61 protein-coding genes (2 of these 61 cut by a window edge) are annotated in these 55283 nt (G+C 65.5%); 19 read left to right on the top strand and 42 right to left on the bottom strand.

The window, feature by feature from the left end:
• Nucleotides 1-96, bottom strand: the beginning of a protein-coding gene (locus ASG84_RS12590) for a TetR/AcrR family transcriptional regulator (RefSeq protein ID WP_057477378.1). 465 nt of this gene lie to the left of the window's left edge; 96 of the gene's 561 nt are visible here — the first part of the coding sequence; the start codon lies at nucleotides 94-96; the stop codon falls past the left edge of the window.
• Between the two features lie 103 nt (nucleotides 97-199).
• On the opposite strand from ASG84_RS12590, the gene ASG84_RS12585 reads away from it, so the two are divergent.
• Nucleotides 200-1039: an alpha/beta fold hydrolase gene (locus ASG84_RS12585; RefSeq protein ID WP_057477377.1), complete on the top strand. Its 840-nt coding sequence runs from the start codon at nucleotides 200-202 to the stop codon at nucleotides 1037-1039.
• A gap of 42 nt (nucleotides 1040-1081) precedes the next feature.
• On the opposite strand, the gene rraA is transcribed toward ASG84_RS12585, so the two are convergent.
• Nucleotides 1082-1561 (bottom strand): ribonuclease E activity regulator RraA, encoded by a 480-nt coding sequence (gene rraA / locus ASG84_RS12580; protein WP_057477375.1) that lies wholly within the window; start codon nucleotides 1559-1561, stop codon nucleotides 1082-1084.
• Between the two features lie 24 nt (nucleotides 1562-1585).
• Nucleotides 1586-1969 carry a DUF5313 family protein gene (locus tag ASG84_RS12575; protein ID WP_032401464.1) on the bottom strand — a complete coding sequence of 128 codons (384 nt, stop codon included), beginning with the start codon at nucleotides 1967-1969 and terminating at the stop codon, nucleotides 1586-1588.
• A gap of 107 nt (nucleotides 1970-2076) precedes the next feature.
• On the opposite strand from ASG84_RS12575, the gene ASG84_RS12570 reads away from it, so the two are divergent.
• A complete protein-coding gene (locus ASG84_RS12570) occupies nucleotides 2077-3117 on the top strand; it encodes an amidohydrolase family protein (protein ID WP_235581643.1) in 1041 nt (346 codons plus the stop codon).
• Nucleotides 3118-3140: 23 nt separating this feature from the next.
• Nucleotides 3141-3434, top strand: coding sequence for a WhiB family transcriptional regulator (locus tag ASG84_RS26920; RefSeq protein ID WP_082520952.1), 294 nt, complete (start codon nucleotides 3141-3143; stop codon nucleotides 3432-3434).
• On the opposite strand, the gene ASG84_RS12565 is transcribed toward ASG84_RS26920, so the two are convergent.
• Both ASG84_RS12565 and ASG84_RS12560 read right to left on the bottom strand, forming a co-directional pair.
• Nucleotides 3403-4155 carry a MerR family transcriptional regulator gene (locus tag ASG84_RS12565; RefSeq protein WP_057477374.1) on the bottom strand — a complete coding sequence of 251 codons (753 nt, stop codon included), beginning with the start codon at nucleotides 4153-4155 and terminating at the stop codon, nucleotides 3403-3405. The two genes, ASG84_RS26920 and ASG84_RS12565, sit on opposite strands and share 32 nt — an antisense overlap.
• Before the next feature lie 122 nt (nucleotides 4156-4277).
• Entirely contained in the window at nucleotides 4278-5480 is a 1203-nt protein-coding gene (locus tag ASG84_RS12560) for a lipase family protein (RefSeq protein WP_235581642.1), read from the bottom strand.
• Nucleotides 5481-5636: 156 nt separating this feature from the next.
• On the opposite strand from ASG84_RS12560, the gene ASG84_RS12555 reads away from it, so the two are divergent.
• Complete coding sequence (locus ASG84_RS12555) at nucleotides 5637-7190, top strand: succinic semialdehyde dehydrogenase (protein WP_057477371.1); 1554 nt, start codon at nucleotides 5637-5639, stop codon at nucleotides 7188-7190.
• Between the two features lie 32 nt (nucleotides 7191-7222).
• Here the strand turns inward: ASG84_RS12555 and ASG84_RS12550 are convergent, their stop codons facing one another.
• The 6 genes from ASG84_RS12550 to ASG84_RS12525 all read right to left on the bottom strand — a co-directional run bounded on the left by ASG84_RS12550 (nucleotide 7223) and on the right by ASG84_RS12525 (nucleotide 15082).
• Nucleotides 7223-8614, bottom strand: coding sequence for an outer membrane protein assembly factor BamB family protein (locus tag ASG84_RS12550; RefSeq protein ID WP_057477369.1), 1392 nt, complete (start codon nucleotides 8612-8614; stop codon nucleotides 7223-7225).
• A gap of 107 nt (nucleotides 8615-8721) precedes the next feature.
• Nucleotides 8722-10764: an MDR family MFS transporter gene (locus tag ASG84_RS12545; protein WP_057477367.1), complete on the bottom strand. Its 2043-nt coding sequence runs from the start codon at nucleotides 10762-10764 to the stop codon at nucleotides 8722-8724.
• A gap of 3 nt (nucleotides 10765-10767) precedes the next feature.
• Complete coding sequence (locus ASG84_RS12540; protein ID WP_057477365.1) at nucleotides 10768-11253, bottom strand: MarR family winged helix-turn-helix transcriptional regulator; 486 nt, start codon at nucleotides 11251-11253, stop codon at nucleotides 10768-10770.
• A 154-nt stretch (nucleotides 11254-11407) separates the two neighbouring features.
• Nucleotides 11408-12439 (bottom strand): ABC transporter ATP-binding protein, encoded by a 1032-nt coding sequence (locus ASG84_RS12535; protein ID WP_057477363.1) that lies wholly within the window; start codon nucleotides 12437-12439, stop codon nucleotides 11408-11410.
• A gap of 14 nt (nucleotides 12440-12453) precedes the next feature.
• Entirely contained in the window at nucleotides 12454-14094 is a 1641-nt protein-coding gene (locus ASG84_RS12530) for an ABC transporter permease (RefSeq protein WP_057477362.1), read from the bottom strand.
• Nucleotides 14060-15082: an ABC transporter substrate-binding protein gene (locus ASG84_RS12525; protein WP_057477439.1), complete on the bottom strand. Its 1023-nt coding sequence runs from the start codon at nucleotides 15080-15082 to the stop codon at nucleotides 14060-14062. The genes ASG84_RS12530 and ASG84_RS12525 overlap by 35 nt, the downstream gene beginning before the upstream one ends.
• Nucleotides 15083-15239: 157 nt before the next feature.
• Here ASG84_RS12525 and ASG84_RS12520 point away from each other — a divergent pair, with 157 nt between their 5' ends.
• Complete coding sequence (locus ASG84_RS12520) at nucleotides 15240-15590, top strand: VOC family protein (protein WP_057477360.1); 351 nt, start codon at nucleotides 15240-15242, stop codon at nucleotides 15588-15590.
• A 2-nt stretch (nucleotides 15591-15592) separates the two neighbouring features.
• Here the strand turns inward: ASG84_RS12520 and ASG84_RS12515 are convergent, their stop codons facing one another.
• From ASG84_RS12515 to ASG84_RS12475, 9 genes are all read right to left on the bottom strand, one after another.
• Nucleotides 15593-16711, bottom strand: coding sequence for a TDT family transporter (locus tag ASG84_RS12515; RefSeq protein ID WP_057477437.1), 1119 nt, complete (start codon nucleotides 16709-16711; stop codon nucleotides 15593-15595).
• A 74-nt stretch (nucleotides 16712-16785) separates the two neighbouring features.
• Nucleotides 16786-17688, bottom strand: a complete 903-nt coding sequence (locus ASG84_RS12510) for a LysR family transcriptional regulator (protein WP_057477358.1) — start codon at nucleotides 17686-17688, stop codon at nucleotides 16786-16788.
• Nucleotides 17689-17712: 24 nt separating this feature from the next.
• Nucleotides 17713-18573, bottom strand: a complete 861-nt coding sequence (locus tag ASG84_RS12505) for a GIY-YIG nuclease family protein (protein ID WP_156399493.1) — start codon at nucleotides 18571-18573, stop codon at nucleotides 17713-17715.
• Nucleotides 18557-19741 carry a DNA cytosine methyltransferase gene (locus tag ASG84_RS12500; RefSeq protein WP_057477356.1) on the bottom strand — a complete coding sequence of 395 codons (1185 nt, stop codon included), beginning with the start codon at nucleotides 19739-19741 and terminating at the stop codon, nucleotides 18557-18559. The genes ASG84_RS12505 and ASG84_RS12500 overlap by 17 nt, the downstream gene beginning before the upstream one ends.
• 48 nt (nucleotides 19742-19789) lie before the next feature.
• Nucleotides 19790-20734, bottom strand: coding sequence for a copper resistance D family protein (locus tag ASG84_RS12495; RefSeq protein WP_156399492.1), 945 nt, complete (start codon nucleotides 20732-20734; stop codon nucleotides 19790-19792).
• A gap of 16 nt (nucleotides 20735-20750) precedes the next feature.
• Nucleotides 20751-21305 (bottom strand): MprA protease, GlyGly-CTERM protein-sorting domain-containing form, encoded by a 555-nt coding sequence (mprA, locus tag ASG84_RS12490; RefSeq protein WP_082520951.1) that lies wholly within the window; start codon nucleotides 21303-21305, stop codon nucleotides 20751-20753.
• A complete protein-coding gene (locus ASG84_RS12485) occupies nucleotides 21302-21970 on the bottom strand; it encodes a YcnI family copper-binding membrane protein (RefSeq protein ID WP_057477353.1) in 669 nt (222 codons plus the stop codon). The genes mprA and ASG84_RS12485 overlap by 4 nt, the downstream gene beginning before the upstream one ends.
• A 46-nt stretch (nucleotides 21971-22016) precedes the next feature.
• On the bottom strand, nucleotides 22017-22538 hold the full coding sequence (locus tag ASG84_RS12480; RefSeq protein ID WP_057477351.1) for a hypothetical protein: 522 nt from the start codon (nucleotides 22536-22538) through the stop codon (nucleotides 22017-22019).
• Nucleotides 22539-22554: 16 nt separating this feature from the next.
• Nucleotides 22555-23205: a DUF6474 family protein gene (locus ASG84_RS12475; RefSeq protein WP_057477349.1), complete on the bottom strand. Its 651-nt coding sequence runs from the start codon at nucleotides 23203-23205 to the stop codon at nucleotides 22555-22557.
• Between the two features lie 147 nt (nucleotides 23206-23352).
• On the opposite strand from ASG84_RS12475, the gene ASG84_RS12470 reads away from it, so the two are divergent.
• Nucleotides 23353-24921: a TM0106 family RecB-like putative nuclease gene (locus tag ASG84_RS12470; protein ID WP_057477431.1), complete on the top strand. Its 1569-nt coding sequence runs from the start codon at nucleotides 23353-23355 to the stop codon at nucleotides 24919-24921.
• A 40-nt stretch (nucleotides 24922-24961) separates the two neighbouring features.
• Here the strand turns inward: ASG84_RS12470 and ASG84_RS12465 are convergent, their stop codons facing one another.
• The 9 genes from ASG84_RS12465 to ASG84_RS12425 form a co-directional block, all read right to left on the bottom strand.
• On the bottom strand, nucleotides 24962-25729 hold the full coding sequence (locus ASG84_RS12465) for an SDR family NAD(P)-dependent oxidoreductase (protein ID WP_057477348.1): 768 nt from the start codon (nucleotides 25727-25729) through the stop codon (nucleotides 24962-24964).
• Nucleotides 25730-25845: 116 nt separating this feature from the next.
• Nucleotides 25846-26685 (bottom strand): carbohydrate ABC transporter permease, encoded by an 840-nt coding sequence (locus ASG84_RS12460; protein ID WP_057477347.1) that lies wholly within the window; start codon nucleotides 26683-26685, stop codon nucleotides 25846-25848.
• Nucleotides 26682-27623 carry a carbohydrate ABC transporter permease gene (locus ASG84_RS12455; protein WP_057477346.1) on the bottom strand — a complete coding sequence of 314 codons (942 nt, stop codon included), beginning with the start codon at nucleotides 27621-27623 and terminating at the stop codon, nucleotides 26682-26684. The genes ASG84_RS12460 and ASG84_RS12455 overlap by 4 nt, the downstream gene beginning before the upstream one ends.
• Nucleotides 27620-28915: an ABC transporter substrate-binding protein gene (locus ASG84_RS12450; RefSeq protein ID WP_057477345.1), complete on the bottom strand. Its 1296-nt coding sequence runs from the start codon at nucleotides 28913-28915 to the stop codon at nucleotides 27620-27622. The genes ASG84_RS12455 and ASG84_RS12450 overlap by 4 nt, the downstream gene beginning before the upstream one ends.
• 81 nt (nucleotides 28916-28996) lie before the next feature.
• On the bottom strand, nucleotides 28997-30013 hold the full coding sequence (locus ASG84_RS12445) for a hypothetical protein (RefSeq protein WP_057477344.1): 1017 nt from the start codon (nucleotides 30011-30013) through the stop codon (nucleotides 28997-28999).
• The gene (locus ASG84_RS12440) at nucleotides 30010-31194 is read right to left on the bottom strand and encodes a sensor histidine kinase (RefSeq protein ID WP_057477343.1); all 1185 of its coding nucleotides are present in this window, start codon (nucleotides 31192-31194) and stop codon (nucleotides 30010-30012) included. The genes ASG84_RS12445 and ASG84_RS12440 overlap by 4 nt, the downstream gene beginning before the upstream one ends.
• Nucleotides 31195-31226: 32 nt before the next feature.
• Nucleotides 31227-31928 (bottom strand): TMEM165/GDT1 family protein, encoded by a 702-nt coding sequence (locus tag ASG84_RS12435; RefSeq protein ID WP_057477342.1) that lies wholly within the window; start codon nucleotides 31926-31928, stop codon nucleotides 31227-31229.
• A 207-nt stretch (nucleotides 31929-32135) separates the two neighbouring features.
• Nucleotides 32136-32663, bottom strand: coding sequence for a hypothetical protein (locus ASG84_RS12430; protein ID WP_032380926.1), 528 nt, complete (start codon nucleotides 32661-32663; stop codon nucleotides 32136-32138).
• A gap of 171 nt (nucleotides 32664-32834) precedes the next feature.
• Nucleotides 32835-33458, bottom strand: coding sequence for a superoxide dismutase (locus tag ASG84_RS12425; protein WP_057477341.1), 624 nt, complete (start codon nucleotides 33456-33458; stop codon nucleotides 32835-32837).
• A 338-nt stretch (nucleotides 33459-33796) separates the two neighbouring features.
• Between ASG84_RS12425 and ASG84_RS12420 the strand changes: the two genes are divergently transcribed.
• Nucleotides 33797-34858: an acyltransferase family protein gene (locus ASG84_RS12420; protein ID WP_082520959.1), complete on the top strand. Its 1062-nt coding sequence runs from the start codon at nucleotides 33797-33799 to the stop codon at nucleotides 34856-34858.
• 97 nt (nucleotides 34859-34955) lie between these two features.
• Here ASG84_RS12420 and ASG84_RS12415 read toward each other — a convergent pair whose 3' ends face one another.
• Entirely contained in the window at nucleotides 34956-35891 is a 936-nt protein-coding gene (locus ASG84_RS12415; protein ID WP_057477429.1) for an LLM class F420-dependent oxidoreductase, read from the bottom strand.
• Nucleotides 35892-36168: 277 nt separating this feature from the next.
• Between ASG84_RS12415 and ASG84_RS12410 the strand changes: the two genes are divergently transcribed.
• From ASG84_RS12410 to ASG84_RS12395, 4 genes are read left to right on the top strand one after another with little or no spacing between them, the layout of a single operon-like run.
• Nucleotides 36169-36519, top strand: a complete 351-nt coding sequence (locus tag ASG84_RS12410; RefSeq protein ID WP_057477339.1) for a rhodanese-like domain-containing protein — start codon at nucleotides 36169-36171, stop codon at nucleotides 36517-36519.
• Nucleotides 36520-37536 (top strand): DUF4328 domain-containing protein, encoded by a 1017-nt coding sequence (locus ASG84_RS12405; RefSeq protein ID WP_057477338.1) that lies wholly within the window; start codon nucleotides 36520-36522, stop codon nucleotides 37534-37536.
• Entirely contained in the window at nucleotides 37533-38306 is a 774-nt protein-coding gene (locus ASG84_RS12400) for a glycerophosphodiester phosphodiesterase (protein ID WP_057477337.1), read from the top strand. The genes ASG84_RS12405 and ASG84_RS12400 overlap by 4 nt, the downstream gene beginning before the upstream one ends.
• 10 nt (nucleotides 38307-38316) lie before the next feature.
• The gene (locus tag ASG84_RS12395; protein WP_057477336.1) at nucleotides 38317-39228 is read left to right on the top strand and encodes a DUF5926 family protein; all 912 of its coding nucleotides are present in this window, start codon (nucleotides 38317-38319) and stop codon (nucleotides 39226-39228) included.
• Between the two features lie 121 nt (nucleotides 39229-39349).
• Here ASG84_RS12395 and ASG84_RS12390 read toward each other — a convergent pair whose 3' ends face one another.
• The 5 genes from ASG84_RS12390 to ASG84_RS12370 all read right to left on the bottom strand — a co-directional run bounded on the left by ASG84_RS12390 (nucleotide 39350) and on the right by ASG84_RS12370 (nucleotide 44048).
• Nucleotides 39350-39904 (bottom strand): ferritin, encoded by a 555-nt coding sequence (locus ASG84_RS12390; protein ID WP_057477335.1) that lies wholly within the window; start codon nucleotides 39902-39904, stop codon nucleotides 39350-39352.
• Nucleotides 39905-40016: 112 nt separating this feature from the next.
• The gene (locus ASG84_RS12385) at nucleotides 40017-40577 is read right to left on the bottom strand and encodes a ferritin (protein WP_057477334.1); all 561 of its coding nucleotides are present in this window, start codon (nucleotides 40575-40577) and stop codon (nucleotides 40017-40019) included.
• A gap of 98 nt (nucleotides 40578-40675) precedes the next feature.
• On the bottom strand, nucleotides 40676-41914 hold the full coding sequence (locus ASG84_RS12380; RefSeq protein WP_235581646.1) for an LCP family protein: 1239 nt from the start codon (nucleotides 41912-41914) through the stop codon (nucleotides 40676-40678).
• A gap of 519 nt (nucleotides 41915-42433) precedes the next feature.
• Nucleotides 42434-43243, bottom strand: a complete 810-nt coding sequence (locus ASG84_RS12375; RefSeq protein WP_057477332.1) for a CPBP family intramembrane glutamic endopeptidase — start codon at nucleotides 43241-43243, stop codon at nucleotides 42434-42436.
• Nucleotides 43244-43277: 34 nt separating this feature from the next.
• Nucleotides 43278-44048: a DUF2470 domain-containing protein gene (locus tag ASG84_RS12370; protein ID WP_057477331.1), complete on the bottom strand. Its 771-nt coding sequence runs from the start codon at nucleotides 44046-44048 to the stop codon at nucleotides 43278-43280.
• Between the two features lie 116 nt (nucleotides 44049-44164).
• Here ASG84_RS12370 and ASG84_RS12365 point away from each other — a divergent pair, with 116 nt between their 5' ends.
• From ASG84_RS12365 to ASG84_RS12355, 3 genes are read left to right on the top strand one after another with little or no spacing between them, the layout of a single operon-like run.
• Entirely contained in the window at nucleotides 44165-44872 is a 708-nt protein-coding gene (locus tag ASG84_RS12365) for a hypothetical protein (protein WP_057477330.1), read from the top strand.
• 24 nt (nucleotides 44873-44896) lie between these two features.
• On the top strand, nucleotides 44897-45829 hold the full coding sequence (gene pheA, locus ASG84_RS12360) for a prephenate dehydratase (protein WP_057477329.1): 933 nt from the start codon (nucleotides 44897-44899) through the stop codon (nucleotides 45827-45829).
• Nucleotides 45826-46491 carry a histidine phosphatase family protein gene (locus ASG84_RS12355; RefSeq protein ID WP_057477328.1) on the top strand — a complete coding sequence of 222 codons (666 nt, stop codon included), beginning with the start codon at nucleotides 45826-45828 and terminating at the stop codon, nucleotides 46489-46491. Before pheA ends, ASG84_RS12355 begins: the two co-directional genes overlap by 4 nt.
• Here the strand turns inward: ASG84_RS12355 and ASG84_RS12350 are convergent.
• From ASG84_RS12350 to ASG84_RS12335, 4 genes are all read right to left on the bottom strand, one after another.
• Nucleotides 46484-47311, bottom strand: coding sequence for an ESX secretion-associated protein EspG (locus ASG84_RS12350; protein ID WP_057477327.1), 828 nt, complete (start codon nucleotides 47309-47311; stop codon nucleotides 46484-46486). The genes ASG84_RS12355 and ASG84_RS12350 overlap by 8 nt on opposite strands.
• Nucleotides 47308-48492 carry a PPE domain-containing protein gene (locus tag ASG84_RS12345; RefSeq protein ID WP_057477326.1) on the bottom strand — a complete coding sequence of 395 codons (1185 nt, stop codon included), beginning with the start codon at nucleotides 48490-48492 and terminating at the stop codon, nucleotides 47308-47310. The genes ASG84_RS12350 and ASG84_RS12345 overlap by 4 nt, the downstream gene beginning before the upstream one ends.
• Before the next feature lie 82 nt (nucleotides 48493-48574).
• Entirely contained in the window at nucleotides 48575-48886 is a 312-nt protein-coding gene (locus ASG84_RS12340) for a PE family protein (RefSeq protein WP_057477325.1), read from the bottom strand.
• A gap of 87 nt (nucleotides 48887-48973) precedes the next feature.
• Nucleotides 48974-49540: a histidine phosphatase family protein gene (locus ASG84_RS12335; RefSeq protein WP_156399491.1), complete on the bottom strand. Its 567-nt coding sequence runs from the start codon at nucleotides 49538-49540 to the stop codon at nucleotides 48974-48976.
• 282 nt (nucleotides 49541-49822) lie between these two features.
• On the opposite strand from ASG84_RS12335, the gene ASG84_RS12330 reads away from it, so the two are divergent.
• Together ASG84_RS12330 and ASG84_RS12325 are read left to right on the top strand one after the other, a co-directional pair.
• On the top strand, nucleotides 49823-50017 hold the full coding sequence (locus tag ASG84_RS12330) for a CbtB domain-containing protein (protein WP_032381168.1): 195 nt from the start codon (nucleotides 49823-49825) through the stop codon (nucleotides 50015-50017).
• Entirely contained in the window at nucleotides 50008-50778 is a 771-nt protein-coding gene (locus tag ASG84_RS12325; protein WP_057477324.1) for a CbtA family protein, read from the top strand. The genes ASG84_RS12330 and ASG84_RS12325 overlap by 10 nt, the downstream gene beginning before the upstream one ends.
• A gap of 130 nt (nucleotides 50779-50908) precedes the next feature.
• Here ASG84_RS12325 and ASG84_RS12320 read toward each other — a convergent pair whose 3' ends face one another.
• Together ASG84_RS12320 and ASG84_RS12315 are read right to left on the bottom strand one after the other, a co-directional pair.
• Nucleotides 50909-51241, bottom strand: a complete 333-nt coding sequence (locus ASG84_RS12320; RefSeq protein WP_082073870.1) for a metallopeptidase family protein — start codon at nucleotides 51239-51241, stop codon at nucleotides 50909-50911.
• A 13-nt stretch (nucleotides 51242-51254) separates the two neighbouring features.
• Nucleotides 51255-52337: a septum formation family protein gene (locus tag ASG84_RS12315; protein WP_057477426.1), complete on the bottom strand. Its 1083-nt coding sequence runs from the start codon at nucleotides 52335-52337 to the stop codon at nucleotides 51255-51257.
• 33 nt (nucleotides 52338-52370) lie between these two features.
• Between ASG84_RS12315 and ASG84_RS12310 the strand changes: the two genes are divergently transcribed.
• Both ASG84_RS12310 and serS read left to right on the top strand, forming a co-directional pair.
• Entirely contained in the window at nucleotides 52371-52763 is a 393-nt protein-coding gene (locus ASG84_RS12310) for an ankyrin repeat domain-containing protein (RefSeq protein WP_057477323.1), read from the top strand.
• A gap of 11 nt (nucleotides 52764-52774) precedes the next feature.
• Complete coding sequence (gene serS / locus ASG84_RS12305) at nucleotides 52775-54028, top strand: serine--tRNA ligase (protein WP_057477322.1); 1254 nt, start codon at nucleotides 52775-52777, stop codon at nucleotides 54026-54028.
• Between the two features lie 7 nt (nucleotides 54029-54035).
• Here the strand turns inward: serS and ASG84_RS12300 are convergent, their stop codons facing one another.
• Complete coding sequence (locus tag ASG84_RS12300; protein ID WP_235581639.1) at nucleotides 54036-54917, bottom strand: hypothetical protein; 882 nt, start codon at nucleotides 54915-54917, stop codon at nucleotides 54036-54038.
• A 119-nt stretch (nucleotides 54918-55036) separates the two neighbouring features.
• Between ASG84_RS12300 and ASG84_RS12295 the strand changes: the two genes are divergently transcribed.
• Nucleotides 55037-55283: the beginning of a lysophospholipid acyltransferase family protein gene (locus ASG84_RS12295; RefSeq protein WP_057477320.1), read on the top strand. Its footprint extends 494 nt past the window's final position; only the first 247 of its 741 coding nucleotides appear in the window; its start codon is at nucleotides 55037-55039; the stop codon falls past the right edge of the window.

Genomic DNA, 55283 nt, shown 5'->3' with positions numbered 1-55283 from the left:
CAACTCGTCCATACCGACTGCCTGGATGCCCCGCGCGTAGAACAATTCGTCCGCGGCGTTCACCAGCTGTGCCCGTCCGATTTCCGTACTGGTCATCGCTTACCCCTTGCCGAGAGAACCAACGTTCTCTACAGTAGTCCACATGCGGAGAGAACGACCGTTCTCCCGCTCGATGTCCAGGACACAGGAAGGCAGGATCATGGCGTACATCAACGTCGGAACCGAGAACTCCACCCCCGTCGAGGTCTACTACGAGGATCACGGCACCGGCCAACCCGTCGTGCTCATCCACGGCTACCCGCTCGACGGCAACTCCTGGGAACGTCAGTCGCGGGCCTTGCTGGACGCCGGATATCGCGTCATCACCTACGACCGTCGTGGGTTCGGGCAGTCGAGCAAGCCCACCGTCGGTTACGACTACGACACCTTCGCTGCCGACCTGAACAAAGTGCTGACCGAACTGGATCTCACCGACGTCATCTTGGTCGGGTTCTCCATGGGCACAGGCGAATTGGCTCGGTACGCCGCGAAGTACGGCACCGATCGTGTCGCCAAGTTCGCGTTTCTCGCATCCCTCGAGCCGTTCCTGCTCCAGACCGACGACAACCCCACCGGCGTTCCGCAGTCGGTGTTCGACGGTATCGAGTCCGCTGCTCGCGAAGATCGCTTCGCCTGGTTCGAGAACTTCTACAAGGATTTTTACAACCTCGACGAGAACCTCGGCAGCCGCATCAGCGAGGCCACGGTGCGGGCGAACTTCGCCACCGCCGCAGCCAGCGCACCGGTGGCGGCCTACGCCGTCGTACCCACCTGGCTCGAGGACTTCCGCGCGGATGTTGCGAAGGTTCGTGAATCCGGCAAGCCCACGCTGATCCTGCACGGAACCGCGGACAACATTCTGCCGATCGATTCGACGGGACGTCCGTTCCACGAGGCGTTCCCCGAGGCCACGTACGTCGAGGTCGAGGGCGCACCACACGGACTGCTGTGGACGCACTTCCAGGAAGTGAACGACGCGCTACTCGCGTTCGTGAAGTAGGAGCCGACGGCGGCAGGCATCACAGCCTGCCGCCGTTCGTGGCTAGACCGCGACGACGCCGTCGTGGTCGCTGTAGACGATCTCGCCCGGGTTGAATGTCACGCCGCCGAAGCTGACCGGCACGTTCTTCTCACCCGAGCCGGTCTGCGTGCTCTTGCGCGGGTTGGTTCCCAGCGCTTTGACGCCGATGTCGAGTGTGCGCAGTATCGCGGAGTCGCGCACTGCACCGTTGACGATGACGCCCGCCCAACCGTTGCTGACACCGCGGCCGGCGATGATGTCGCCCACGAGCGCGGTGTGCACACTGGCATCGCCGTCGACCACTAGAACGCCACCGTTCCCGGGCTCGCTGAGCGTTTGCTTGACCAGAAGATTGTCCTGGAAGCAGCGGATGGTGGTGATGGGTCCCGCGAACTCGGTGTGCTTGCCGAACTGGATGAACTGGGTGTCGCAGCTGCGGATATCCGGACCGATCTCGTCGGCCAGATCAGCTGTTGCCTTGAATTCCACAGGTGAAGTCATGCGGCACAGACTATCGCTCGCTCGTCACCCGCGGCCGTGACGCCGTTCGTAGTCGTCGCGAGTGCGGTCGACGCGGCTCTGAGCTTTGGCGTTGATCAATTGCGGGTCCAGGCCGTGGATCAGCAGGCGATGCCGCCGGTAGACGTTCATCAGCGCAATCGAGAAGTACACCAGCGGGATGAACAACAACGACATCATTGCGAGCGACATCCACAGCGGACCCGGAATCAGCAGGAACAACAGCAGTAGCGGAATGATCGGCACGATGAAACGGGCAATGTAGCGGACCTGGGCACCGTTGCCCACGAGATCCTTACGAACCCAATCCTGCATCGACTCGGGCAGGGTTCGTCCGAACGAATAGCCCAGAAACTGCAGCGGGGTGGGCGTCGTACGTTCGGTCGTCATCGCGCAATGCTAGTCCCACGAGAGTTGGTACAAGTCACCGTTGACTGCGGTTTATCTCATATGTGACGATAGCGTCAGTTACGGATGCCGACTGAAGGACTTCGACTGTGATCGATCGCAGAACCCTGCTCGGAGCGCTCGGTGCCGCGTCGATCTCCGGTGCCGCCCTGTCGGCGATGACGTCGGCATCGGCATCGGCGTCGCCCACTCCAGGCATCGGCGGGGTGATCGACGTCCATTCGCACATGGTTCCGGACTTCTATCTCAGGGAAGCCCTCGCGTCGGGCATCGCATTTCCCGACGGCATGCCGAAGTGGCCGAGCTGGTCGGTGCGCGAACACCTACAGATGATGGACGGCTGCGGCATCGACAGCGCGATTCTGTCCGTCTCGTCGCCCGGAGTGCATTTCGGCGACGACGGCAAGGCTGCCGATCTGGCCCGACGCGTCAACGACTTCGGTGCCGGCGTTGTCGAGGGGCAGTCGCGTCTCGGATTCTTTGCGTCGCTGCCCCTTCCGAATGTCGTCGACGCGACGGTCGAGGCTATTCGGGCGCTCGATCAGCTCGGTGCCGACGGCGTGACGGTGATGTCGAATGCGGGCGGCATGTACCTGGGCAACGCGTTGCTGACACCACTGCTCGCCGCGTTGGATGCGCGATCGGCAGTGGTGTTCGTGCATCCCACCTCGCCGCCGAATTCTGCAGCGGTGGCTCTCGGACGTCCGGCTCCGATGATCGAATTCCTCTTCGACACAGCACGAACCGTCGTAGACCTGATTCTGTTGGGCGTGGTCGACCGATTCCCGAACATCCGTTGGGTGTTCACGCACGGCGGCGGTGTACTGCCGCTACTGGCGGATCGGGTCGACTTCTTCCGGACGCAAGTCGGCCTGGGCACGCCGACGACACCGGATGTACTGCAGCGCTTGTGGTTCGACCTCGCCGGCACGCCGGTCCCGCGGCAGCTGCCCGCGCTGTTGTCCACCGTCGGACCTGATCGCTTGGTGTACGGCAGCGACTACTGCTTCACACCGATCACCGGAGTACAGGAGCAACTGCGATCCCTCGACGCCGGTGCCGCGAACGGTGGCCTTGCCAACTGGCGCGCGACCACCTCCGACAATGCCCGTCGACTGCTCAATCTCTGATTCGAAGGAAGTGGGCGTTGACGATGAAACCACAAGCACTGCAGCCTTTTTCAGAGCACTGGGATTGGCAGATGAATGCCGCCTGCCGCTCCATGCCGGTCTCGATGTTCTACCCGCCCCTGGGGCTTCGGGGATATTCGCTGAGAAGCCTGGAGCGACAGGCCAAGCTCGTGTGCAACCGATGCCCTGTGGTCGTGCGCTGCCTGCAACACGCACTCGACACGGACGAAAAGCATGGCGTCTGGGGTGGATCGACCGCACACGAGCGGTCCGCGATGGCTCGCGTCAACCCTGCCGAGCGGCGTTCGCAACGATGACGTCGCGAAGGTACTGCGCCAAGCCTGAGGCAATACCGTTGTAGTGCTTGGCAAATCGCTCGTCGGCGATATACATCTCCGCCAGGTTCACCTGCATCTCGTAACCGCAGTCGTAGTACCGCTCGATCGATGCCCGATGACGCTCGGCCAGTTCCCCGGCCTCGGCTGAATCAGGCGACACACCGCGCTGCATCGCGGCCGCGAGATCCGCTTCCAGTAGGTCCGTCTCTTCCTTGACGGCCTTCCAATCGTCCTTGGTGAACGACGCCGTCCGCTGCTGCGACTGCTTCCACTCCTCGGTCTCGCCCCAGCGTTGCTCGGCTTCCTCGGCGTACTCCTCACCGGGCCAGTTGTCGCCGAATATCTCGCGCTGCTCCTCGGGAGTCAGTTGCATACCCATCTTCTTCGCCTCCATCATCTTGTCCACGGCCGCAGCCATTGCGTGCAAGTGATCGATCCGCTCGTTCAGCAAGTCGCGCTGCCGACGTAGATGCGCCATCGCGTCGACCGCCGGATCATCGAGCAACGCTGCAATGACCTCGAGCGGAAACCCGAGTTCGCGGTAGGTCAGTACCTGATGCAACCGCTCGACATCGGCCGACGAATACGTCCGGTAGCCCTTGGGGGTTCTTCCCGACGGCACCACCAGCGCGATCTCGTCGTAGTGGTGCAGCGTTCTGACGCTGACACCCACCAACTTCGAGACCGCGCCGACTTGCATGCCGGCCCGGACGTCGACAGAACTGTGTGCGGAAGAATCACTCACGAAGGACACTGTGCTGCCTCCCGTGGCGTGAGGGTCAAGCCTCTGGCCCTCCCCGGGTCGTTCCGCAGGCTCCACTCCTAGCGAACCACGCGTTCGCAGCCGGAGGTCGGCACGCCGGCGAGGCGCTGCGCGAGCCAATCGTAAGCGCCGGGACGGCCGTTGGACTGGGCAAGGGTGTGGTCGCCGGGGACCAACTCGAGATGCACCGACGCGCCGGCCGCGCACCACTGGTCCTGCACGGCCTCGGCACCTTCCTTGGGAATGAGGAAGTCCTGCAGGCCCTGATAGATGTACACCGGTGCCTCCGGCTTCGTCTGGCCCATGCGGTTCTCTTCGACGATGGCCCTGGTGATCGGATGCTCGAAGACGCCAGGGACGCTGAGGTTTCGCTGGTCCAACAGCAGTAGTCCGGTGTACGACAACACATCTACGCACTGATCCTTCTGCGCCAGAGCCAGTCGCTTGCCGTTGTCGTTGGCGAGCTGCCGCATCTCGGGGTACTCCCGCGACAGTCCGATCGTCGCCGCGGTGAACAAGCCCGATCCGATCTGGCCGTTCAACGAGGTCTGCAGAATCTTGTAGTCGGTCGGCGGGCCGCCGAACGCAACGCCTGCGATGTTCAGCTCGGGTGCGTACTCGGGTGCCAACTGCGCCGCCCAGCCCGAGGCGATAGCACCGCCGGAATAGCCGGTGATGCCGATCGGCGCATCCGAGCTCACACCGGCACTTCGGGAGGCACGGAGGCCGTCGAGCACGGTGTGTCCGGAAACGAGACCGGCCGAGTAGGCCTGCCGGGGGCCTTGATAGTCGGTGACGACCACTGTGTAGCCGCGATCGAGCAGGATGCGTACCTGGTCGATCTCCTTGTTGTTGCCCCGCGGGAGGGTGTACGACGGCGCGCACGTGTTTCCGAGCGAATCCGTTGCCTCGTTGTAGGCGATGACGGGCCGGTCACCGCCTCCGGTCCACGGCGCGTTGGGAGTCAGTACCGTCGTCGTCGCCGCGATGGGCATGTTCTTGGAGTCGGTCGAGCGAAACAGCAACTGCACCGAGGACGCCCCGGGCGTCACCGCGACATCTCGTCGGTTGAGCACTGTTCCCGGCTGGAGACTCTCGTATCCGGCAGGCGGATCGAACCATGGATCACCGAGTGAGGTGGGGAGATACGCAGCCGGATCGCTCGGCGGCGAGATGAAGTCCTGTAGTGGATCGGCCTGGGCCGACCCTGTGAACGACAGCATCAATGCTGCTGCTCCGGCCAGAACTAGTGCCTTGCGCATGGATTCCCCACCCTGTTGCTTCCGAACGCCCCGACGTCGGAGTAGACCACCGCCCATCGTGCCACAGGGTTCGGGGAATTCGGCCCTGTGAACTGAGCCGAAGACCAGGTAGGTTGTCTGTTACTCGAAACACTACTCATCAGTAGGGATGCAAAAATGCCTGCTCCGTCCACTGCGACCTTCTCTCGGCTCGCTGATCTCATCGCCATTCCCGACGCCGAATCGCGGCCGACCAAGACGATCACCGAGGTGTTCACCGGTAAGGAGCTGGCGACCATCCCGGTCGGTACCGCGGCCGATGCGACGGCAGCGATTGCACGCGCTCGTGCAGCTCAGGCCGCATGGGCCAAGCGACCCGTGTCCGAACGTGCCGAGATCTTCCACCGCTACCGCGACCTGGTACTTGCCCACCGCGACGAGCTGATGGACATGGCACAGGCCGAGACCGGCAAGTCTCGAGCCGCGGCCCTCGAGGAAGTTCTCGACATCGCGATGACCGCGCGGCACTACGCGCGCACCGCCGCGAAGCTGCTGTCACCGAAGAAGGTCACCGGCATGCTGCCGGTGCTGACCAAGACGCGCATTCGGTACCAGCCGAAGGGCATCGTCGGGATCATCTCCCCGTGGAACTACCCGATGACCCTCGCGGTATCCGACGCCATCCCGGCGCTGCTGGCGGGCAACGGAGTTGTCCTCAAGCCCGACAGCCAGACGCCGTACTGCGCTCTCGCGTGCGTCGAACTGCTCTACAAGGCCGGTCTGCCGCGCGATCTGTTCGCCGTGGTGCCCGGTCCGGGTTCGGTAGTGGGAACCGCCTTGGTCGAGAACACCGAGTACGTCATGTTCACCGGCTCCACGGCCACCGGCCAGCTGCTGGCCGAGCAGGCGGGGCGTCGCCTCATCGGTTTCTCCGCCGAGCTCGGCGGCAAGAACGCCATGATCGTCGCCAAGGGAGCCAACCTGCGGGAGGTGTCCGACGCGGCCGTGCGCGCCTGCTTCTCCAACTCCGGTCAGCTCTGCATCTCGATCGAACGCATCTACGTCGAGAAGTCGATCGCCACGGAGTTCACCGAGAAATTCGGCGAGCGAGTGCGCAAGATGACCCTCGGAGCCGATTACGAGTTCGGCATCGAGATGGGCAGCCTCATCTCCGAGGACCAGATCAAAACCGTCTCGGCACACGTCGACGACGCGAAGGTCAAGGGTGCGACCGTGGTCGCGGGCGGCAACGCCCGTCCGGACATCGGCCCGCTGTTCTACGAGCCCACCCTGCTGGCGAATGTCACCGAGGACATGGAGTGCGCGGCAACGGAGACCTTCGGGCCACTGGTGTCGATCTACCCCGTCGCCGACGTCGACGAGGCGATCGAGAAGGCCAACGACACCGAGTACGGACTCAACGCCAGTGTGTGGGCCAAGACCAAGGCGCAGGGCGAAGCCATTGCGGCGCGGCTGCATTCGGGCACCGTGAACGTCGACGAGGGCTACGCGCCGACGTGGGGAACCACCGGCGCGCCGATGGGCGGGATGGGCGTGTCCGGAATGGGCCGCAGGCACGGCACCGAGGGCTTGCTCAAGTACACGGAATCGCAGACCATCGCGACCACGCGTCTGCTCAATCTCGGTGGACCACGCGGACTTCCGCCGAAGCTGTGGGCGAAGATCATGCCGCCGTTCGTCAAGGCACTGAAGTACATCCCGGGCCGTTAGACAGGCCCACAGTGTCGATGACGGGGGAGTTTCTACGTCTTTCGTAGGATCGAGATGCTCAGGGCCCTGCAGTAGATCGAGTCGGTGTCGATCGAGTCGGCACCGACTCGATCGAACATCGGCCACGACTGCAGATCGATTCCCTCGTCGTCGAGTGCAGTCGTGGGTATGTCCCACACCGTGTTTCCGGTTCTGACGTCGATGCCTCGAAGTACCTCGGGACCGAAGAGAGTGGCGACGTCGCCGTCCAGTGCGCCGACCTCCGCGAATCTCCCGGCCTCGCGACTCCACAGAACGCTGCCGGTGTCGAGATCGATTCCGGATTCGGTGGCCGTGTCGTTGTTGCGGAGCAGTGCCACCGAACCGGCGACGGCGTAGGCGAGTCCGTTCGTTTCCAGGAACCTTGCGGCGGGTCCCGAGATGTCTGCCGGAACAGCCCAGACCAGATCGTCGTTGGTCCACACCGGATCGGGATTCGGCGGCAGGTAGCCGCCGGTACCGAGCAACACGGGGTCGGCTTCCGACGGCGCATCGAACGTGGGCTGCTGCACGGTGACGGAATCTGTTGCCGCAAGTACGGACCCATCGGTGTTCACCACCTCCGAACCCGTGATTGAGCTGGGGTCGGAGCAGTCGGTCCGTGTCACCCGTACTCTGCCGTCGAGCGAGGCGGTTCCGGACCGAGCGCAGTCGGGAGCTGTTCTGGACCAGAGGTTGTCGCCGGTGTCGAGGTCGAAGGCGAACAGGCCATGATCGTCGTCGAACAGTCCGATTCCGTTCTCCGTGTGCAGTGTGGAGACCGACTGCGGGTTCGCCGAATCGAACTGCACCGACCAGTCCGCGTCAAGATCGTCCGCGGTGCCGCGCGATACCGTCGGCTTGTCATCCCCATCGGCCGCCGCATGCGAGGTGTAGACATGGCCGCCGGCCGTCGTCAGATTCGTGATGGGGAATGCTGCGTCCCGCGTCGTCGATTCTCCGGATTCACCGTCGACAGTGAGGATTTCGGAACCCGAGCCGCGATAGCAGACGATCTGTCCGTCGACGAATTCCTCGCCGCAACCGATGACATCGTCCGCGGGAACACGCCAGCGCTCCGCCCCGTCGGCTATGTCGAGGCCAACCAGGCTGGCGTCCACGTACTCTCGTCCGTTCGGACGGCCGAGGAGGGTGACGACGGTGGACCCGTCGGTGATGGAACCGGATTGCATCGAATCGGTCCGGCTGCCTCGCACGGGATCGCGGAACTGTCCGTCCGGCACGTCGAGGTCCGAGGGCGAGAGTGTCCATCCCAGACCGGGTGCTGCTCCGGTGGCACCGTCGACCGGGGTGCCCGGAGGAGGCGGTTGCTTCTCTGTTGCACACGATGCACAGGCAAGTGACGCTGCCAGGACCGCCGCGGCGAACTGGAGACGACGTGTCATGGAAGGTGCTCCCGGGAAAAAGGTGGGCGGTCTGCTCTGTCAGCATAGAGAACGAAAATTCCCCGCACTCCTGATGGGGTGCGGGGAATCTCTCGTGGGTGTCGGACCTAGTTGACGCTGTGGCCGTTCAGTCCGGCATTCGCGTAGTGATTGCGACTGTCGGGAATGTGGTTGTCTCCCAACACTCGAGCCACCTGCTGCTCGCTGAGTCCGAGTCGGCGGAGTCGCTCGCACACTGCGTCGAAGTCGAGCATCTTGGCGTCGAGCTCCTGCTGTAGCTCGATTACCTCGGCGCGAATGGCCTCGGCCTCGTCGAGTGCGGTCAGCGTGTCCTCGGGCTGCGGCAACAGCAGCGCGAGCAGTCGATCACGGGCATCGGTGCTCAGACCGTCGAAGGGACGCTGGCCGGGCTGGGCTTCGTGCCGGCCCTCGTTGCGACGCTCGAAGCGACGCTCGTTTCCGTACTCCGCTCCGACGTAATCCTGAGTCGCCCCGAAGGACGGGATCTCGGCGAGCTGCTCCCCACGCTCGGGCTGCTGGGCGCTGCTCTCGAGTTCGGGCTTGTCGAGATCGGTGACGGGACCCTGTGCGGGGGTGGAGGCAATGTCGATCGTCTGTCGCAGTGGGCGATTCGGGATGAAGATCACTGCGATCAGGGTGACGATGGCTACGAAGCCGGCGATCATGAAGATTCGTCCGGTCGCATCACCGTAGGCGGTGCGGATGACATTGACGATCGGTTCGGGCAGAGCGGTGAGGTCCAGTGACCCACCGCCGCTGGCCGAGCTGTCCACGCCGAGCTGAGCCAGGCCGGATGCCGACTTCTCGGCGACCCGGGTTGCGAGCAGCGAACCGAGAACCGAGACGCCGATCGCGCCGCCGAAGGTACGGAAGAAGGCAACCGTCGACGATGCTGCACCGACGTTCTGCACGCTGACCGTGTTCTGCACTGCCAGAACGAGATTCTGCATCAGCATGCCCGTACCGAGGCCGACGATGGTGATGAAGATGCCGACCGTGACCAGGCTGGTGGCGTGATCGATGGTGCCCAGGAGCAGGAATCCGACGACCAGCAGAACGGAACCGGTCACGATGAACGGCTTCCACTTACCGAACTTGGTGATGAGCTGACCGGAGCCCACGGAGGCGACGAGCATGCCGAACACCAGTGGGATGGAGAGCAATCCGGCCTCGGTGGGGGTGTAGCCGCGAGCGGTCTGGAAGTACTGGCCGAGGAAGGTGGTGGCTCCGAAGAGGCCGACGCCGACGGCGATGGATGCGACGATGGCGAGGCCGGTGGTGCGCTCGGTGACGATCTTGAGCGGGATGATCGGCGACTTGTGCCGAGCCTCGACGATGACCGTCAGGATGAGCAGAGCGACGCCGCCGCCGACGAGGTAGGCGGTCTCACGGGAGATCCAGTCGTAGTAGTCGGCCTTGCCGGCGAACGAAACCCACACGAGGAGAACGGAAACGCCTGCAGTGAGCAGAAGCGCGCCGAGCCAGTCGATGGAGACGTTGTCCTTGCGGACGGTCTTGATGTGCAGCGTCTTCTGCAGCAGGCCGAGTGCGATGACAGCGAGCGGCACGCAGACGAAGAAGCACCAGCGCCAGCCGAGGGGGCTGTCCACGATGACGCCGCCCAGAATGGGGCCACCGGACATCGACACGGCCATGACTGCGCCGGTGTAACCCGAGTAGCGACCGCGATCACGCGGGGAGACGATGGTGCCGATGATGGCGATGACGAGTGCCGTCAAACCACCCATGCCGATACCCTGCACCACGCGAGCGGCGAGCAGCAGCGGAACGTTGTGCGCAAAGCCGGCGATCAACGAACCCGCGACGAAGATGACGATCGCGCTCTGAACCAGGACCTTCTTGTTGAACAGGTCGGCGAGCTTGCCCCAGATGGGCGTCGACGCGGCGTTGGCCAGGAGCGCGGTGGTGATGACCCAGGCGTACGCGGTCTGCGAGCCCTGCAGGTCACCGATGATGGTCGGGAGTGCGGTCGAGACGATGGTGGTGCTCAGCAGCGCGGTGAACAGCGCGGCCAGCAGACCGGTGAGGGCTTCGAGGATCTGGCGGTGCGACATCGCATCGGGATCGACGACTGCCTGATTTGGCGGATTCTCCGCTGTTGTGGTCATGTCTTATCTCGCAATCAATTCAATGCGGGCCACGTCCTGGTGCTGGGCGTGGGCGTCTTCGGTGAACGTGTCGTTGAGCTTGCGGATGGAATCGAGAGCATCGAGTGCCTCGGTTTCACTCCACTCGCTCAACATCTCTGCCAGGCGACGAGCTCGCCTGTCCCAAATCTGTTTCAGTCGAGCCTGGCCGTCGTCCGACACGCAGACCCGAGACGCTCTTCTGTCGTCCGGATCGGGATGACGATCGATGTAGCCGAGGTCGACGAGGTCCGCGATCTGCCGGCTGAGGGCGGACTGGCTGACGCAGAGCCTGCTGGCGAGGTCGGTCTGTCTGCATTCACCCTCGGTCGCGAGGATGGCCAGAACTCCGGTCAGCGCCTGCGGCAACGGTGAATCCTCGACTCCGGTGGTCACGGCCCGCTTCAGCGTGCGCCCGAAGAGGAAGACCTCTTCGACGAGCGATTCCGCTGTCGTGGATTGAACTGCCATGAGTACTCCAACGCTGAGTTCGATTTACTTGCTGTCTGCAACCATATATATACATACATGCGCTAAGCAAACAATATTCCTGTCTGGTGGGTCACAGTGCTGGAGCCGGATCGATTCGCGGTCGAGGGTGCCGCCCAGTGCGCGTAGAAGGTGGCTAGTGCGCGTAGAAGAACGAGCGGCGCACGGACAAGCCGACCGTCTCGCCCACCTCGGGCCGCCGACCACGCGTCGAGCAGCGGAAGTCGACGTCGCCGCAGTGGATCAGTACGTCGCTCGCGTCGCGCCCGAACAGCGAGGAGGTGACGGTGCCGCTGATGTCGCCGGTGCCGTCCATGGACCCGGCCACGATGTCTATGTCGGTCGGCAGGATTGCGAGCGTCCCGGGACCTGTGCCGTCGGCGGTCAGCGTGAGGGAGCCCGAAGTGAAGGTGCCGTCCGCGACAGCGCCGTCGACGAGGGTGGCGTCGGACAGGAAACGGGCGACGAACGCCGATTCGGGGGCACGCACGACGTCCTCCGGGGTCCCGATCTGCGCGATGGTGCCCTGATCGAGAACCACCACTCGGTCTGCGAGGGCGAGTGCCTCGGTGCGATCGTGGGTGACGTGTACGACGGTCAATCCGGCTGCCCGTGTCAGCGCCCGAAGCTCGAGGCGAAGGCGATCGCGAAGAGGCTCGTCCAACGCCGACAGGGCTTCGTCGAGGAGCAGTGCCCGCGGTGACGAGACCAGAGCACGCGCGAGCGCGACGCGTTGCCGCTGGCCACCGGACAGTGTCGCCGGGTCCCGCTTCTCGAGCCCCGGCAACCCGACGAGCTCGAGAACGTCGGATACCTTCTTCGCACGTTCGGATTTCGCGACGCCTGCCAGTTCGAGAGGGTACGACACGTTGCGGCCGACAGATCGGTGCGGCCACAACGCGTGCTGTTGGAACACCATGCCCAGCTTGCGTGACTCGGGTGGCGTCGAGAGGCGTTCGCTCGCAACGATATCGGATCCGATTGCGATCGAGCCCGCGGTAGGCGTCAGGAAGCCGGCGACGGTCCGCAACAGTGTGGTCTTACCCGAACCCGACGGCCCGACGAGTGCAACGAACTCACCGTCGGCGACGGCGAGGTCTATACCGTCCAAACCGACTGTGCCGTCGGGGTATCGGAGGCCGAGATTCTCGATCGTGATGGCAGACATCGGATACCTTTTTCTCAGCGTCCGACTCGGGTGGAGGCCACCAGGCCCAGACCTGCGAATCCGACGAGCGCGACGAGTAGGGACAGGGCGGAGGCGGCGTTGTAGTCGCCGGCCTGCTGCAGGTTGAAGATGGATACGCCGAGGGTCTGAGTGCCGGGGGCGACGAGCAGGACCGACATGGTCAGCTCGCGTACTGCCGTGAGGGCAACGAGTACGGCTCCGGTGACTGCGGCGGGAATCGCCATCTTCCACGGCACGTCCCACAGCGAACGAAGATGTGACGCACCGGAGGACCTGGCGACTTCTTCGAGGGCTGTCGGAGTGGAACTCAGTGGCGCTCGTACTGCTTGCACGACGATTGCGAGGAACGCCATGACGTAGGCGCACAGGATGACCCACTTGGTGTCGAACAGCCCGGTGTAGCGGCCGATGATCAACCATCCCACTGCTATCACCAGGCCAGGAATGGCCTGCGGCAACATTGCTGCCAGATCGAGGCCGACGTTGTCGCGGGATCGGGTGCGCGTGGTCAGTACACCGATGGCCAGGCCGAGGAAGCCGCACACGAGTGCCGCCCCGAGTGCCAGGGTCGCCGAATTCTGAATGCCCACCAGGGTTCCCGGTGCGGTGACGGCGCTGTCGATGCTGGCAAGGGTGAGGTTGTCCCAGGTGAGCGGAACGCCGGGGGCCGGAAGCAGTGCTTGGGTGGCCAATGCCAGGATCGGCAGAACCGTGAGGACGAGGCCGAGGACCCATGCAGCAATACCCGCTGGAATTCGACTGCGCCCCAGCGGAAGTAGTTGGCGCTCCGTAACCGCGCCGTCGAGCTGAACGGAGCGACGGCCCAGTATCCGATCCAGTGCTACCGCAACGACGGCCAAGCCGAGGAGTCCGATACCGATGGTGGAGACGACCTCGAGCGGTCGATCCACGGTGCCCGACTGGATGTATCGATAGACCATGGTGGAGAGAGTCACGTACCGCTCGGGCAATCCGATGAGCGCCGGGATGCCGAAGTCGGCGAGGTTGGACACCGCAGTCAACGTGAGCGATGCCAGCAGAGCCGGCCGGAGCAACGGCAGGGTCACGTCGCGCATGGCGCGCCACGGCGATGCGCCGGTGATTCGTGCTGCCTGTTCCAAATCACCCGGTATTCGGCGCAGGGCTGCCGAAATAATGAGGTACGCAAGCGGATACGAGTGGACGGTCAGTAGGAAGATCACGCCGTCGCCGCCGTAGATGTTCCACAGGGGTCCGCCGCCGAACGTCTCGTCCCAGTACGAGTTGATCATTCCGCTCGGTCCGAGCAGGCCCGTCCAAGCGATCGCGCCCACGAACGGCGGAATCAGCAATGGGCTGAGCAGAATCAGACGTAGTACCGAGCGTCCGGGCAGATCGGTGCGATCGAGAACTAGGGCCATGATGGTCGCGATCGCCACCGCCGCGGCCGCCGACAGGCCTGCAGATACGACGCTGTTGGCCGCAGCCGAGGCGATTCCGCCGTCGAGCAGCTCCTGGATATGGTTGCCGCCCAGACCGATCGATACAACGGCGGCCAACGGTGCGCCGATCAGAGCTATGACGGCCAGCCACAGGCAGGCGCGTACCCAGGTGACTCGGTCAGCCAAGAAGATCGTTGAACGTGGCGACGGCATCGGGTTGCGAGGCGGTGATCGTGTCGAGGTCCGGGTTCAGCAGTTCGATGTCGTCGAGCGCGGGTGCGCCCTCCGGCGTGCCCACGTCGGACCGGACCGGCAGGTACTGCTGCTCCACGGCAATTTCCTGACCGCGCTTGCTGACCAGGAAGTCCACGTACTTCTGTGCAGCCTCCTGGTTGGCCGAGTCCTTGAAGATTCCGGCGGGCTCGGAGATGTACGGGACGCCATCGGTCGGGTACGACGCGGCGATGGGCGAGCCCTTCTCGGCCAGCTCGCGCACCAGGTAGTCGACGACGATTCCGACCGGTTGAGTGCCGGCCGCGACGGCCTGTGCGACGGGGCCGTTGCTCTCGGCGACGATCGGCTCGTTGGCAACGAGTTCGGTGAGCCAGGGAAGGCCGAGATCCGGCTGGCCGAGCCAGACCGCTGTGTTGAACGCGGCCGCGCCCGACACGTCGGGATTGGGCAGCGTGATCTTGCCCTTGTACTGGGGATCGGCCAGTTCTTTCCACGACGTCGGAGGCTGCGAGACCGCACCGGTGTTGTACGCGATGACCGTCGGGATGATGCGGGTGCCGACGTAGTAACCGTCGGGATCGACGACGTTGGAATCGAGGGCATCGACGTCGGCCGGTGTGTACTGCAGCAGCAGGTCGTCGGCCTTGTATTTCTCGAACGTCGGAGCGTCTGCTGCGAGCAGAACGTCGGCACCGATGGAACCGGTCTGCCGTTCGGAGGCGATGCGCGCGTTGAGATCGCCCGTTCCGGCACGGAACACCTGCACGTCGATGCCGGGATTTTCGGCGGTGAACTCGGCGTTGAGCGCATCGATCTTGGCCTGCGGTTCCGACGTGTACACCGTCAGGGTGCCGCCGGCACCGCCGTCGCCTCCGGTGCTGTCGGGTGCGGCAGGCTCGGAGCACGAGGCCAGGGTCAGAGCAGCTGCGAGACCGAGGATTCCACCGGTCACGGCGCGACGAGCAATCTTCACTTCAGAGTTCTCCTGAGAAATATCGAACACGGAAGTTCCTCATGCTTCCGACCGTAACCGACGCGCCGGCGTGTGTTGTGAGAATGGAACGTGTCGTAGGGGTGAACGAATCGCCGAGACGTGTGGGCTTTTGGAGCGATACAGTCCGAACATGGACGTTGTGCGCGCGATGCCTCTGCTCACGGTGACCGATCTCGATGCGACGCTGGACGCGTATGTCCAGGTCACTGGCATGGAGGTCGTCATGAACCACGGTTGGATCGCGACGCTCGCGCCGACCGGCGACAGTTCGGCGCAGCTGAGTCTGATCACCACCGACCCCACCGGGCCGGAGAACCCGTCGGCGTCGATCGAGGTGGACGACGTGGACTCGGCCTATCGGGCCGCCGTGGAAGCGGACCTCGAGATCGTCTACGAGATCACCAACGAGGAGTGGGGCGTACGCCGATTCTTCTTCCGCGATGCGGGCGGCAACGTGGTGAACGTGCTCGCTCACATGTGAGATCAGTTGCGGTACAGCAAAGTTCCTCGCAGCACGCCTCGAACGGTGCGGGTGGCGACGGTAACCCAGGCTGCGAGAAGCACCGCGTACAGCACTACGGCGAGGGCGTGGACGGCACCGAAATCGAGGGCAGTACCCAGGGCAGTCGCTCCGGTGACGCAGGTGCCGATGGGAAACGTGAACGACCACCATGTCAGCGAGAATCCCAAGTTCCTGCGTGCCGCGTGCACGGTGAGAGCGGCGGCAAGCGCGAACATCAGCGTGCCGAAGCCGCCCATGATCAGCCCGTAGCCGATGCCGAACACATGTAGTCCGACGGCGATCGACGCCTGTGAACCGATGAACACCATCGAAGCATCGGTGCCGAGTAGGTTTGCCGCAGTGATCGATTGACCTATCAGTCCCAGCGTGATCCACAGGGTGGGAGCTGCGTCGATGGGTGGCAGGCCGCCGTGTAGGAGACGTCCGTAGATCAGTGTCATAGTGAGCATCCCGACGATCAACGACAGACCGAACATCGCGTAACACGCGCACAACAGAGCCAGCCGCCACTGGCCGTCGGGCACATGGGGGAGTAGCAAGGCCCCCGTCGACGCCGACACCATCGGCGGGACGACGGGCATCAACCATGCCGGGAGGGCTGTGACGTCGCGGTGATCGGATGCGGTGATCATTCGATACGGAACGGCGACGCTGGTGAGCAGACCGGCCAGCGTTCCCGTTGCCCACAGGATGGCGAACAGCGCGGTCGACGCGGTGGCTCCGAGCAGATCCGCTCCGAGGAGGCCGGCACCTGCACCGACGGTCAGCAGTGCCATCGGCGGTGCACCGTAGAACTGCATCATCACCGGGTGCCGGGCATAGGCGACGGCCCGGTCGCGATGCGCGATCCAGTGCATGGCGAAGGCCCCGCTCATCACAACCAGCGCTGCAGCTGCACAGATCCAGACAGCGACTGCGAAGACGTGCAGAGCCCGGAACTGTACGGGCAATGTGGCCGCTGCGGTGGCCACGATGCCGGTCCCCATCACTGCGGCGAACCAGTTGGGGGTGATGTGCTCGAAGGCTTGGCGGCGCGTGGCGGTCTCGGTCGAGATCGGGGCGGGGACGGTCACGGTCATGTCTTCAGCGTGCGCGGTGCGGATCATCCCCGGTAGGTACCGATTTGTTCCTTACTCATAACTCCAGGTTATGACTATGCCTTCGCTGCTACCGTCAGCAACTCTGCGGCCGGGCCGGTCGGGACGCGACCGGACGGCCAGATGGCCCTCAGTTCACGGCTCAGTGTCAGTCCTGGGATCGGAATGCGAATCAGAGTTCCGGCGGCCAACTCCGGGGCGACGGCCAAGGAACTGAGTACGGCACCGCCGATTCCTGCGGCGACGGCCGACTTGATGGCCGTGGTCGACGAGACTTCGAGGAGGGCGGCCGTCGGCTGCCCGAGTCCTGCTGCTGCCACGGCATTTTCGTAGGCCGAACGCGTGCCCGAGCCCGGCTCCCGGGTGACGAGCGCGGTGGCGACGATCTCTGTGGCCGACGGAGGGGATCCGACCCACGCGTGACCCGGCGGCACCACGAGTACCAACTCGTCGGAGGCCACGGTCGAATGGTCCAAAGACGAGGGGATGCTGGGGCTTTCGATGAAACCGATGTCAGCGTCGCCCGCCAGGACTTTCTGGGCGACCACCGTGGAGTTGCCCGAGCTCAGAGTCGGCACGATCCGGGGGAGACGCGCGTGCAGCGTGACCAGCCAGCGCGGCAGAAGATATTCCGCGACAGTCTGACTCGCGGCGATCCGAACGTGGCCGATACGTTCGGCATGCAGCGCGGCGATGGCCGTCGCCAAGTCTTCTGCCGACCGAACTACCGGGGCGGCCCAACTTGCGACGAGTTCGCCGAACTCGGTCAACACCGTTCCGCGTGCGCCCCGTGTCAGTAACGGCGCGCCGACGCGGCGCTCCAGCGCACGGATGCGTGAACTTGCTGCCGGCTGCGACATGCCGTGCGCCCGACCCGCTCGCCCGATGCTGCCGAGCTCAGCCACCGACAGCAACAGATCGATGCTGGTGAGGTCGGCAACATGAGGGGGAAGCGGCACACTGCGAGCCTACGGCGGGGCGAGTCAGTACTCGCTGAACAGGTCCAACTCGCCGTCGGGCTCGGGTAGGTCCTCGGTGCTCTCCGCGTCCTCTGTGTCCTCCGGATCGCTGCGCTCGTGCAGCACCGAGCCCACCAGTGCGGTGACGTCGATGGCGGCGGGATCGGGGATCGGATGCCCCTCGACGAAGGCGAGTCGCTCGGCCGACAGGTACGCCAGCCGCACCGCCTGCACGACGAGGACGCGCCGCAGGCCCTCGGAGACCTCTCCCCGTTCACGAGTGACGGCGGCCAAGCGTGAAATTGTCTCGGCGCGGCGTGCGATACGGATGTCGGGGTGCCCGCGCTCACGGCGCGTCTGTTCGGAGATCAGCGACCGGCGCAGCGATGCAGGGAGGGTGATGGGCTCCGAGACCGGCGGAATCTTCTCGTTGAGGATCGCCTTGTGTCGCGATTCGGCGATGGCCTCGAGGTACGCCGTGTACTCGTGGGCATTGAGATCTCGCTCGGCGGCGCGGAATTGCTCTGCGCCATCGGACTTCTTGAGATCCTCGTACTGCCACAGTGGCCAGATCTCGATCTCGGCGACCTCGAAGACATCGAGCACCCGCATCGCAACGGCGTCGGTTCGCTGGTTGGTCAGGTGCCGCTGCACCCGGACGCTGAGCTTCTCCTTGGTCTGCCCCACGTAGATGGGCTCGCCGTCGTAATCGTAGAACGCGTACACGCCCCACTTGGCCGCCGACCAGACGCGACCCCGATCGTCCTTCTCGCTCAGCGCTTCTCGTAGAGCCGTGCGAAAGGACTGCACGTCGTCTGCCGGCAGGGTGCTCTTTCGCGGCGCGACGGCAGACGCGCGCAGCGAGGACTTACCGTGACTGGACATGTGTCACAGACGAATTCGATGCGCTCAGTGTCCCGGTGACCAGCGGCATCAGGTAGTGCTCGGCCAGCCATGCGACCACGGGAACACACACTGCGTCGCCGAAACCGAAGAGCGCCTGATTGTTTCGTAGACCATCGAGCGTGTAGTCGCCGGCACCCATCAGACGCGCGTACTCCACCGGTGTCATCCAGCGCACCTGCAAGCGGCCGTTCCCCATCTTGACGACGGCCTGCTTCGAGGAGCCGCCGCGGGCGGTACGCAAGCAGCCGGAGATGTCGTCGGGTCGAGCCTCCCAGACGGCGACGCCGTTACGAGTGCGACGGTAGGCGGTGCGGTAGCTGACCTTGCGGGCCTTCTTCAGGATATCGATGCGCTGCAACTGAATCGGCGACAACGAGTGCACGAACGCCGCGGTGCGGTCGGCATCCCACCACCGCGAGTCTCGGTAGTCCATGCGCTCGACCACGTCACCGAGACCACTGGTCAACGGAATCGGTGGACTCGGCAACGGAGCCCGGTGGGTCAGCAACGTCGAATCGCCATACACGGCCTGCAGCCAATCGGGGCGCAGTTCACTGTTGGGATCGCGGGCGTCCTCGGGCGGATTCTGCGCACCGATCAAGAACAGGCGCGGACGCGACTGCGGGACGAAGCGTCGAGCATCGATGGTCAACACATCCACCGAGTAGCCGAGCTCGTTGAGTTCTCGGACCGCTGCGGCCAGATCGTCTCCACCGTGACTGGTGGCCAGGCCGACGACGTTCTCCAGTGCCACGACCTCGGGGCGAGCAGCACCGAGCTCGCCCAGCACCCGCGTGAAATGCCGGAACGTCGACGAGTTCTTGCCCGCGAGACCGGCCCGGCCGCCGGCCAGCGACAGGTCGGTGCACGGAAACGATGCCCATGCCAAGGACAAGCCCTCGGGCAGATCGCGACCGCGGGTGGAAGCGACATCACCGAGCTGAAAATGGCCGGAGTCGTCACCGAAGTGTTGGCGATACATCTGGTGCTTGTCGCGCTCGATGTCGTTGGCCCAGCGAACCTCGAAACCGGCCTGCTCCAAGCCCATTCGGACGAGACCGATGCCGGCGAAGAACTCTGCGACCGTGGGGATACCGTCGACCGAGGACGCCGAAGAACCACTCGGCACCACAGTCAACTTCGGCATGCACCCAGGCTAGTACAGAGGACCGACAAGGTTTCGGCTACTGCCGGCTCACGCCGTGGTTGCCAGCGCCGCCGCCAAGCCGAAAGCCACGGCCATCAGACACACATGCGAGGCTGCACGGCCGAGTGAGTACTCCGCGGTGGATCGGTGTGCGACGGCGCTGGGCAACCACGTCCCTCGGATTCGGTGGGCCACAGCGACGAGGATCACGGTGATCAGAACCTTGGCGAGAACGATTCGGCCGTAACCGGTCTCGATTGCGGCGGCGACGCTGTCCAGCTTGAGGACCGCGTCCAGCACGCCGGTGCCTGCGACTGCGATGACGCACCAGAAGGCGATCCTCGAGTAGACCGGCAACAGCGTCGCCCAGGCGGATTTGCTCCGCAGACTCAGCGCCATCGCACCGAGAACTCCGAGCCACACCGATGCGAACAACACATGCACCGCAACGGCAATGGAGCCGAACGCGAACTGAGACATGTGCCCGGTGATCGGGCGCGCGACCAAGGCGAGTGAGGCCAACACGATCACCGGTGTCGGAGACCAGTCTGCCTCGCGTCGATAACCGGCCACTCCGATGGCGCACAGGGCGAGCGCAAGAATCACCGTCGCCGTCCCCAGCCGACCGACGGAGATCTCGGCCGCAAACGACATGAATGCGCTCGGCGACAACGTCAACGGGCTGCGGCCGGCAGAATCCGCAGCGGCCGCCATGAGCAGAACGAACTCGGCAACCGCCCACAGCCCCGACAGGTATCCGATCGCTCGCCACATCACCAGCGGGTCGACGGCGGGCCGTCCGGATTCGGAATTGCTGTCCATCACAGCGAGAACGCCGAACCCCAACACCACCGAACCCGAGGCCACCGCGATCACCCGCAGCCACGACGACCCGCCGGGGAAGGTGGGGTAGGCGAGCGCGAATGCTGCCGCCACCCCCAGCACGGCCGCGGCTGCGGCGGCGAGCACCAGCCGAACGCTTCTCTCGCTCACCGCAGCCACGTCGGTTCTACTTCTTGGTCTTCGGCTTGCGCAGGTCTTGTGGCTTCCGCAGCGCAAACCCCAACGCGCCGGCGAAGGCCAGAACCGCAACCACGATCAACACGATGTGTCCGTAGCCGCCGAGGAACCCGCCGCCGGACTCTTCCGCGGTGCCCGACGCGTCGGCCGGTGCCCCCGGCGTTCCCGAACCTTCCTGAGTGAGCGTGAACGTCGCAGTACCGCTCACCGGATGTCCGTCGGCCGAGGTGATGCGATAGGCGAGCGTGTAGTCGCCGGTCGGTCCCAGCTCTCCGACGTCGACGACAACACTCTGCCCTTCGATGCGGGCGTCGCCCTTCGACCAGATGTTGCCGTCGGGTCCGACGACGTTGAGCGTGGCGAACTGAGACTGCGGCACCTCGTTGAACGTCACCGAGGCCGTGGCCGGAGACGCGTCGAGGGAGGAGCCGTCGGCCGGGCCGTACCCGGTGACCTGCGAGTGCGCCGACGCGATCGGGGCGGCGATCAGCAGTGTCAGCAGCGCCACGACGAATACCTTCGCAGAAAAGCCCAGCGCCCTCACGAGCGCCGGGCCCGGATCGTTGCACCGATGCCGAGGCCTGCGCCGATGGCTCCGAGTACCAGTCCGACTCCGGCGAGCCAGCGGGCCGTGTTGTCCGATGCCGTGGCGTCCGATGCGGATGTCTCGGTGGTCTCGGTGGTATCCGAGTGGGTGCCACCATGCGCGTCGCCGCTCGCGGCTGCGAGAGTCAGTGTGGGTGAAGGCAATTCGGGCTCGCTGCCGTCGTCGGTCATCGGCTCGTCCCAGTTCACGACTTCACCGTCGGTGTAGGTCTGCGTGGCAGGGAAGGAGACTGTCTCCTCCTCGGGCAGGGGGCCCGCCGAGAGCAGGAACTGCTGGAACTGGCCGGGGCCGACCTCGGCACCGGGGTTCGCCGTCCACGTCACCGACACTGCGAGATCGGCCGAGTCCTTCTCGACGGTGGACGTCCAGCCCGGGATGGGCTGCGTACGAGCAGAATTGAGGCCGGGCAGTGCGACCTTGACCGAACTGGTCGAGGCGGTGTCGGACTCGGTGGGAACACGGAACGTCAGAACCGAATAGCCGCCCTGCTCAGCGTCGGGAGCAGAGACGACGACGTGTGCCGATGCTGCGCCTGCGCCGATCAGCAACGCACCGACGGTAGCCCCGGAGACGAACAGGGCACGGGAAATAGAACTCTTCATGGGTGTTGGGTCATTTCTGTACGGAGGTGAAAACGATGATGTCGCGTCAGAGCCGCAACATCGGGGGCCCACGACGAGAAATGACCCAGTCCAGGGCGGTGCCGTGCACCGACGGCATCGCCACGGAGAATCGGACGCGACCGACGGCGGAACCGTCGGGCAGGGGAGTGAGAAGCGCGAGAACGGCACGGACGATGGAGGTGATCGGTCCGTAGAGGCGTTCGGCGGCGGCGATCAACATCGCAGCGACCACGGACGCGGCGGCGTGGAAGGCGATCATCGCCGTGCTGGGGAGTAACGAGTGGCTGTGCAGCATGCCGGGCATGTTGCCCAGGCTCAACGCGACGTGGGCGAGAAGTTGGCCGCCCATCAGGGCCGGGAGCAGTACCGTCGACCGTCTCGGTACTGCCGTCATGGCCCCGATACCGATGCTGACGACGACCAGCAGAGTCAGAGCGGTTCCGTCGGGCCAACCGCCGCCGGCCATGCCGTGCGCGGCCACCGCGAGCGCGGCGGTGACGCTACCGACAGCTCCGCCGCGCAGCGGTGCGGCGGAGGCGTCGGTCATCGTGTGAGCAGTGCGTTCAGCGCACGCCGAGGCGGGCCAGCAGATCGGCTTCGATGCCGTCGAGCTCTGCGGAGATGGCCGCGTGGGCGGTCTTGCGACGAGCGGGCGGCATCTGCTCGGACGCGCGCACAGCGGTCGTCAGATCGTCCAGGCGCTCGCTGATGGCGGCACCGAAACTCTTGGTCTCGGGATCCGAGTGGCGGGCACCGATGGTGCTGAGCGACTTCTCGGCACCGGCGATGCGGGCACTGAGCTTCCCGCCGTGGCCGGTGAACTCGCTGAGCTGATCCGGTGCAACACCCATCTGCTGCGCTTTGCGGCTGTCCAGCTGCCCCCGGACGACGGTGGCTGCGCGGTAGGCGATGGGAGCGAGCACCGGCAACAACAGCCGAGCGATACCGAGGTACTTGCGGATCTGCGCCACGTTGAGCGAGCCCGCAGCGGCAGCCTTCTGCTGCGCCCGCAGAGCCGAGACCTGCGCCTTCTCCACGTTCTTCTGCGACTTGGCCTCCACCGCGCTGAGCTTGCGCTGCGCCTTGGCGATCGACTTCAACTGCTTGCGCTCGTTCTTGGCGCCCAGCTTCGCTTCCAGAGTGGCCTTGTGCTTGAGAGCCTTGGCCTCTGCCTTGCGAGTGGCACGACCCTTACGCTTACGGAACAAACCCATCGACAAGGCTCCTGACATGTACTGCTCGGCGGAAACGGTGCGTTTCTCATACCTTATCGGGCGCTGATCCGTGCAGGCTGTCGGAGGGCTGACCTAGTGTCTTGAAGTGTGAACGGTCAACGAGGTGCGCCAGTCTCATCTCCCGTGCTGCTCGACGCCGGATCGTTGACGCGGTGCCGTCATCGGCTCTACCTGGATACCGCCTACGGATCGTTGCTGCGCGGCGAGCCCGAGAACCCGGGTGTGCGCCAGCGCCGGGAAGCAGCGCAGGCGCACCGCGAGAACATCCGCACGCAGTTGGCCGTGGCGGATCCGATGCAGTGGACAGAAATCGACGAGCCGACGGCCCGTGCCGCGGCCGATGCCACCGTCGCGGCCTGCCGGGCCGGAGTCGAGCGGATCTGGAACGCAGTGCTGCCACTCGAGCGCGATACCGGTCGGCGTGGCCGTAGCGAACTTCTGGTGCGCGACGCGTCGGGCGGATACATCCCGGTGATCGTCGTCAACCACAAGGTCACCGATCCGGGACGCGGCGCGCGAACGACCTCACTGACGCAGTGGGCCCCGGCCGTCGACGAGACCCGGAAGGTGCGCAGTCAGTTGCGGGACCAGCTTCGGCTCGCCCACCTGTTCCGCATGCTGGCCCACGAGGGTTTGGCAACGTCCACGCCTGTCGGCGGTGCGGTGGGCTATCGCGGCGACTGCATGCTCGTCCACGACCTGACAACCGTGCTCGGCGAATACGACACGCGTTTCGCAGACCGGCTCGCTGTGGCCCGAGGTAGCGCGTTCACCGTTCCCTCGCAGGTGAGCGAATGTCGTTCGTGTGCATGGTGGTTCGACTGCAAGCCGCAGCTGGTAGCCGTCCGTGACGTGTCGCTTGTCGCGTCGGGTTCGCGGGCGGACGTTTTGCGCGCTGCGGGCGTGCGCACCATCGACGAGTTGGCGCAGTGGACGGGTCCGGCTCCGGAGGAGTGGCCGTTCGGAAACTTCGACGACGCGGTGTCCGCGGCGCTGGCCTGGCGAGCCGACGTACCCCTGCTTCGGCGCTCGGAGACCGTCTCGGTGCACCGGGCCGATGTCGAGGTGGACGTCGACATGGAGAGCTACCAGGAACACGGTGCCTACCTGTGGGGCACGCTGCTCACCGAAGTGGGTGGCCCGCCGGCGACGTATCGAGGCTTCGTCACCTGGGATCCGCTGCCGACCGTCGACGAGGGTCGCTCGTTCGCGGTGTTCTGGAACTGGTTGATGGACACCAGGGCCGACGCAGCTGCACGCGGTAAAACCTTTGCGGCGTATTGCTATTCGCGTCAAGCCGAGGACAAATGGTTACTCGATTCGGCCCGCCGATTCGCCGACGTACCGGGGGTGCCCACCGAGGCGCAGATCCGCGAATTCATCGACAGCGAGCAGTGGGTGGACGTCTATCAGGCCGTGAGCGATCAATTCATCTGCCCGAACGGCAAGGGCCTGAAGAAGATTGCTCCCGTCGCGGGGTTCGCGTGGCGCGACGACGAGGCCGGCGGTGAGGCGTCGATGGGGTGGTACCGCGAGGCCGTCGGCTACGACGCGGATCCCGACCACACCCAGCGTGAACGGCTGCTCGTCTACAACGAGGACGACGTGTTGGCGACAAAAGTGTTGCGCGAGTGGATGACCGACCGCGCCGAGAAGGAGATCCCGACCGTAGCGGACCTGCGCGCTCGCGCGTGACCCCGCCTGGAGAAGCGGGGTCACGCGCAGCGACGGGTGTCTAGCGCGGAGCCATGCGGATTGCGCCGTCCATCCGGATGGTCTCGCCGTTGAGGTAGTCGTGCTCGGCGATCATCTGGACCAGCTGGGCGTACTCGCCGGGCTGAGCCAGGCGAGAGGGGAACGGCACCGAGGCCTCGAGGCCCTGACGGTATTCCTCGGTCACGCCGGCGAGCATCGGGGTGTCGACGATGCCGGGGGCGATGGTGTTGACGCGAATGCCCACCTGAGCGAGGTCGCGAGCCGCGGTGATGGTCATCGCGTGCACGCCGCCCTTGGAGGCGGTGTAGGCGATCTGGCCGATCTGGCCCTCGAACGCGGCCACCGACGCGGTGTTGATGACGACGCCGCGCTGGCCTGCGTCGTCCACGGTCGACTGCGACTGCATCCGGTTCGCGGCCAGCCGCATCACGTTGAACGTACCGAGCAGATTGATGGTGATGACGGTGCGGAACAGCTCGAGATCATGCGGTCCCTTCTTGGACAGGATGCGCCCTGCCCAGCCCACGCCCGCGCAGTTGACGACGATGCGCAGCGGTACACCCGATTCGACGATGGTGTCCAGTGCGGCCTCGACCTCGGCCTCACTGGTGACGTCGGCGGGAATGAGGGTCACGCCATCCGGGACGCTGTCGCCGGCGCGTTCGATGGACTGGGGCAGGTCGAGGCCGAACACGGTGACGCCCGCCGCGGCCAGACGTGCGGCCGTTGCGGCTCCGAGGCCCGACGCCCCACCGGTGACAAGTGCTGCTGTTCCTGAAATCTCCACGTCGTACGATCCCCTTCGTTCACGGCGGCGGGCCACGGCACAGGCTGCGACCTCGTAGTCGCTTGCACCATAACCGGCGGGGCACCTCACCCACCCTCAGGCGCCCTGAAGGGGACTTACTTGATCCCGCTGCGCGCGAATCCGGCGATGAAATACTTCTGGAAGAACAGGAACAGCAGCGCCATCGGCACGACGTTGATCAGCGCGAACGCCATCGTGGCACCGTAATCGCTGTTCGCCTGACCCTGGAGGTACAGCAGGCCGATGGGGAGCGTGAACAGCTCGTTCTCCCGCAGCGCGATCAGCGGCCACGCGAAGTCGTTCCACGACTGCAACAGACTCATGAAGGCGAGGACGGCGATGAGCGGCCCCGACAGGGGCAGCACGACGCGTCGGAAGATCTGCCAGTGTCCGGCACCGTCGAGCCGAGCGGCTTCGAGCAGCTCACGGGGTATGCCGAGCATGAACTGGCGCGCGAGGAACAGCCCGAATGCCGACGCCGAACTCGGCAGGATCACCGCCCAGTACGTGCCGTACAGGCCGAGCCCGACGACGATGCGGAACAGCGCCACCATGATCACCTGCACGGGCAGCACCAGAGTGGCCAGCGCGATGAAGAACAGTGGTGTGGAGAATCGGAACTTCAAGTGCGCGAACGCATATCCTGCGAGCAGACTCGTCACCACGGTGATGATCGTGACCACGACGGCGATGGCGATCGAGTTGCCGAGCCACGTCGCGACCGGGAACGAGTCGAACACGCGGGTGACGTTCTCCCACGTCACCTGGCGTGGCCACAGTCGCAGTTCGCCACCGCCCAGCAACTCGCCGCGAGTCGAGAACGCCACTGCGAGCATCCAATACAGCGGCGCTATGGTGATCAGCCCGATGACGGCGATGATCACGGTGCGTAGCACCAGTCCCCGGCGAGCGGATGCGCTTGCGGGCCTGCTCATTCGACCAGATCCTTCGTTCGGCTCGCGCGCCACTGCGCGGCGGCGAAGGTGAGAGCGAACAGGAACAGCACCATTCCGATCGATGCGGCGTAACCCTGGTCGCGGGTGACGAAGCCTGTCTCGTAGGCGTACGTGACCAGCACCGACGTCGCCCCGCCCGGTCCGCCGCCGGTGAGGACGAAGACCAGATCGAACACCTGGAACGAGTAGATGACGTTGAGCACCAGCAGGAAGAACGAGGTGGGACCGAGCAGGGGCACCGTCACGTTGCGAAAACGCTGGAATGCGTTCGCGCCGTCCAGCCGCGCCGCCTCGTACAGATCCGGCCCCAGGCCCTGGAGTCCGGCCAGGTAGATCAGCATGTTCAACCCGGTACGCCACCACACGGTGGCGATGACGATCGACGCGAACGCCGGTCCGGGGGAGGACTGCCAGTCGATGGCAGGCAAACCGAGGAAGCCGATCAGATTGTTGAGCACGCCCGAGTTCTGGTCGAACACCAGGATTCCGATCAGGCCGGTCGCCACGCCCGAGACGGCCATCGGCAGGATCACCAGTGAGCGCCACAGCGGCCGCGCAGGTAGGGCGGAATTGAGCAGTACCGCAGCGATCAGACCGAACAGCATCGACAGCGGCGTCACCAGCGCGGTGAACACCAGCGTATTGATCAGTGCCCGCCAGAACAGCGGATCCTCCACCAGGCGTGCGTAATTGGCAGCCCCGACGAACTCGCCGGCACCGAATCCGTCCGTCTGCTGCAGGCTGACGACGAACGCGGCGACGAGGGGAACGAGCACGAACACGGCCAGCAGTGCGTAGCTGGGGGCGAGAAAGCCCGCGGCCGCGAATGCTTCTTTCCTGGCCCCGGCACGCTTGGTCTTGGTCTTCCGGTCGGGCTCGAGTTTCTGCTCGGCCCGGGTGATCGGTGTGGCCGTCATGCGCCGGTGACCCCGGCGATTCCGCTCTGCAACGCAGACACGGTGGCGGCGGAGTCCTGCGAGCCTGCGAACGCGAGATCGAGCTGCTCCTTGAGCACCGGAATGATTCCCGACATCGAGGGCGATGCCACCTGGGCCGCATCCTGCGGCTGCACGGTGGTCGCCTGCGCCGCGAAGATCGGGGCCAGCTCCGACCGGATATCGAACTCGAGGTCGGAGTTGAGCAGGTCGGTGCGCGTGGGCAGCAGCGACGCGGACTTGCAGAAGTTGCGCATCTGCTCCTGCTGGGTGACGAACTCGAGGAACGACGCCGCCAGCTCGGGCTGCGAGGTCTGCGATGTCGCAACCAGTGCGTTGCCGCCGAAGTCGCCGCCGCCCCGGCGATCTCGCGGTGCGTATGTGGCCGTCCAATCGAAACTTGCCGTGGCATCGGCGTCGGGCAATTGGAACGCACCCGACCACACCATGGCCACCGATTGCGAGAACCACGCCTCGCTGGCGTAGCTCGACGAGGCGATGGTGTTGTTGGCAGGCACGTAGCCCTTCGAGAAGAAGGACGACGAGAATTCGACGGCTCGGCGAGCCTCGTCGGAGTCGATCAGTGGCGTCTTCTGATCCTCGGCCAGGAACGCACCGCCGGCTTGGAACAACAGGCTCAGCCAGCGGGTGACACCGTTGCCCTGCCAGTTGTAGGCCCACGGATACTTGTCGGCCGGCAGCGAGGAACGCAGCCGATCGCCGATCGACGCCAGCTCGTCCCACGTCCAGGCGTCGTCCAGGGTTGTTGGAACGGAGTCGATACCGGCCTGCGACAACAGGGTTCGGTTCACCAGGATTGCCGACGTGTCGGTGTGGTGCGGCAGGCCGTAGGGGATCCCGCCGTTCTGCACTGCAGCCCACGCCGTGGGCGTGAACTGATCCCGCGTGTCCGACGCCAGCAGCGGCGACAGATCCAGCAGCTGTCCACGGCCGGCATACGCGCCGAACGTGTAATACGGAACGCGGAAGATGTCGGGTGGATTACCCGCCTGCAGCTGGGCGTCGATGTTGGTGAACATCTGCTCGTACGGCACCGCATTCAGGGTGATCGTCGACCCGGGGTTGGCCGCCTCGAACGCGCTGATCGAGGCCCGGAAGCCGGCCAACTCGGCGTCGGTGCCCCACGTGGTGAACGTCAGCGTGCCCTCGGCCTGCTGTGACGGGCTGGACTTGACGAAGCCGCACCCGGCCAACAGCAGCGGCACCGCGGCGGCACCGGATCCGATCAGGAACGATCGACGATCGAGAGGCATGGTGGGGCTCCGTTCGGCATCAGTACAGACCTACTGGTCCGCCGAAGAGTAACCACGCCGGTCTCGGTCCAAACCCGGCGTTCAGCCCCTGATTCGACCGGTGTCGTCGTACTCGATGCGCAGCGCACCGTCGCCGAGGTCGTCGAGCAGAACGGTCGCCGCGGCCGCGCGTCCGGCAGGGAGGAGCCGAACCGTGACGGATCCGGCGTGGGCACCGTCCAGGCTGTTCGACGCGGCGGCCACGATGCGGTCACGTGCGTCGTCGTCCAGCGTGGCCGGGGCGCGGTCGTCGAGCATCATCACCTCGACCCCTCGTGCCCGGGCGGATCTCGCTGCGCGAGCCAGGTTCGGTCGAACGAGACCGCGGGCGCGCAGAGAATCGCGGAGCTCCGCTTCGAGCAACACGCACCCGAGTAGTTCCTCGTCGGTGAGATCGGGACCGTCGGCGATGCGCTGAAGCAACGGCCGTGCCAGGGCGTCGAGACTGGCCAGCCGCGCGTCGCGTTCCTCGAGGACGGCGGCCGCGGCGGCCTGGGACGCGATGCGCACCGTCGACTGCTTGCGCAGCTCGAAGATGGCTGCGGCCAGTGGGCGGATGGTGAACGCGAAGAATGTCGCCATCAACAGCGGCGCGACGTTGATGGCGCTGAACGAGAGTCCGTACAGGATTCCTTGACCCGTCAGGACCGCCCATCCGATGGCGACGGACATGGTCAGAGCGAGCCCGAGCCACGCGGCCAGGGTGCGCCCGCGGACACACATGAAGGTGTAGATCACCAGTGGCATCCCCAAGGGCCATGTCTGCAGGCTCCCGGCGAGTGGGACCGGCACCACTGCAAAAACCAGTGCCGCTGCGATCGGGCCCGATGCGGTCATGAATGCGGTCGACCGCACACTCGGTGGGTCACCCGGTGCTCGGAGCAAGAGGATGACCGCGGCCGAGAGCACGACCACCGCTACGTATTCGGGCCACACTGCCGACACCCCGGTCAGGGTCGAGGATGCGCACGTCAGGCACGCGAGGACAAAGAATCCGGCAACCGCGTATGCGGCTGTCGACTTCATCGACAGCAGATCACGAACGTCCGCTCCGTTCATCGCTTCCAGCCAAGTCGCACAGTGGTGCCTGCGGCGGAGGATTCGATGTCGGCGGATCCGCCGACCAGCTGGCGCATCCTGCCTTCGATGCTGACGGCCACGCCCAGTCGGTGGGGCGGAACCGAGCGTCGATCGAAGCCGATTCCGTCGTCCTGCACGGTGACCAGCATCATCGACGAAGCCAGCTCGGCGGTAACCGACCTTTTCGATCCCTGTGCGTGAATTCGGCTGTTGCGCAGCGCCTCTGCGAGAGCGGCAGCGACGGATCTGACGACGTCGGCCGGGTATTCCTCGGGTTGTTCGAGCTCGTCCACGTGAACGGTGAATTCGATCGACTCGTCGACCGTCGTTGCGGCAGAACGAAGCTGAGCCAGAGCCTCGTCCGCGGAGAAACTGTCGGAGACAGTACCTGTGGTCAGGTCGTCCAGATGGGCGAGCGCCGACCGGGCCTGCCGCGCCAGACTCGGGGTGCGGCCATGGCGCGCAACGGCGAGGAGGGAGGACATGACCTCGTCGTGGATCAACGCGTCGAACCGCTCACGCTCGACCTCGCGCGCGGACGTTGCCGCAGCCCGTGCCGCGTCGTTGTGTGCTTCGGAGATGGTGGCGTCGAGAATGCGCCCGGTGCGCACCGCGGCGAGTGTGGCCGCCACGAACACCGTGCAGAACATCATCGCGAAAACGATGTCTGCAACCACATTGCTGCGCGGAAATGGTTCTCGCACAGCCTGATTGGTAACCTGAACGATGACGACCGATGTGGTCATGTGTGCGAACGCCGGAATGGGTTGCCACACTGTTGCAGCGGCGAGTGCTGCCAACCCGGGAAACGCGGCGAGAAACGTCCCCGCTCGATCGAACGTCGTGCCGTCCCAGGCCACCCACCACAGCAGTGCCATGATCGGGAACGCCAGGGCGGCGATGGAACCGGCAACACGAATGAACCCGACGCTCGGGTGGAAGGTGGAGGCCGCGAACGCGAAGCCTGTGCCGAACACGACAATCACTGCCGTTGGAGTCCACCATCCGGGAGCGAGGCTACCGGTGCGTGCGATATCCGGGATGAGCAGCAGCAGGTATGCCCCATAGCCGACACCGACGAAACGGCCGATGATTCTGATGAGTCGATCCGTCGAACGGTGCGCCGCATCGGCACCGGCCACCTGCTGCTCGTTGTCCATTCACCCCTCCGAGGGAGGAGTGTAAACCAAGGTCAGGCGTCTTCGGTGGTGGTCTGCTGCTCGAATTTCTGCGCTGCCCTCGTCCGGGAGTATCGAACGAACGCGACCACGACTGCCGAGATCGCGACGACCACTCCGGCCGCGATGTACGGCGCAGATGTGCCCGGCATCAGGCCCTCGAAGAACAGCACGGCACCGAAGACGAAGAACAGGATTGCTGCACCGTACTGAATCATGCGCTCGGGCAAGTGCTTTTGGAGAACCGCACCGACCACGATGGCGAGCGCATCGGCCGCGACCATGCCGATGGTCGAGCCGATCCAGACGCCGACCCAGTCGTTGTCGGCCGCGAGAGTGACGGTCGCCAGCATCGTCTTGTCGCCCAGCTCGGCGAGGAAGAACGCCGACGCGATCGCCAGGAAGGCGGACTTGGTGACGCGGGAGGCCTTCGCGCCTTCGTCGTCGGACAACGAGTCGCCGCGCAGCGTCCAGAGCCCGAAGATGACGAACGCGATGCCGCCGACGATCGATATCGCCTCGGTGGGAATCGACACGCCGAGGAAGTGGCCGACCGCGACGGATACGAGGTGCACGACCGTCGTGGCGACCGTGATGCCGCCGATGACGACGTACCACTTGTAGCGCAGAGCGAACGTCATGGCCATGAGCTGGGATTTGTCACCCAACTCGGCCACGAAAATGACAGCGAAACTCAACAACAATGCGGACAGCACAGCAGACTCCTCGGTCGTCGAACGGACCGAAGGTCTCGCCCACCGGAAGTACCGGTTCAGGTGCCGGGTCGCAGATTTACGACCAGTATGTCGACACGTTGATTGGGGGCTACTCCCCTTCGCTGTGGACGACTTTAAGGGCCGTTTCGCGAATTGTCCAATGCGCCAATAAGTTTGGGGACCCGAAAAATCGTGTGAGGGTAACGGTCAGGAGGCGAGGAGCATTGCCAAAACTGCGGTGTCGGGATCGCTGATCGGGTCCAGCCCGACGCGACTGACCATCGATGTCACGGTGCCGTCGGACTCGGCCTCCACCCACGCAGCCCGGTGATCGAGACCGAGGTGCGGAAGACCCGGCAGCAGAACGCAACCGGACGCAGCACCGGCACACTCCGGGAGTGAGGGCGTTGTCTCCGACGGTGGATGCAGCATCAGCAATGCGGCCGGCTGACGGGCCGAGAACCGTCCGGGAGCCAACGCGAAATCGCCGATCACCGGTCCCTCGGCCACCACCAGGCCGACCGTCCCCGGCTCGGGATCCTCGGGCAATTCCTCCCGTACCCCGAACACCGTCGACGTCGCCAACAGGCCCGGCATGGACGCAACCCGTACGGCCAGCGCCAGAAACTGGGCCCACTCCTTGGTGGTGTCCGGCCAACGGCCGGAGATCACGAATCCGCGCAGCAGACCGGCGGCGTGAAAAGGCGAGACACCGATGAGATTTCGATCGTCCATTGCGCATCCCTCCCAGACAGGTACGAGGCAGAAGCCGGGCACACGACGTTGGGTAAGGAGAAGGATGACCCGAAAACGGCTGGCACACAAGATGGGGAGAGTGCCAACCGGGTTTCGAAACGCGAGAGGGCCGGTGCGCAGATGCGCACCGGCCCTCTCGAGACGAAATGACTACGGGAAGATCAGACCCGGGGTCTTCGACGTGGCGGCCTCGAAACGAGCCTGGACGTCGGCCCAGTTGACGACGTTCCAGAACGCCTTGACGTAATCGGCCTTGACGTTCTTGTACTGCAGGTAGAAGGCGTGCTCCCACATGTCGACCTGGAGCAGCGGGATGATGCCCAGCGGCACGTTGGCCTGCTGATCGTAGAGCTGGAAGGTGAGCAGCTTCTTGCCCAGCGAGTCGTAACCCAGGACGGCCCAGCCGGAGCCCTGCAGGCCGTTGGCGGCAGCGGTGAACTGTGCGCGGAACTTGTCGAACGAACCGAACTGGTCGTCGATCGCGGCACCGAGTTCGCCCTCGGGCTTGTCGCCACCGTTGGGCGAGAGGTTCTTCCACCAGATGGAGTGGTTGACGTGACCACCGAGGTGGAACGCGAGGTTCTTCTCCAACAGGAAGATACTGCCGTGATCCTCGTTGTCGCGCGCTGCGGCTAGCTTCTCGAGCGCGGTGTTCGCGCCTGCGACGTAGGTGGCGTGGTGCTTGGAGTGGTGAAGCTCGTTGATCTCGCCCGAGATGTGCGGCTCGAGGGCGGAGTAATCGAAATCAAGGTCGGGCAAGGTGTACTCGGACACGTGGTTCCCTTCTCTAACGACGCCGTACCCATCGCGTGATGCGGGCACGTTCGTCCTACTTCGGATCTTTCGTAGGGTTCAACCCAATCTCATTCGTACCCCTTGTGCAACCGTTGTAACCGAGATGCTTTTCTCGGAATAAATTCACGTGAACAAGACAGTCGAATACTCACGCTGTGAATTCGCTCCGAATATCACGAAACAGTTGCGGAGCGGGTCTGGATTGGTCCTGAAGGTGAACGGAACCTAAACTCGCGGGTGTGGAAGGGGACCGACCGAGCCGAAATGCGGTCGAGAACTCCGCCGTCACGGACCCGGTTACCGCGCCCCGAGTTCAGATGAACGGTGCCGACCTCCTTCGTGTCATCGCCGTTTTGGCAGTCCTGTACTCACACATCTCGTTCTATCTGATCGACGACATCGGCGGTGGCTGGTGGGTGATCGACGTGGTCAACACGGTTCTCATCGAGGACACGGGACTGAACCTGCACCTGTCGTTCGTCGGTGTCGGTATGTTCATGCTCCTCACCGGCCTGCTGATCACCCGATCGGCGATGCGGCATTCGCGTCGGGACTTCATGGTCGCGCGACTGGCCCGCCTGGTCCCTGCACTCTGGTTTGCCGTCGCACTGGCCGTCGTCCTCGTCAAGCTCGGCCTCAACGGGATGTTCAGCGGACAACCCGGAATCACCAACGGCGAGGCCGTGCTCAGCTTCTTCCTCGGCGGCTTCTTTCTCCGACCCGAAGTCGCCGTCCTCGGCGTCACCTGGACACTCGCCGTGCAGATCGTGTTCTACCTCTACTGCGTCGCCATGCGCGGGGTGCTGCGTACCAGGCCCATGGTGGTGCCGCTGGTCGGAGCCGCATTGTGCGCTGTGGTCATCGCCTACAACCTCTACCTGCCGCAGCCCTACACAATGCCGTTCCTGACGAAGGTTGCGGGCGTACTACCGACTCTCTTCCTCGGCCAGATCATCTACCTCGGCTGGGCGAAATTGGTCGGCTGGCGATGGGTGGTCCTCGGAGTCATCGCGCAGATCGAAGTCATCCGACTCGCCATCGACGTCCACACCTTCTGGATGGGCGACACCTACCTGTGGACCCTGCTGGTCATCACCGGAACCGTCCTGATCCTGGCGCGATACGACGGGCCCGTCACCCGCTGGCCCGTCGTCCACTGGATCGGCACCCGTAGCTACGCGATCTATCTGATCCACACCCTCGTGCTCTACCGGATCTACGCCACCGTCGAGCCGCACCTGGGCCCCAGCGCCGCCGTGCTGGCCTTCCTCGCCGGCACGGCGGTGCTCGCCGAAATCATGTATCGCTGGATCGAACTGCCCGCGGCGCGACGTATCAGCTCGACCTACGCGCACCTGCGTGCTCGATCCGCTGCCTGAGCGCACCCCCCGTCGGTACTCGATGTGACATTTGGTGGCCTTTTCGGGGGTCAATGGCACATCGAGTGGACTCGGGCGGGCGGGAGTCGGTGGGCACTCAGAGCTGCGGGAGAACCTCGGAGGCGACGAGTTCGAGGTGATCGAGATCGGTGAGATCCATGGTCTGCAGGTACACCCGGGTGGCCCCGACGGCTCCGAAGCTGCCGATCTTGTCGACCAGTTCGGCGGGGCTGCCTGCTGCACCGTTCTCGCGCAGCTCCGACACTTCACGGCCGATGGCGGCGGCGCGTCGAGCGATGTCTTCTTCGGTGCGGCCGCAGCACAGGACGAGGGCGTTGGAGTAGACGAGGGAGTCCGGATCGCGGTCGGCGGCAGTGCAGGCAGCGCGGACGCGACCGAACTGGGTCTCGGTGTCGGCCAAGGACGCGAAGGGGATGTTGAACTCGTCGGCGTATTTTGCGGCGAGCGCGGGGGTGCGCTTCTTTCCGCCGCCGCCGATGACGATGGGTGGGTGCGGGGTCTGCACCGGCTTCGGGAGCGCGGGGGAGTTCGTGACGGGGTAGTGCGTGCCGTCGTACGAGAACGAGTCGCCGACGGGGGTGTCCCAGAGTCCGGTGATGACGGCGAGTTGCTCTTCGAGCCGGTCGAACCGCTCACCGAGCGGCGGGAACGGAATGCCGTAGGCCTTGTGCTCGTCCTCGAACCAGCCGGCACCGAGGCCGAGGTCGACGCGGCCGCCGCTCATGGCGTCGACCTGGGCGACGCTGATGGCGAGCGGCCCGGGGTAGCGGAAGGTGGCGGAGGTGACGAGTGTGCCGAGCCGAATGGTCGACGTCTCGCGAGCCAGACCGGCCAGCGTGATCCACGCGTCGGTGGGTCCGGGACCGCCGTCGCCGCTCATTGCGAGGTAGTGGTCGGATCGAAAGAACGCGCCGTAACCGAATTCCTCGGCTGCCTTGGCAACGCGGAGGAGGTCGTCGTATGTGGCACCTTGTTGCGGTTCGGTGAAGACGCGCAGTTCTACGGAAGTCATGTTCGCCAGCCTAAACAGCGACGCCACACGACCGCAGACGGTTGCTGTGTCAAATCACTATCGATCCACAGCCCGGGTTGGTATTCGATACACCGCAAGACCGACTCGATGCCCTGACCTGTGGATAGAAACCGGCACCGGCCCCGATTCTGTGCATCAACCTGTGGATACTGTGGATAACTTCTGTGGCCTGAGTGACGTAGGTCATAGTGATGCGTCACGCGGGTGGTCGGGACACGGGTGGCAGCCCCGCGCGAAGCCGTGACAAGATCGAGGTGTGTCTCATCCCGAGCAGCCGCCCGCCGTCACCGTCGCCCGACTCCCGGTGCCGTTTCCCGAGACGGCAGTTCTGCTCGACGTTCGTGAACCCGAGGAGTGGCAGGCCGGCCACGCGCCCGATGCCGTCCACATCCCGATGGGTGACATCCCGTCCCGCTCCGGCGAGATCGACAATCAATCCGAGGTCTTCGTCGTCTGCAAAGCCGGTGGCCGATCGGCTCGTGTCGTCGAATATCTGAACCGAGTGGGTTTCGATGCGATCAACGTCGACGGTGGGATGCTTGCCTGGCAGGACGCGGGCCGACCGATCGAGCGCGACGACGACTCCCACGAACCGAGAATCATCTAGATGACGGCTCCGCGGGGACGCGCACAGGCGTTCCAGGTCTGCGCCCGCTGCAGCACTCGATGGGCGGTCGGTGCACGACCGGGCACCTGGTGCCCCCGCTGCCATGGCGTCCTGCTCTCACCGGTCTCGGCCCAAGCGCCAGCTCAGGGTCGACGAAACTTCCGCTGGGTCGCCCGCCCCGCGACCTCGCGCTCGACATCCGCTCGCACCACTCGAACCGCAGGCCCGACGCCGACGCCGCGCTACGAATCGACGCCCGCGTGGGGCCTGCGTGACATCCCGCGCGATCCGGCGGCGGATCGGCCGGTGGGACGCGTCGAGCAGTACGCCGCCAACGCTCAGTTGCTCGTCCTGGTCACCGCGCTGCTGCTGACTCTCGGAGCGTTCGCCGAGGCGTTCCGCTACGGGATTCTGCTGTACAACCGCACCCGCCTGGTCTCGCCGATCACCCTGGCCGTATCCGACGCGTTGGTGTATTTCGCTCAGGTGGGCTCGCTCGTCGTCGGTCTGTTCGCTCTCGTCGGCTCGTCGTGCTGGTTGATCCGGCAGCGTCGGCTCGCCTTCGCTGCCGCTGGCGCGACCGAGCCACGGTCGCTGCGGTGGATGTTGCTGTTGTCGATGCTGCCGGTCGTGCGCATCGTCATGCCGGGGGTATATCTCACCGAGCTGGCCCGATTGCGCGGCGACACCGAGGCCGACGTGCACCGCGAGCTGTTTCTGGTTCGCATCTGGTGGGGTGTCTGGGCCGCGAGTAATGCACTGGTGGTCGTCCAGCTGCTGTGGAATCTGCAGAACAGCCTGCAAGCCCGGGCCGATGGAGTTCTCCTGTCGGCGTTCGTCGCCGCAGTAGCTGCGGGCTCGGCCGTGCTCACCCTGGCGGTGATGCGCCGATTCGAGGGCCGCACGCTGCGCGGATCGGCCCTGTCGCGTCCTACCCGCTGGGTCGTGGCGACCGGCACCAAAGCCACCAGCAACAGGGCCCCCGAACCCGAGCCCGAGGCGGTGACGGCGTCGTGAGTCCCGATCGCCGCGGCCCGCTCGTCGTCGCCCATCGCGGTGCTTCGGCGGCGAAGAAGGAACACACCCTCGCGGCCTACGACCTGGCACTGCGCGAGGGAGCCGACGGCGTCGAGTGCGATGTACGACTGACCAAGGACGGTCGAATCGTGTGCGTGCACGACCGCCGTGTCGACCGAACCTCGAACGGCACCGGAATCGTCAGCGAGATGAACTTCGAGGACCTCGCCAAGCTCGATTATGGCGACCCCGACGAGCCCGCGGAGCTCCTGACACTGCACGATCTCATTGCTCTGGTGCTGGACTGGACCAGCAAGCCGGTCAAGCTGTTCATCGAAACCAAGCATCCCGTGCGCTACGGCTCGCTGATCGAGAGCGCGGTGCTCGAGGAGCTGCACACGTTCGGGATCGGTTCGCCCGCATCGGCGGACCACTCACGAGCGGTCATCATGTCGTTCGCGCCCTCGGCGGTCTGGCGCGTGAGGCGCTCTGCCCCGATGCTCCCGACGGTGCTCCTCGGTGACAGCTCGCACTACCTCGGCGGGGGAGCGGCGACGACCGTCGGTGCCACTGCGGTCGGTCCGTCCATCCGTGCGCTGCGCGAACACCCGAGCATCATCGACCGCGCCGCCGCGTCGGGCCGGGCGAGTTACGTGTGGACCGTCGACGAGAAAGAGGACGTGGACCTGTGCCGCGAACTCGGTGTCGGGTGGATCGCCACCAATCACCCCGGCCGAACGCGAGCCTGGCTCGAATCGAAGAACGTGTAGGTTTTCGGGCGTGGGTAAGAGCAAAAGAAACAGTGGACCGAAGCAGGACAGCAACCGAGCGGCGAAGCTGGCCCAGCGTGAGGCCGAACGCGCGAGCATCGACTCGGCGTCGACCCGCCCGTTCGAGGGACTCGCCGCCGAATGCGATCTGGTAGCGCTGCGTGAGTTCGTCCCGTCGGCGACGGCCACCGCGCCGATCAGCGTGGACGGACGCACCATCACGCTGGCGACCGTGCTGCCCGGAGCCGTCGCAGCGCTGGTGCGCGAAGAAGCGGATAGCGTCGAGGGATTTGTCGGCCTGCAGGTACAGACGCAGTCGAAAGACGTTGCCGCAGATATCAGTAGCGCTCTGGGCTGGGTCTCGACTGCACCGGCCGGCGAGTCCCTGGAAGCCTCGAAGGTGGACGAGAACACGCCCGCCTTGACCGATGTGCTCGACGCCTCCGCGCTGCTCGAGATCACCGTCCATCAGGACTTCAACTGGTGGATTCCCGAAAGTGCCACTCCTGCAGCCGATGTGACTGCCACCGTCGAGCGTGCGAACCAGGCGATCATGCCGTCGGCTCGGATCGAAGCGGACGGCGTCGTCGCGGCCTGGTGGGTGGATGCGGGCGACAAGGCGCACATCCGCTGGGTTCGACCCGAGAGCGAAGACGATGTGATGCTCGCTCTCGCCCGGCTGCATGCTGCGGGCGATCTGCACCTGGGCGAGGGATCGCGCTACGCCGGCTCGTTCCGTACGCACGGATTGCTGGTGCCGGTGTTCGATCTCGATCCCGAGATGCACCCCACCGAATGGGCCGCGCCCACAAAGGAATTCGGAGAGAAGCTGAACGAAGCTCTCGCCGTGGACGCTCCGCTCACGGCAGCGCAGCTGCGCTCACGTGACGGTTTGCGCGGTCGTCAGGTCACACTGCGCTGACGGTTTCCGGCCGGGATACGCGGCCGAGAAGAAGTGCATGGAAACGCACAACGGGTGGCCGCCCGAACAAGATTCCTTGTTCGGGCGGCCACCCGTATGAGCGCGCTACTTGCGGCGAGATCTACAGCGATCCGCCGGCAACGGTGGGCGCGCCCGCGTCGGCGACCACGCTGGTGTTCATCTCGCGGGCAACGAACTGCTCGAGGTCGAACAGGTTGTGTCCCGCGCGATCTGCGATGTTGAGCAGAGTCTTCATGCTCGCAACTTCCTCGACCTGCTCCTTGAGGAACCACTGCATGAACTGCTCGCCGAGGTAGTCGCCCTCTTCGCGCGCGGTGCTGGCCAGCGCGATGATCTGCTCGGTAACGGTCTCTTCTTGCGCCAGCGCCAGTGCGATGGCCTCGCGAGGATCGGTGAAGACGGACTTCGACGCGTCGACGCCGGTCAGCTCGACCGTGATGTCGCGATCGAGGAAGTACTGCACGATCATCATCGCATGGTTGCGCTCTTCGACCGACTGCGCGTAGAAGTGCTGGGCCAGCTGCGGCAGATCGACATTCGCGAAGTAGACAGCGGTGGCGATGTACTGCTGCGAGGCGTTGAACTCGTTGCGAATCTGGTCGCGAAGAAGTGCGTGGAACTTGGTGTGGCTGGTTTCTTTGATATCGACGCTCATGACCAGGACAATATGCCTGGTCAGAGGGCCCTGTCATCCAAGTCGAACCTTAATGAGGCGAACGTAGCCTAATACAGTGGATCCTAAATGTCCGCTCTGAGCAGGGCGCACGCTACGCGCTACCGGCTTCCTTCGGGGCATTGGTGGCGCGGATCACCGATCCACCGATCTCTCGTGCGACGTACTGCTCGATGTCGAACAGGTTGGATTCGGCCCGCCGGACGATGTTGAGCAAACTCTGCATCGCCGCCACTTCCTCGACCTGCTCGGTGAGGAACCAGTGGGTAAACTGCTCACCGATGTAGTCGCCCTCGGCCCGGGCAGCGCGTGCGAGCGCGGTGATCTGCTCGGTCACCGCCGTCTCCTGTGCCAGTGCCAGTTCCACCGGTTCGACCACCGACTCGAACGCCGTCACCACGTCGCCGATGCTCGACGCGTCGACATCGAGTCGATTGTCGATGAGGAACCGGATCATCATCATGGCGTGCCGACGCTCTTCGGCGGACTGGTTGTAGAAGCGTGTGGCGAGCTGCGGCAGATCGTTTCGGTCGAACCACACCGCGATTGCGACGTACTGCTGCGATGCGGTGAACTCGTGCTGCACCTGAGCGCGGAGCAGATCGTGGAACGACGCGGCGGGCATCACGGCGGGCTGGACAGACGACGGTGTCATGGTCCTCAACCTACAACCCAGGGTCGTTCCGCAGGCTCCTCTCCCGCCTACCGCTCGCGGGTGGAAGTGGAGCCTGCAGGAACGACCGATTCGGCGGCTCAGGGGCCTCCGGTCAGCAGATCCGGCGGGATCTCGCGATCCTGGGCGATGGCGTCGAAGAATGCCGGTGCGCGGGTGTCGTCCCACAGCAGCACATTTCCGACGTCGGAGTCCTGGAATCCGCCGACCGGCACCGTCGTGGTCACCGGGCCTCCGCGCATTGCCCAGGCCAGACCGGCCAGGTTCCAGATGTGGTCTCCCTCGTCCACGCTCAACGACGACGCTGTATCGGACACCAGCGGCCACAGCTTCAGTGGGTTGAGGAAAGTCGATGCGCTGGTGGCCTTTTCGAGCAGTGCGGACATGAATGCCCGCTGGTTGTTCATCCTGTCCAGATCGGCCAACGCGGTCGCGCGGGATCGCACGAAACCGAGAGCCTCGGACCCGGTGAGGTCCTGGCAGCCGGCGGGAATGTTGATGCCCGCCAACGGATCGTCGATCGCGTTCTGTACGCACACGTTCACCCCGCCGACAGCGTCGACGATCCCGGCGAAGCCGCCGAAGCCGATCTCGGCGTAGTGGTCGATGTGAACCCCGGTTGCACCCTCGACCGTCTGCACCAACAGTGACGGTCCACCGAATGCGAAGGACGCGTTGAGCTTGTCCTCGCCGTTGCCCGGAATCGACACGTAGGAATCTCGAGGCAGGCTGACCATCGTGGTCGCGCCGCCGCCCTCGGGGATGTGGATCAGAATGATCGTGTCGGTGCGACTCGGGCCCACCTCGCCGCCGGTGGCCAGCGTGGCCTCCTGCTCCGGCGTCAGGCCTGCCCGTGAATCCGAACCGACGAGAAGCCAATTGGTGCCGGGAGTGTCTCCGACGCGACCGGGGTACGAGGTAAGTGCGTCGACCCGCGTCAACGAACTGTCCACGTAGTAGACGACGCCGCCGATTCCCAGCACGAGAACGAGCAACACGATCAGGAAGCGGCGACCCCAGCGTCTGCGCTTACGCGGCTTCGCGACCTTGGGTGGACGCGAATCTCGTTGTGGTCGAGCCGGTTGTGGCCTGGCGGGTTCCGGCCGGCGCTGTGCCGGCGCTGCAGGTTGTCTGCGCTCCTCGGTGTACGGCTCCGGTTGCTGGCGCGGGGCATACCCGGTGCGGCCCTGCTGCTCGTCCGCAGTTCGTGAGTACTCACGCGTCGAATCGCGCGGGCCGGACTCCGGTGCTTGGGACCATGCCTGCTGCGCTGCGGCCGAGGGTGCCGGTCCGGGGATCGGTCGACCGTCACGCCGAATGAACTCGGTGCCTTCCGGAACCGGTCCAGGAGGGACCGATCGGCCACGTTCCGGACGCTCACCCCGTGGCTCCGCACGTCGCGGCGGTTCGGGGTTGTACCGGCGTGGGTCGCGTTCGGGTGGCGGCTGGCCCGGGCGATACCCCCGAGGAGGGGGCGGCTGCTGTCCGGACGGCTGTCGATAGGGCCGCTGGGCGGGTGGTTGCTGGGTGGGTGTCTGTTGTCTGGGTGGTCGCTGGCCGGGTGGCTGCTGCGGCGGCTGCCCTCCGGCGCGACCGGGCTGGGGGGCGGGGCCGGGTTGACCTGCGGGGCGGGGTTGACCTGCGGGGCCGGGCCGGGCTGCTGGATCGGGCCGGCCATGACGACTCGGGGGAGGTGGGCCGGCCGGGGTGCGACCGGGAGGCGGCGTGCGCCGGTCCGGCGCGCCGTGCCGTCCGTAGCGATCGTCGTCGTTCACGAATCGACTGTAGCCGTCGGCGCGGGAACACCATGGTTCCTCGGACGTGGATCGCGTCTGGATTCAGGGGAGCCACGACAGATGTTCGCGCAGGAGTGCGTAGCCGACGAAGGCGACGATATCGATCAGAGCATGCGCGATCAGCAGCGGCCAGAGCCTTCCGGTGCGCTGCCAGTAGCGGCCGAAGACCAGGCCCATCAGGAAGTTTCCGACGCCTCCGCCCACCCCCTGATAGAGGTGGTAGCTCCCGCGCAGCAGCGACGAACACAGCAGCGATGCGTTCTCACCGAGCCCGAGTCTGCGCAGCCGGGAGATCAGGTACGCCACGACGATGATCTCTTCGGCACCGGAGTTGGCCAGCGCGTACAGGATCAGGGCCGGCACGCGCCACCAGTGGTCGTCGAGGGCGCTCGGCACGACGTTCAGATTGAAGCCGAGAGCATTGCCGACGAGATACAGCGCCAGGCCGGGCAGCCCGATCAATGCCGCCAGTCCGACGCCGTGCCCGAGGTCGATCTTCAGGCGCGGTCTGGCCAGTCCGATCGCCCGCGGTGCCAGGTCGGCTCGCCACAGCAGGTACAGACCCAGCCCACCCCATGCGCACAACCGCAGAATGCTGAGCAGTTGGAACAACAGATCGATCAGGCTGAAGCTCGACCGTGACGAGTTCAGTGCCACGGTCTGATCGGACAGGGCGGCGGTCTGCAGGGCGTCCTCGACGAGCGAGAGGATGCTGCTCATTCCGCTGAGGCCGAACGTCACCAGCAACACGATTGCGATCTCGACCTTGATGGTCGTGCGCTCGCGAGCGTCGGGCAGGGGAGCGGTGCGCTCCGGCGGCGGTGGCGTCAACCAGCTCTTGAAGTCGATCACCGCACGAGTCTGCCCTTTTTTGTGCGCTGGGGCGTCAGCCGCGGGCGCGCAGGCCGTTGAGGAACGGGCAACCGGCGAGTACGCGCAGGGCGCGACTGAGCGAGAGGACGTCGTCGACGGGCTCGGCGAATCCCAGGCGGACGTCGTTGTCACCGCAGTCGCTCTCGATGCGCAGCCGAATTCCGTAGCGATCGATCCCGAGCGGACGGATTCGACCCTGACGCAGTGATGGCGGGAGGCGTCGAGACAGCTGGGCGAGCAGGTCGGGATGGTCGGAATCGAGGTGCTCGAGCCAGCTGGTCTCCATCTCCCAGAAAGGATCGGGTTCGGCCGCCAGCAGGGATTCGACGTCGACGGGTTCCGCGCCGGTACTGTCTGCGACCACTGCAGAGCCGACGATCAACCGCATCAGCGAGGTGGTGTGGCCGACGTCGAGCAGCGCCGGGTGCGGGTGTTCTGCGGCCACGGCTCCGGCCATGGGACGCATCAGCGATTCCGGTACCGGACGTAGATCGCCCCGCAGCCACACCAGCGATCGCACCGGTTCGCGCAGTGCGAGAGGTGCGTGATCGGTGAGTTCGAGGACGGCGGGAATGCTGGACCGCGAGGATTGCCAGGTGTTCGCACCGTCGAGAGAGTCGGTGCGGACGGCCAGGATCATCTCGCCGTTGGGTCGCAGGTGGTGCAGGGATGTGATGAGCGGGTCGCTGCCGTCGATGGCCAGGGCGGCACCCTCGGAGCGCATGCAGGCACTACGCACGCGTTCGGCAGTGGACGGTCCGGTGGTGGTGGTTGCGCCGAGCATGGGCTCCTCCGATGCGATCGAGCTGCCAAATAGGTGAGGCATGCCTAAGTAATGCGCCCCTAAGTTATACCGGTGTGGCGGGGATCGCAAGAGCAACTCGGGGCTACGGTGAAGGCGTGCCGATTCCGTTGACCCTCGGTGTGCCACACCGACCCGACCCGAACGCACTCGTGCACGGGTTACTGCTGCCGATCTGCTCCGATGCCGGCGAGCTGAACGCCGCCCCCCGAGGGGATGAGTACGGCCCGGCCGTCGTCCGAGCTTCGACCTTGCTTGCGAGTACGGACACGGCCGATCTCGGACGCATCGTGGTGCACCTCGATATCGACCCGGACGAACTCCGTGCGAGTCGGACCGGCGGCTACGAAGTGGTCCGATTCGACGTGGACGCCCCCGCCGAGCATCTCGCCGATGCACTCGCGCTGCGGTTGCCCTCGCCGGTGGTCGTCTTCCCGGTGTTCGACGCCATCGACGTGGCCGAGACCGCGGAGACCGTCGTGTTCGCGCACCGGACTCCGGGCATCAGCGTCGCCGACACCCCGCGACGCATCGCCGACGTGCTCGCCGTGGTCTCCCACGCAGACGTCGGGCTGGTCGCCCGCGCTGACACCGGCGACGAGGTCCTGGCGATCCTCGCGGCGACCGTGGCATCTCTGCGCGGAGACGACATCAGCGCCGCCCTGGCCACGCCGAACGTCGCCGCACTGCGGGCCTTGATCCCCGAGGCTGCGGAGGCGGTGCGTGAGGTGCTGCTCGGTATCGAGATCGCCGATGCCGCCGGTGCCCGCGCACGGCTCGTCGAGGTCGGTTTGATCGCGTCGTAGACGTCGACAACGTAACCTCGGGGCGTGCCTCGCATCGCTTATTTCGGCCCGTCCGGAACGTTCACGGAGATGGCGCTGGCGCAGTTCGAAAAGCTCGGGACCATCGCCGCCGTCGGTCTGGATGGTGCCGTCGAGCGGGTGACGGCAGCGAGCCCGCCTGCGGCACTCGAGGCCGTTCGCTCGGGTGTGGCCGACGCTGCCGTCGTCCCCATCGAGAGTTCCATCGAGGGCGCGGTACCGCCGACCCTCGACGCCTTGTCCGAAGGGCGCCGGTTGCAGATCGTCGCCGAGACCGAGATCGAGGTGGCGTTCACGATCCTCGGTCGACCCGGCGTTACGCTCGACTCGGCCCGCACCATCAGCGCGTACCCCATAGCGCTGAACCAGGTTCGCCAATGGCTGCAGGCCACCATGCCCGATGCTGGGATTCACTCCGCGTCCTCGAATGCCGGTGCGGCAGAAGATGTTGCTGCCGGGATCGCCGATGCGGCGGTGTCGACGCGGTTGGCCGGTGAACGCCTGTCGCTGCCGACGTTGGCCGACGGAATCATCGACGTCGAGGGTGCGCGAACTCGCTTCGTACTGGTGACACCACCTCGGCCGGTTGCTCCCCGCACGGGTGCGGACCGCACCGCCGTCGTGTTGGAGCCGCCCAACGACCCGGGCACCCTGCCTGCCGCGTTGGCCGAGTTCGGGATTCGCAACATCGACCTGACGTTCATCGAATCACGACCTACGCGTTCGCAATTCGGCACCTATCGATTCTTCATCGATTGCGCAGGGCACATCGATGATCCGCTTGTGGCCGAGGCGCTGTCGGCATTCCACCGCAAGATGCCGCTGCGGTTCCTCGGATCCTGGCCCATCGCAACGGGAGTGGGCGGATCGGTACCGCCACCCATCGACGAACATGTGCAGTGGCTCAGCGACATTCGTGCCGGACGCGGTGATCTGTGATGGGCAAGTTGATCCTCGTGCGGCACGGCCAGACAGTCGCGAACGTAGCGAAAATTTTGGACACCGCCCCGCCCGGAGCGGAGTTGACCGAGCTCGGTCACCAGCAGGCCGAGAGTTACGCGCAGACCTGGGTAGGGCACCCGCCTGCCGTCCTGGTGTCTTCGATTGCATTGCGCGCCAAGCAAACTGCCGGCTACATCGAGCGCTCGACCGGCGTTCCCCTCGTCGTGACAGAAGGACTTCAGGAGACCTACGCCGGAGACATGGAAGGCCGAGACGACCCCGATGCGCATCGGGAGTTCACCGAGTACTTCCATCGCTGGCACACAGGCGATCTCGCGGCGACGGTGCCGGGCGGAGACAGCGGGAACTCGGTGCTCGAGCGCTACGTCCCGGTGCTCGACGCCCTGCGCGCGCAGTATCTGGGCGACGACACGGCCGGCGATGTCGTCGTCGTGAGCCACGGTGCCGCCATCAGATTGGTCGCGGCCGTACTGGCAGGCGTCGACGGTACGTTCGCGGCCGACAACCATCTCGACAACACCCAGACGGTGGAGCTGCTGCCACTGCCCGACGGGGGTTGGGCCTGCGGAAAGTGGGGCACATTCCTGCCGCCGTTCGAGGGCCAGGGCAGCGAGAAGGCCGACAACCCGATCAGCTGAGCCGGAATTCTCGCGCCGACTCGATCAACTCGGTCAGAGCCGCCGTCACCTTGCGGTCCGTGGCACCGGTCAACGAGGTCCAGGACGTGCCGTCGGCGGCCAGGGTGGAGGTGGCGGCGATGCGTCCGGCTCGAGTGTCGAACAGGGCGACGGGTCTACCGGCCACGTGCCGGGTGCCGTGTCTGGGCGCAACGGCCGTGATCTCGGTTCTGCCTGCGCACGTGGCCAAGGCCGAGGCAAGGGCCACGGCCCGGTCGTCGGCTATTCCGATGCGACTGAGGCGGGATGCGGTTGCTCCGACATCGCTCGGTGCGGCGTCGAGGGCCTCGGCCAGCAATGCAGTGGGAGCGTTGATGATGCCGGGGTCGAAGGGCGTAGCAGGACCGATCGTCGCGGCGAGGTTTCGGGCCGGGTCGCCGAGGATGACCCTGATGGTGACGACGTCCTCGCGCCGCACCGCGGAGACCGTGATCCGGTCGTCGGACGCAACGCAGATCCGGGTGGTGGGGGCCGGCTCGTCGTTGTCGGCGTCGAAGATGCGCGCCGAGACGTACCAGTGTGGTTGTTCGAGTACCCGCAACCACTGCTGCAGATCCTCGTGAACCCGGCCGCCGGTGAGCAGGCCGGCGTTGTCCAGTGCGGCGCAGCCACGACGTAGGGCGCGATCTCGGGCAGTGGCGTCGTCGAAGCGCGGAAACACGTCGAGGACAACGGGTAATTCGGCGATGGACAGCTCGTCGACCAGGAAGTCCATCTCGTCCACACCGAGCACAGCGTTCGGCAGCGTGTGGCCCACCGGCACGGTTCCCAAGTCGATCAACGGCCGTTTCCGCTGGTATCGGGTGCAGAAATGGCCGGATCCGCGCCGATGACGGACGGTGCGACGGTACGGCCGTCGGCGAAGTGCTCGAACTGTTTGAGGTAGTCCGGGGTCTCGTGTTCGTCGTCCTCGACCTGCCCGCGCGTGCCTGACGCCGGAGCGCCCGCACCGCCGGTTCCACGCTGAGCGAGCCCGCCGTCGGACCCGGTGGATGCACCGAACGCGCCGCCCTGGCCCGCACCGGAGAGTGACGCACCACTACCGGCCGAACTGCCACCGGCCGGACCCAATGAGGACCCGGGCATCCCAGCACCGCCGAAGCCCGTCAGGCCGGCACCTCCGGCGCCCAAGGAGACCGGACGGGTGGAGGCCGGGTCGACCGCGAGAGACGCCGAACCGCCGGGCGCGAATCCGTGGCCGCCGCCCATTCCGGATCCGCCGGACAGGACCGTCGACCCGATGTTGGACGCGGCGGTGGCCACCGTGGACGCACCGGTACTGGCGATGGAGGTGGCAGCGCTACCGATCTGGCCGGCGGCTGCGGCGACTCCGGGATTCTGTGTTGCCGCCATCAGACCGCCGATCGCAGCCTGAACGGGCGAGGTCATCACGGCGTTGGCGAATTTTCCGAGGCCGCTGCCGGAATCGGACACGATGGCGGGCGGATGATCGAAGGTGGTCTTGACGATGCGGTGCGAGTTGACCAGCTCGAAGCCCTCCATCACCAGGGCCGCTCGGATGTCGAGCAACCGGTCTGCCACCTCGGCTGCCTCGTAGCTGCCGTTCAGTGCGCCGCCCGTGGACGCAGCGGTGACCTTGGCGGCCTGCACGACGCCGATCTCCACCAGCGACGGCATGGTTGCCAGGGCCACGCCGTAGGTGGTCCCGGCGGCGGGGGCCTCGACCGACAGCGCGGCTGCTTTCAATGCCGTTGTGCCGGTCCACGTTGCGAAACGTGCGAGTGCGGCCTGAGCGAGGAGGGCCGACTCGCCCTCCCACCCGGCGGTCAACGCCGCGGTGACAGCGGCGATACTCGCCGACGCCTCCGTGAACGCGGCAGCAACCGAACCCCACGCTCCGCCGGCGACGTGCAACGGCACCGGACCCGGCCCGAGCAGTCGGGTCGAATTTCCCGTTGCCGTGCGCGGTAGCCACACCACACCTGTTACTCCGAGCGTCATCCTCTAGCCCCCATGATGTTCGAGCCCTGCGTTTCTTGTGGTGCGGTCGTTTCTTGTGGTGCAGTCGAGTCCGGTACGAGCGTCAGATGCCGGGTAGGCCGGGAAGGCCGCCTGCTGTGTCGTCGTCGGTGGCCACGTAGTCCGCTGCCTGCTTCCGGAGTTCCTCGGCGGAACGCTGTAGCTCTGAAATACCCTGTGCTGCAGCCGGTCCGAAGGTGTCGGCCGCGGTGCCGAAGAATCGTTCGGTGAGCAGAGAGACCTCGTCTGTGCCCGGCGGTAGTGGCCGCACGGGGATCGCCGTCGCGGTCACGGCGGCCTGCAACCTGGCGGCGACCGCATCGAGCTCCGAAGCAGCGAGCTGCAGTGCCACCGGATCCACCTTGATGACGGTCATGAGCCACGCCCCCTGATCGAAGAACTTCCACTGTCGGTAGGTAGGACGCCACCGTGCTCGGTTTGGTTCCATCGATCCGAGAAATAGTCAGATCGACTTCTCGGCCACCGCACCGATCGTCCACGGGCCGCCGCGACGGCTGACGGACGTCCGGCTCAGCGGTGAGACGTCGACCCGCCAGAACGACCGAACCGGAGCCTCCAACACCAGCACCACCACCGCCCGAATCACGGCGGGTGAGGTCACCGCCAGCGTGCGACCGGGCGTCGAACCGACGTAGTCGAGCCACGTCCGAACGCGCGAGAACAACGCGACCAGAGACTCGCCCCCCGGCGGCACGAAGGCCGCATCGTTCAGCCACGCCATCGCGTCGGCGTCGGGCAGATCGGTCATCTCGAGTCCGGACCACCGGCCGTAGGCGATGTCGGCCAACGCGGGTTCGACCGAGGTGTCGGTGCCGAAAGCCCGCGCAGTGGATATCGATCGGGATTCCGGGCCGCACAGGACGCGGTCGGCTCGGGGAATGTCGGTCACTTCGGCGAGGTCGCGCAGCCCGGCGTCGTCGAGTGGCTCGTCGCCGGGGAATCGGCCGGTGCGCATCGCGGCGGTTCTGGCGTGGCTCACCAACATCAGTCGGGTCACGGGCGCAGGCACCGTGTCATTGTGGCGCAGCCTGGTGTCATTCTGGCGCAGGTGTTGTTTCGGCATCGTGCTTGGGTCGGTCCGACAGCGATTGACACGGCGTCGTGTTCGGTGCCACAGTTCGCAGGTTAGACGCGATGTACGCAGGTAATCCGGTGAAAATCCGGAACGGTTGCGCCACTGTGATCGACGTCGGGCATATGTCCGAATTCGAGAGCCAGAAAACTCGTACATCGCATGGCCGTCCCTTCTCTTCGGAAGGGACTACGGGACGCATATCCCAGGAGGACACCCATGGCAATCACCCATTCCCCCAGTAATACGACGGAGTCGGCTGCCCTCGCCGTCATCGTCGCCGCAACCATATTGCTCGCGTTCGTCGTGCTCTATCTCGTCGGATTCGATCAGGGCGCAATCTCCCGCAGTGGCATGTACATGCACGAACTGATGCACGACGGCCGCCACCTGCTGGGTCTGCCATGCCACTGACCGGAACCTTCACTCAGTTGTTGCTGCGTGGGCTACTCGCCGGACTCGTCGCGGGTCTGCTCGCCGGCGCAGTTGCCTTCGTCGTCGGTGAACCGCACATCGACTCGGCCATCTCCATCGAGGAGTCGGCCGGCGAGGCACATCACGCCGACTCCGACGCGACCGCCGCTCACTCGCATGGAGACGAGGACGCCCTCGTCAGCCGGGACGGGCAACGCGTCGGACTGTTCCTCGCCACCGGACTCGCAGGCCTGGCACTCGGTGCGATCTTTGCGTCGGTTCTGCACTATGCCCGACGCTTCAGCTCCCTCCCGGGTTCGATCCTCGCGCTCGTCGCTGCCGGCGGCGGGTGGTTGGCCATCGAAGCAGTTCCGTTCTTCAAGTACCCGGCCAACCCGCCGGCCGTCGGAGATCCGGAGACCATCACCCAGCGCACGTGGCTGTGGTTGGCCTCGGTGATTCTCGGTCTGTTGGCCGTCGGCGTCGGTATCTATGTGGGGAAGGTCGTGGCATCGCAGCAGTCGGTAGCGGTCCGCGCCGGCGCACCGATCGTGGCGTTCCTGGTGATCGTCGGCATCGGTTACGCACTGTTGCCCGGTGTGAACGAGGTGGGCGCGGACTTCCCGGCAACCCTGCTGTGGGAATTCCGGCTGTCGTCGCTGGCGACGCAGGCAACCCTGTGGCTGGCCCTGGGATTGGGCTTCGCGTTCCTCACCGATCGCGCAGTTCGACCTGTTCGCCGAGAGGCAGTTGCGGCGTAGCCCAGCGTCCGCGTCGCCCCCCAGATTGGGATGCCCCCCAGGTTGGGATGAATGCGCCATTCAGGCCATCTGAGTGACTGAAACCCACATTCATCCCAACTGGGTGTGCGGGCAGGGTGAGCCAGTGCGCTCAGCCGAATCCCAGTTGATGCAGGCGCTCGTCATCGATGCCGAAGTGATGCCCGATTTCGTGGGCCACCGTGATGGCGATTTCGCGTCGTGCCTCGTTCTCGTCGTCGACCATCTCGAGGATCGGCTTGCGGTAGATCGTGATGACGTCCGGCAGGTGTCCGCTGTATTCGTAACGCTCGGTGAGCGCGATGCCTTCGTACAACCCGAGGATGTCCTCGGTGGGGTGTTCCTCCTCGACGAGAACGACCACGTTGTTCATGAAGTCGGTGAGCTCGCGCGGGAGGGTGTCGAGGGCGTCGGACACGGCTTCCTCGAAGTCGACGCGAGTCATGTGGGTGGGGATGTCAGCCTCCGGTGGTGATCGGGGCAGCACCGGGCAGCGGAGTGGGGAGCGCGCGGCCGTCGGGAGCCGATGGCGGCGGGACAGGCGCTGCACCGTTGATCAGAATGTCGCCCTTGGCACTGCCGACGATGGTCGCGAAGCCGCCGGAATCGAGTTCCTTGCCCACCGAACACGTCACCTGACGGCTACCGGCGAGCCAGCTAGCGACATCGATGGTGTCCCAGAACAGGGTCAGCGTCTTGTCGCGCAGTGCGGTGTCCGAGCCGAGATAGCCGTTGACGGCGTCGGTGCAGGTGCCTTCCAGGTACGCGTCCTGATCTCCCTCCGACGGGTGTCCGCCGGGGAACTGCTGCGTCAGGTTGATGACCGAGGCGACCTCGAAGGCGTGCGGTGCCGAGCAGTCCACCGGATCGGCCGGCACGTTCTGATTGATGCCGATGCACGTGCCCGTGGGCCAGACCTTGGACTGGTCCTGATCGAGGATCGAACCGGTCATTTCCTGCAGCGCGCCGGTGTTCGACGGCATCTGCACCCCGCAGCGCAGGGTCCGCTCGCCCTTGGCCCAGCCGGCCTGGCTGGGGAACATCAGCCCGACACCGAAGAGTCCGTTGGGATCGAACTTCGCACCGACATACCCGTTGACGGCGGCCGTGCAGTGTTCGTCACGCAACTGGCTGAACCGAATGGATCCGGGGTACTGCGAACCGGGACCGAACTCGACGCCGGGGTAGACGCTCATGTCGATGTCGCGAGCGACCTCGAAGCGATGAGGATCGGCGCACGACACTTCGGCGAGATCCTGGCGGTCGGTCTCCGGATCGTCGGTGGGCGTCCATTGCAGGCACGTGCCCGGATCGGCTGCTCCGAACGAGGATGCCGATACCGGTCCGTCGGTCACCGGGCCACTGGCCGCCGAATGGGTGGTGATCTTCTCGGGTGCCGAGAATCCATCGGACAGGAACGCCGTCGCACCCGCGGCCAGCACTGCGCCGACCGCAACCATGGCAAGCCCACGTCGGGCGGTGGTTGCGGAGAGAGTTCGGCGATCTCGGCTCTCTGGGGGGACTGTTTCGTTCTCGGACATCCCCTCCATCATGCCCGAGTATGTTCGGTCCTCATGAGCGACCCGACAGGTGACGACGACCTCAGCGAGCTGGCCGGCCGACTGTTCACGATGGCACGCACCGGCGATGCGGCTGGTCTGGCGAGCTACGTGGACGCGGGCGTTCCGGTGAATCTGCACAACGAGTCCGGGGACACGTTGGTCATGCTCGCCGCGTATCACGGGCATGCCGATGCGGTGCGCGTGCTGGTCGAGCGCGGTGCCGATGTGAACAAGCCCAACGACAAGGGGCAGACGCCACTCGCGGGTGCGGTCTTCAAAGGGGAGGACGACGTGGTGCGAGTTCTCGTCGACGGTGGAGCCGATCCACACGGAGGCCACCCGTCGGCCATCGATGCTGCCACGATGTTCGGACGCGAGGACTACCTGGGGATGCTCGGCAAGTAAGGTTCCCTCTCGTGATCGACCTGAAATTCCTTCGCGAAAACCCTGACGCCGTGCGCGCCTCGCAGCGCACTCGAGGCGAGGACCCCGCGCTCGTCGACGCCCTTCTCGACGCCGACGCATCCCGCCGGGCCGCCGTGCTCGCCGGAGATCAGCTGCGCGCCGAGCAGAAGACATTGGGCAAGAAGGTTGGTAAGGCCTCCGCCGAGGATCGTCCTGCTCTGCTTGCCGGGGCATCGGAACTGGCCGCGAAGGTCAAGGCCGCGCAGGCAGCAGAAGCCGAGGCCGACGCAGCTCTCGACACGGCACACCGAGCGATCTCCAACATCGTTCAGGACGGCACGCCCGCAGGGGGCGAGGACGACTTCGTGCTGCTCGAGACCGTCGGCGACGTCCCCGAGTTCGACTTCGAACCGAAGGATCACCTGGAACTCGGCGAGTCGCTGAACCTGATCGACATGGAACGCGGAGCCAAGGTGTCGGGCTCACGCTTCTACTTCATGACCGGTTACGGCGCGTTGCTGCAGCAGGGGCTGCTTCAGCTCGCCGCGCAGAAGGCCGTCAAGAACGGGTTCACCATGATGATCCCGCCGGTTCTCGTGCGGCCGGAGATCATGTCGGGAACCGGCTTCCTCGGAGCACACGCAGACGAGATCTATCGCCTCGAAGCCGACGACCTGTATCTCGTCGGAACCTCCGAAGTTGCTCTCGCGGGCTACCACTCGGGCGAGATCATCGACCTGGCCGACGGCCCCAAGCGCTACGCCGGTTGGTCGTCGTGCTTCCGTCGTGAAGCGGGCAGCTACGGCAAGGACACGCGCGGCATCATCCGCGTCCATCAGTTCGACAAGATCGAGATGTTCTCGTACATCAAGCCCGAGGACGCGGCCGCCGAGCACCAGAAGTTGCTGGAGTACGAGAAGGAGATGCTCGCCGCGGTCGAGCTGCCCTACCGCGTCATCGACACTGCCGGCGGAGACCTCGGCTCATCGGCCGCTCGCAAGTTCGACTGCGAAGCATGGGTGCCCACGCAGAAGGCATACCGCGAGCTCACCTCGACCTCGAATTGCACCACCTTCCAGGCCCGACGCCTCGGCGTGCGCTATCGCGACGAGAACGGCAAGCCGCAGACCGCCGCGACACTCAACGGAACCCTGGCCACGACCCGTTGGATTGTCGCGATCCTGGAGAACCACCAGCAAGCCGACGGCACCGTCCGCGTCCCGGAAGCTCTGGTGCCTTTCGTCGGGACCGATGTCCTGAAGTAGGGATGGCTCAGGCGATGTCGCCGATGCAGTAGCCCTCGCCGCCGACCGTCAAGACGAACGTGCGGTTCTGGTACGCCCCCGAGGCGTCGATGATGTCCGCATTGACCTGGGTGTAGATGCCGTTCTGGGCCGTGACGAACACGCTGTCGGGATCGAACGAGGTGATGCTCGGCAGAATCGCCGGGTTCTGGGCCAGAGGTGGGGCAGTGGGTAGCCCGGTGCCGTTCGGGTCCCACGTGCCGCGGCTCTCGCACACCAGTGGGTAGCTGACCTCCACGTCGTTGGGGTTGACCGGAATGCCGGCGATGCGACCCAGATAACGATCGACGGTGTAGGCCGCGTCTGCCGCGTCGAACACCGCGGCGGTGCCGGTGGGGTAGACGGCAGGGCAGGCGTAGCCGGACGCGATCTCGCTGCGCTTGATGGCGACCGTCGCGGTGGGCCCGGTCCACGTCACTGCGTACTGACCGTCGACGGCGGGAGCAGCCACAGCAGTGAGGATGGCTCCGACGTCGAAGTACATCGTCGGGATGTCGGTGGGCGGGACGGTCCAGCATTTGGCCGTGACGACCCCGATGCCGCCGCCGGTGAGATCGTTGACGAACGGTCGCAATGCCGCGGCAGCGTCAGGATTGCCGGGGGCTTCGCTGACGGGCGGTCCGGGCGGGATGGGAGGCGGGGTGCTGACCGTGGACTCCGGGGTGGTCGATCCGGCGGCAGGGGACTCGGCCGTTGTGGACTCGACCGTGCTGCTCGATGGGGCTGCGGCCTGATCGGTTGGAATTCCGACCGCGGAATCGCAGGCACCGACCAATGCGACCGTGGCGATCAGCGGCAGCGCGGTTCGGCCGACTCGGCTACGCCGCGGTGAAGCCGCTCTGTTCTTCACGTGTTTTCTCTCCCCCATAGCTCTTCTACCGAACTGCGCACGACCCGACCGCACTCCGACCCGACAGCACTCCGGCCGGATCTTTCTCCGACCCCGTCCACCGACTACGCTAACCGACTGTGGAACCCGTCTACCGATCAGTCATCGGCATCGCTCGCGCGGTGTTCGCGTTCGAGGGCCTGAAGTTCGAGGTCGAGGGCGAGGAACACATCCCTGCTACCGGTGGAGCGGTCATCGCCGTCAACCACACCGGATACATGGACTTCACCTATGCCGGTCTGCCGCCGCGGCGAGTGAAGCGCTACATCCGATTCATGGCCAAGAAGGAAGTCTTCGACAACAAGATCTCGGGCCCCATCATGCGTG

This window comes from Rhodococcus sp. Leaf278 (assembly GCF_001426085.1).
Classification (GTDB): Bacteria; Actinomycetota; Actinomycetes; order Mycobacteriales; family Mycobacteriaceae; genus Rhodococcoides.
This window is presented reverse-complemented; position numbering and strand designations above follow the sequence as displayed.

What these genes read in the sequence shown, in the direction of transcription:
- ASG84_RS12585 (WP_057477377.1), top strand. Translation starts at nt 200, where the DNA reads ATGGCGTACATCAACGTCGGAACCGAGAACTCCACCCCCGTCGAGGTC.
- rraA (WP_057477375.1), bottom strand. Translation starts at nt 1,561, where the DNA reads ATGACTTCACCTGTGGAATTCAAGGCAACAGCTGATCTGGCCGACGAG.
- ASG84_RS12575 (WP_032401464.1), bottom strand. Translation starts at nt 1,969, where the DNA reads ATGACGACCGAACGTACGACGCCCACCCCGCTGCAGTTTCTGGGCTAT.
- ASG84_RS26920 (WP_082520952.1), top strand. Translation starts at nt 3,141, where the DNA reads ATGAAACCACAAGCACTGCAGCCTTTTTCAGAGCACTGGGATTGGCAG.
- ASG84_RS12565 (WP_057477374.1), bottom strand. Translation starts at nt 4,155, where the DNA reads ATGCAAGTCGGCGCGGTCTCGAAGTTGGTGGGTGTCAGCGTCAGAACG.
- ASG84_RS12560 (WP_235581642.1), bottom strand. Translation starts at nt 5,480, where the DNA reads ATGCGCAAGGCACTAGTTCTGGCCGGAGCAGCAGCATTGATGCTGTCG.
- ASG84_RS12555 (WP_057477371.1), top strand. Translation starts at nt 5,637, where the DNA reads ATGCCTGCTCCGTCCACTGCGACCTTCTCTCGGCTCGCTGATCTCATC.
- ASG84_RS12550 (WP_057477369.1), bottom strand. Translation starts at nt 8,614, where the DNA reads ATGACACGTCGTCTCCAGTTCGCCGCGGCGGTCCTGGCAGCGTCACTT.
- ASG84_RS12545 (WP_057477367.1), bottom strand. Translation starts at nt 10,764, where the DNA reads ATGACCACAACAGCGGAGAATCCGCCAAATCAGGCAGTCGTCGATCCC.
- ASG84_RS12540 (WP_057477365.1), bottom strand. Translation starts at nt 11,253, where the DNA reads ATGGCAGTTCAATCCACGACAGCGGAATCGCTCGTCGAAGAGGTCTTC.
- ASG84_RS12535 (WP_057477363.1), bottom strand. Translation starts at nt 12,439, where the DNA reads ATGTCTGCCATCACGATCGAGAATCTCGGCCTCCGATACCCCGACGGC.
- ASG84_RS12530 (WP_057477362.1), bottom strand. Translation starts at nt 14,094, where the DNA reads ATGCCGTCGCCACGTTCAACGATCTTCTTGGCTGACCGAGTCACCTGG.
- ASG84_RS12520 (WP_057477360.1), top strand. Translation starts at nt 15,240, where the DNA reads ATGGACGTTGTGCGCGCGATGCCTCTGCTCACGGTGACCGATCTCGAT.
- ASG84_RS12515 (WP_057477437.1), bottom strand. Translation starts at nt 16,711, where the DNA reads ATGACCGTGACCGTCCCCGCCCCGATCTCGACCGAGACCGCCACGCGC.
- ASG84_RS12505 (WP_156399493.1), bottom strand. Translation starts at nt 18,573, where the DNA reads ATGTCCAGTCACGGTAAGTCCTCGCTGCGCGCGTCTGCCGTCGCGCCG.
- ASG84_RS12500 (WP_057477356.1), bottom strand. Translation starts at nt 19,741, where the DNA reads ATGCCGAAGTTGACTGTGGTGCCGAGTGGTTCTTCGGCGTCCTCGGTC.
- ASG84_RS12485 (WP_057477353.1), bottom strand. Translation starts at nt 21,970, where the DNA reads ATGAAGAGTTCTATTTCCCGTGCCCTGTTCGTCTCCGGGGCTACCGTC.
- ASG84_RS12480 (WP_057477351.1), bottom strand. Translation starts at nt 22,538, where the DNA reads ATGACCGACGCCTCCGCCGCACCGCTGCGCGGCGGAGCTGTCGGTAGC.
- ASG84_RS12475 (WP_057477349.1), bottom strand. Translation starts at nt 23,205, where the DNA reads ATGGGTTTGTTCCGTAAGCGTAAGGGTCGTGCCACTCGCAAGGCAGAG.
- ASG84_RS12460 (WP_057477347.1), bottom strand. Translation starts at nt 26,685, where the DNA reads ATGAGCAGGCCCGCAAGCGCATCCGCTCGCCGGGGACTGGTGCTACGC.
- ASG84_RS12455 (WP_057477346.1), bottom strand. Translation starts at nt 27,623, where the DNA reads ATGACGGCCACACCGATCACCCGGGCCGAGCAGAAACTCGAGCCCGAC.
- ASG84_RS12450 (WP_057477345.1), bottom strand. Translation starts at nt 28,915, where the DNA reads ATGCCTCTCGATCGTCGATCGTTCCTGATCGGATCCGGTGCCGCCGCG.
- ASG84_RS12445 (WP_057477344.1), bottom strand. Translation starts at nt 30,013, where the DNA reads ATGAACGGAGCGGACGTTCGTGATCTGCTGTCGATGAAGTCGACAGCC.
- ASG84_RS12440 (WP_057477343.1), bottom strand. Translation starts at nt 31,194, where the DNA reads ATGGACAACGAGCAGCAGGTGGCCGGTGCCGATGCGGCGCACCGTTCG.
- ASG84_RS12430 (WP_032380926.1), bottom strand. Translation starts at nt 32,663, where the DNA reads ATGGACGATCGAAATCTCATCGGTGTCTCGCCTTTTCACGCCGCCGGT.
- ASG84_RS12420 (WP_082520959.1), top strand. Translation starts at nt 33,797, where the DNA reads ATGAACGGTGCCGACCTCCTTCGTGTCATCGCCGTTTTGGCAGTCCTG.
- ASG84_RS12415 (WP_057477429.1), bottom strand. Translation starts at nt 35,891, where the DNA reads ATGACTTCCGTAGAACTGCGCGTCTTCACCGAACCGCAACAAGGTGCC.
- ASG84_RS12405 (WP_057477338.1), top strand. Translation starts at nt 36,520, where the DNA reads ATGACGGCTCCGCGGGGACGCGCACAGGCGTTCCAGGTCTGCGCCCGC.
- ASG84_RS12390 (WP_057477335.1), bottom strand. Translation starts at nt 39,904, where the DNA reads ATGAGCGTCGATATCAAAGAAACCAGCCACACCAAGTTCCACGCACTT.
- ASG84_RS12385 (WP_057477334.1), bottom strand. Translation starts at nt 40,577, where the DNA reads ATGACACCGTCGTCTGTCCAGCCCGCCGTGATGCCCGCCGCGTCGTTC.
- ASG84_RS12370 (WP_057477331.1), bottom strand. Translation starts at nt 44,048, where the DNA reads ATGCTCGGCGCAACCACCACCACCGGACCGTCCACTGCCGAACGCGTG.
- ASG84_RS12345 (WP_057477326.1), bottom strand. Translation starts at nt 48,492, where the DNA reads ATGACGCTCGGAGTAACAGGTGTGGTGTGGCTACCGCGCACGGCAACG.
- ASG84_RS12340 (WP_057477325.1), bottom strand. Translation starts at nt 48,886, where the DNA reads ATGACCGTCATCAAGGTGGATCCGGTGGCACTGCAGCTCGCTGCTTCG.
- ASG84_RS12330 (WP_032381168.1), top strand. Translation starts at nt 49,823, where the DNA reads ATGGCAATCACCCATTCCCCCAGTAATACGACGGAGTCGGCTGCCCTC.
- ASG84_RS12325 (WP_057477324.1), top strand. Translation starts at nt 50,008, where the DNA reads ATGCCACTGACCGGAACCTTCACTCAGTTGTTGCTGCGTGGGCTACTC.
- ASG84_RS12320 (WP_082073870.1), bottom strand. Translation starts at nt 51,241, where the DNA reads ATGACTCGCGTCGACTTCGAGGAAGCCGTGTCCGACGCCCTCGACACC.
- ASG84_RS12315 (WP_057477426.1), bottom strand. Translation starts at nt 52,337, where the DNA reads ATGTCCGAGAACGAAACAGTCCCCCCAGAGAGCCGAGATCGCCGAACT.
- ASG84_RS12310 (WP_057477323.1), top strand. Translation starts at nt 52,371, where the DNA reads ATGAGCGACCCGACAGGTGACGACGACCTCAGCGAGCTGGCCGGCCGA.